Source organism: Agromyces sp. Marseille-Q5079, from assembly GCF_051016555.1.
Lineage (GTDB): Bacteria > Actinomycetota > Actinomycetes > Actinomycetales > Microbacteriaceae > Agromyces.
In genome coordinates this window covers 111810-167846 of sequence record NZ_JBPEJF010000009.1, presented here as the reverse complement: position 1 = coordinate 167846, position 56037 = coordinate 111810, and the positions used below count along the sequence as shown (strand labels likewise).

The window sequence follows — 56037 nt, the reverse complement described above, 5'->3', positions numbered from 1 at the left end:
CGTGCAGGTCGCCGTCGCCCACCTGCTCGGCAACGGCACGGTTCGGCGCCACATCGCGGCGACGCGGCGCGACTACGCCCACCGGCGGGGGCTCGTGATCGAGGCGCTCGGCGAACTGCCCGGCGCGCATCTCATCGGCCTCGACGGCGGCCTGCACGCGGTGCTCCGGGTGGCGGATGCCGCCGTCGTCGACGCCGTGGTCACCCGCCTGGATGCCGCGGGCGTGGCCGTCGCCCGGCTCTCGGAGTACTCGGCCGCGCGCGGCGACGAGCAGCCGGGCGTCGTGATCGGCTACGCCGGCGTCGCGGATCACGAGCTCGCCGAGGGCCTCGCCCGGATCCGCGCGGCGGTGCTCGCGGCGTCCTGAACGACGGCGTGAACGACGGCGTGCGCAGCGTGAACGGCCGCGCGAGCAGCTCGACGCCGCCCGCTCGCTACGCGATGCCGGGCGCTCAGGAGAAGAGCGCCTGGCCCACGTGCTCGCCCGGCCGGATGCCGCCCGGAACGGCGAAGAGCGCCGATCCGACGTGCTTGAGGTACTCGTTCAGGCCGTCGGCGGCGAGCGAGCGCTGCACGGTGGTGAAGTGCTCGGGCGTGCTCTGGAACGAGATGAAGAACAGTCCGGCGTCGAGGCGGCCGAGCTCGTCGTTGCCGTCGACGAAGTTGTAGCCGCGGCGGAGCATGCGCACCCCGCCGTTCGCCGTCGGGTGCGCCAGGTGCACGTGCGACGCGGGCGCGATGAGCGGCGCCCCGGTCGGACCGGTGGCCTCGAAGTCGGGCTCGGTGAACTCGGTGCCGCCGGACAGCGGGGCCCCCGAGCCCTTCGCCCGGCCGACGAGCGACTCCTGCTCGCCGAGCTGCACGCGATCCCAGTTCTCGATGATCATGCGGATGCGTCGGGCCACGAGGTATGAGCCCCCCGAGAGCCACGCCGGCTCGTCGGCGTCGGAGACCCAGACGAAGTCCTGGACGTCGCTCGTCTCCTCGGCCTTGATGTTGGCCGTGCCGTCCTTGAACCCGAACAGGTTGCGGGGCGTCGTCTGCGTGGTCGAGGTCGACGACGTCCGGCCGAAGCCGAGCTGCGACCACCGCAGGCTCGCCCGCCCGAACGCGATGCGGCTGAGGTTGCGGATCGCGTGCACGGCGACCTGCGGGTCGTCGGCGCAGGCCTGGATGCAGAGGTCGCCGCCCGTGCGCTCGGGCTGCAGCGCATCGCCCTGGAACCGGGGCAACGGCTCGAGCGCGGCCGGACGGCGATCGGCGATGCCGAAGCGGTCGACCCCGTCGGCATCCGTGAAGAGGCTCGGGCCGAAGCCGAACGTGATCGTGAGCCCGCTCGCGGGCAGTCCGAGCGCCTCGCCGGTGTCGACGGGAGGCGCGTAGTCCGACCCGCCGACCGCGCCGCCGTCCTCGACCTCGAGGCCCTTCGTGAGGCGCGCCGCGGCATCCGTCCAGTCGGTGAGCAGGGCGATGAGCCCCGCGCGGTCGAGCGTGCTCGACACGTCGAACGCCGCGAAGTGCAGGCGGTCCTGGGCCGGCGTCACGATGCCCGCCTGGTGGGCGCCGTGGAACGGGTACTCGGATGCCGCGCCGCCGGCGGCTGCGTTCGCCGACGTCGCGGCGAGCGTGACGGCGACCCCGCCCGCCGCGCCGACGGCGGCGCCGGCCGCACCCGCGCCGAACAGCCCGAGCAACTGCCGGCGACTCACCCGGTTCGGGGAGGCGTCGGACAGCTCGGGCTCGGGCTGCTCGGGCGCTGCGGGTTCGCTCATCAGACCCCGAGGATCGTGCTCGTCAGCTGGGAGAGCGGCTCGGCGAGGGCGTTGACCTGGTCGCTCAGCGCCTTCTTGTCGGCATCCGTGAGCTCCGCGTAGTTCACGAAGCCCTCGTCGAGCGAGCCGTATGCAGCGAGTGCGTCGTTGAGCGCCGTGAACTGGTCGTCGATCTCGGCGGCGAGCGCCGTGCCCTCGTCGCCCTTCGACTCGGCGAGCGCGCGCACCGCGCCGAACGCCACGTAGGCGCCCTGCACGTTGGCCTGGAAGTCGTAGAGGTCGGTGCCGGACCACCAGTCCTCTTCGCCCGTGATCTTGCCCGCCGCGACCTCGTCGAGCAGCGCGATGGCGCCGTTGGAGATGTCGGCGAGCGACACGGTGAAGTCGTCGGCCGTCACGATCTCGTGCAGTTCGGTCACGTTCTCGACGAGGCCGTCGGCGTACGCCTGGCGCTCCTCGGGGGTCGAGGGCGCCCAGTCGAGGAATGCGTCGGTGCCGTCGGAGTTCAGGTCGCCGGGTGCCGGCGGCCAGAGGTCCTTCTCGATGCGGTGGAAGCCGGTCCAGTCGATGCCGTCGGCGACGGCGTCGACCTCGCGGAAGTCGATCTTCGGGTCGAGGTCGCCGAACGCCTCGGCCGTCGGCTCGATGCGCTCGTACGGCACGCGGGTCGTCGCGAAGAGCTGACGGGCGGTCTCGTCGTCGCCCGCGGCGTAGGCGGCAGCGAGCTGCTCGACAGCGGGCAGCAGCTCCGACGTCTGCGAGCGCACGTAGGCGAGGTACTCGGTCACGGCCTGGTCGCTGAGCGCCTGCTCGTCGGCCGAGACCTTCGACGTCTCACCGGTGACGGTGAACGCGGCGAGGCCCACGGGCGCGCCGACCTGCTGGAACTTGCACGCCGTGTAGTAGTCGCCGGGCTCGAGCTGGGCGACGAAGTCGACCTTCTGGCCGGGGGTGACGTTCTCCTTCTCGCCGACGATGCGGAGCTGGTCATCGGCGAGGATCTCGAACTCGTTCACGTCGGTGCCGGTGTTCTCGAGGCTGAACGTCACGGCGCCCGCCGTCGTCGAGTCGGTGGCCACGGCGCAGGCGTCGTCGGTGATGTCGACCGAGATGGCTTCGGCGAGGTCGGCCTTGGCGACGCAGCCCGTGAGGGCGAGCGCGAAGACGGCGGCGGCAGCGGATGCCGCGAGGACGCGTCGGGTCATGGGTGCTCCTGGGTTCGGATCGGGTGTCTTCGGTGGTCGAGAGGGCGCTCAGGCGCCGTATCGGGACCCCGTTGCGCGGGCGGGGAGGGTCATGTGGTCTCGATGCGCTCCGCGGCTCGGCCGGCGGACGGCGCTGCCGGTTCGAATGACGCGACGGAGGCGGTGGCCGCGGCGGCCGCGGCCTTGGCGGCCGCCCGTGCCCGGCTGCGACGGCGGAGCATGAGCAGGTAGAGCGGCACGGTGATCGCGATGTAGGCGACCCAGGCGACGACCTGAGCCCACGTCGGCTCGGGCGTGAAGTTGAAGATGCCGGCGAGCACGGTGCCGTACCAGCTGCCCGGCGGGATGATGCCGACGAGGCTGTAGGCGGGCGCGCCCCAACCGGGGATGACGCCGGCCTCCTGCAGGTCGCCGACGCCGTAGGCGAGCACGCCCGCGGCGACGACGATGAGGAACAGGCCGGTCCACGTGAAGAAGCGGCCGACGTTGAAGTGCACGAGGCCGCGCGAGATGCCCCACGAGATGACGACGGCCGTGAGGATGCCGAGCACGGCGCCGAGCGTCGCGAGCAGCGGGTCGCTGCCTCCAGCAGCATTCGCCCAGACGAAGAGCGCGGTCTCGATGCCCTCGCGGCCGACCGAGATCGCCCCGAGCAGCACGAGCGCGAACCACGAGCGATCGACCGCGGCATCCACCTGGCTGCGAAGCTCCTTCGAGAGGCTCGCGCCGTGCGATCCCATCCAGAACGTCATCCACGTGACCATGGCCACGGCGACGATGGAGAGCACGCCGCCGAGGATCTCCTGGGCCTGGAACGTCATCGCGTACGGGCCCCACGTGAGCACGGCGCCGATGCCGAGCGCCAGCGCGATCGCGAGGCCGATGCCGATCCACAGCCGGCCGAGCAGGTCGCGGCGACCGAGCTTCGCGAGGTAGGCGACCAGGATGCCGACGACGAGGCCCGCCTCGAGGCCTTCGCGGAGGCCGATCAGGTAGGTGGCGAGCACGGACGTCTCCAAGGAAGCACGGCGGGTGGGATGAGCTAAGGCTAGCCTTACTCCGTGCGAACGCAAGTTGGGATTCCTCACCATGCCTGCTCCCGTGTGACGCGCATGCGACACGTCCGGCCATGCGCCCGCCACCGGCATCCGCTGGGCACGTCGAGGGGATGCGCGTAGCGTGGAGCCCGTGCTGACTCCTCCGAAGACTCCGAAGCGGCCCATCGAACGCACGCACCACGGCGACACGGTCGTCGACGACTACGAGTGGCTGCGCGCGAAGGACGATCCCGAGGTCGTCGCCCACCTGCACGAGGAGAACGCGTACACGAACGCGCGCACCGAGCACCTCTCGCTGCTGCAGGAGCAGCTCTTCGAGGAGATCCGCGCCCGCACGAAGGAGACCGACCTCTCGGTGCCCACGCGCGAGGGCGACTGGTGGTACTACTCGCGCACCGTCGAGGGCCAGGAGTACGGCATCCACTGCCGGGCGCCCATCGCCGGACCCGACGACTGGGAGCCGCCGGTGCTCGAGGCCGACGGCGAAGCGGATGCCGCGGGCGCGACGCTGCCCGGCGAGCAGGTGCTGCTCGACGACAACGTCGAGGCCGAGGGGCACGAGTTCTACTCGCTCGGCAGCTTCGACGTGACCGCCGACGGCGCGACGCTGCTCTACGGCACCGACGTCGAGGGCGACGAGCGGTACACGCTCCGTTTCCGCTCGCTCGACGACAGCGGTCGCACGATCGACGACGTCATCGAGGGCACGAGCGGCGGCGCGATCTTCGACCCCTCCGGCCGATACGTGTTCTACGCGACCGTCGACGAGTCGTGGCGCCCCGACACCATCTGGCGGCACGAGGTCGGCACCGAGGCATCCGCCGACGTGAAGGTGCTGCACGAACCCGACGAGCGGTACTGGCTCGGCGTGGGCCTGACCCGAAGCCGCCGCTACATCGTCATCGAGGCGGGCTCGAACATCACGAGCGAGACCCGGCTGCTCGACGGCGACGACCCCACCGGCGAGCCCCGCATCGTCTGGCCGCGCAAGGAGGGCGTCGAGTACGACGTCGAGCACGTCGTCGCCGGTGGCAAGGACCGCCTGCTCATCGTGCACAACGACGGCGCCGTGAACTTCGAGCTCGTCAGCGTCGCGGCATCCGACCCCGAAGGGCCGCGGCGCATGCTGCTGCCGCACAGCGAGCAGATGCGCATCGAGGGGGTCGACGCGTTCCGCGACTTCGTCGCCCTCGAGTACCGGCGCGAGGGCCTCTCGCGGGTCGCCATCGCGAAGCTGCCCCCGGCCGGCATCCCCGCGGATGCCACGCCCGACGACACGCTGCACGAGCTCGCGTTCGACGAGGCGCTCTTCACCGTTGGCGTGCGCGGCAACCCGTCGTGGGAGCAGCCCATGCTGCGCCTCGGCTACACGAGCTTCGTGACCCCGTCGACGGTGTTCGACCTCGTCGTCGCCACCGGCGAGCGCAAGCTGCGCAAGCGCCAGGCCGTGCTCGGCGACTACGACGCGACCCGCTACGCGCAGCGCCGCGAATGGGCCACCGCGAAGGACGGCACGCGCATCCCGATCTCGCTCGTCTACCGGCACGACCTCGTCGACCTCGGCGAGCCCGCGCCCACCCTGCTCTACGGCTACGGCTCCTACGAGGCGTCGATGGACCCGGGCTTCGGCATCCCCCGCCTCTCGCTGCTCGATCGCGGCATGGTGTTCGCGATCGCGCACGTGCGCGGCGGCGGCGAGATGGGGCGGCTCTGGTACGAGCACGGCAAGAAGCTCGAGAAGCGCAACACCTTCACCGACTTCGTCGCCGCCGCCCGGCACCTCATCGACGAGGAGATCACCACGCCCGACCGGCTCGTCGCGCAGGGCGGCAGCGCCGGTGGCCTCCTCATGGGCGCCGTGGCGAACCTCGCGCCCAAGTATTTCTCCGGCATCCTCGCCGAGGTGCCGTTCGTCGACCCGCTGACCTCGATCCTCGACCCGTCGCTGCCGCTCACGGTCATCGAGTGGGACGAGTGGGGCAACCCGCTCGACGACGAGGAGGTGTACCACTACATGAAGTCGTACTCCCCCATCGAGAACGTGCACGAGACGCACTACCCGCCGATCCTCGCGGTCACCTCGCTCAACGACACGCGGGTGCTCTACGTGGAGCCCGCCAAGTGGGTCGCGAAGCTCCGCGAGGTCGGGGCCGACCCGCTGCTGAAGATCGAGATGGCGGCCGGCCACGGCGGCGTCTCGGGACGGTACTCGGCCTGGCGCGAGCGCGCCTTCGCCTACGCGTGGGTCATCGACCGGGCGGGAGCGCACCCGACCGGCGAGTAGGGCCTGCTCATCGGGCGGATGCCGCGGCGGCGGTCGCGGCGGCTGGGCTCGTCGACCGTCGCGGCATGCCATCGCGGGGCCGTGTCAGGCGATCGTCGGCGCCGCGTCAGGCGATCGACCGCTGCTCAGGACGTTTCCCGCGGCATTCGTCCTGAGCAGCGCGCGATCTCCTGATTCGGATGCCGCGGCGGGCCGATCGCCGGGCCGCGGCGGGCCGCCCATCGGGCGGATGCCGCGGCATCCGCCAGCCGTCGACCACCGCCGAGCGGTGCATGCGAACGCACGGATTCAGCGCTGAGCGAGCACCGCTCCCGATGTCGCAGGGCGCTGCCAGAATGACGAAATGTCACTTCTCTCGGATCTCAGCGAGCGAATCCCAGGCCGGGCCCATGGTCCCGGCGCACCCGAATACGATGCCGGCCGCACGGTCTTCGCCGGGGTCGGCGAACCCGAGGCCGTCGTGCGGCCGACGACCACCGCAGAGGTCGCCGCGGCGGTCGCCCTGGCCGCCGACGCCGGCCTTCCCGTGGCCGTGCGCAGCGGCGGGCACGGCCTGCTCCCCATCGACGACGGCCTGATCGTCGACCTCGCCGAGTTCACGTCGGTCGCAGTCGGTGACGACGGGCTCGTCACCGTCGGCGGCGGCGCCCGATGGGGCGACGTGGCCGCGGCCCTCGCCCCCCACGGCCTGGGCCTCAGCTCGGGCGACACCCGCGACGTCGGCGTGGGCGGACTCGCCCTCGGCGGCGGCATCGGCTGGCTCGTGCGCCAGCAGGGCCTCGCGATCGACCGGCTCCGCGAGGTCGAACTCGTCACCGCGTCCGGCGAGGTGCTCACGGTCGACGCCGACCGCCACCCCGAGGTGTTCTGGGCCCTTCGCGGCGGCAACGGCAACTTCGGCATCGTGACGCGGTTCGTGTTCCAGGCCGCGCCGGCCGAGGGCCTCGTCGGCGGCAGCGTGGCGTTCGACGCCTCCGACGTGCCCGCCCTGCTCCGCGCCTGGCGCGAGGTCATGCGCGACGGTCCCGACGAGCTCAACTCGACGCTCATGGTCATGCCGGCGTTCGCCCCCGGCATGCCCGCCGGGGCACAGCTCGGCGTGGCGCTCCAGGGCAGCGAGGCGCGTCTGCGCGAGCAGCTCGAGCCGGTGCTCTCGCTCCCGTCGGTCACCGACGTCTCGCTGGCCCCGGTGGCGTACGGCGACCTGCTCGAAGACGCGCCTCCGGGGCGTCCGCCGTTCACCTTCGTCGGCGGCAACGGCTTCGTGCCCGATCTCTCCGACGCGGCGCTCGACGCGATCGCCGAAGCCTACGACCGCGACATCCCGACGATGATCATGCTCCGAGCGCTCGGCGGGGCGTTCTCGCGAGTCGCCCCCGACGCCACGGCGATCGCCTTCCGCGACGCCGAGGCGTTCCTGATCGTCAACGGCGTGCTGCCGCCCGACGCCGATCCCGAGCAGCTCTCGCGCGCGCAGGCCGGCAGCGATGCCGCCCTCGCCTTCACGAGCGGGGTCTACGGCAACTTCTCCGTCGATCGCGGCGACGAGGTCATCGCGGCGATGTATCCGCCGGCGACGCTCGAGCGGCTCCGTCGCGTGAAGGCGCAGCTCGACCCCGGCAACGTGTTCCGCCAGAACCACAACATCGCGCCCGGCTGAGCCGGCGCGCAGCCGGTGACTCCAGCCCGCCACCCGAGCCCGACGGGCGGATGCCGCATCCGGCGCCGCGAGCACATCGGGCGGATGCCGCGGCATCCGCCCGACGACGTTCAGCGCACGACGTCGTAGACGATGTGCGTGGCGGCCGCGTTCTCGAACACCTGCAGCGGCTTCAGCCGGGTGCCTGCGTCACCGCCGAGCTCGACGCCGTCGAACAGCCGCTCCCCGGCGCCGAGCGTGATCGGCGCGATGCTCAGGATGAGGCGGTCGAGCAGGCCGGCGGCCAGGAACTGCCGCACGGTGCTCGCGCCGCCCGCGACCGAGATGCGCCCGCCGTCGGCCACGGCGCGCGCCCGCGCGAGCGCCTCCTCGATGCCGCCCGTGACGAAGTGGAACGTGGTGCCGCCGAGCATCTCCACCGGCTCGCGCGCGTGATGCGTGAGCACGAACACGGGCACGTGGAACGGCGGATCCTCGCCCCACCAGCCCTTCCACGCGTCATCCGACCACTCGCCGCGGATCGGCCCGAACATGTTGCGCCCCTGGATCACGGCTGCGCCGCCGAGGATCTCGTCGGTGACCGCCGTGCTCGCGGGTTCGCTCTCGCTGAAGAGCCACTCGTGCAGGCGTTCGCCGCCCTCGCCGAGCGGGTCCTCGAGCGTCTGGTTCGGCCCCGCCACGAACCCGTCGAGCGAGGTGGTGATGGTCGCGACCACGAGGCCGTCGTCGATGCTCATGCGCGCGAGGCTACTCCCGGCCGGCCGGGAGGTGCAGACCAGTCCACGCCGAGGCCGGGCGACCAGTCGGGGTGCGCCCGGCGACCTCGAGCGGCTACCAGCCCCCGAAGGCGTCGTCGAGCGCGTCGCGCTCCTCGCGCCGCTGCCGTACCTCGCCGAGGTCGCGCAGCAGGTCGGAGGCGACGCCCGCCATGCGGTCGTCGCGCTCGGCGATGTACTCGTCGTCGACCTCGATGTCGGGCCAGTCGCGGGCTAGGCGCTGCTCGATCGCGTCGGAGAGTTCAGCCCAGGCATCCTGCCGCGCCCGCTCGGCGAAGGCGGCGAGGTACTCGGAGTCGCCGCGGAGTTCGCCCAACCGCTGCGCCACCGCCTCGTTGATGCGTTCGCGCAGCCGCAGGTTCCACGAGTCCGCGCGGTGGTAGTCGTGCTGGTGCGCCGACCGCCCCTCGCGCTTCGCCGCCGTCTCGCGCTCGGTCTCGGCCCACTCGGCGACCTGGTCGAGTTCGTGGATGAGCTCGCGCAGCACCTCGCGCGCCTCGGCCGAGGCCCGTTCCTTGTCGAACGGCTCGTCGCCGCGCAGCGCGCGCACGATGATGCGGTTCTTCAACGCCATGCGTCCGGCCGCCTCGGCCACGAGCAGGCCTTCGTTGAAGGTCTCGTCGAAGGTCAGCGGCTCGGCTTCGGGCAGCGCGCTGCGGTCGAACGGCGTGAACCGTCGACGCTTGCGCTTCCACCACGCCATGCCGTTCGCCTCGCTTCCGACGCTGCCAGGACGCCGCGAGATCGCCGCGGACCGTCGAAGATCGAGCCTAGCGCGGGCCCGCGCGCGTCGCCGAGGCCGTGCTCACCGGCTCAGTGCGCGCGGGCGATCGATCGGGGCGCGTCCGGCCCCGGATGAGCGGATGTCGCGGTGCCTACCCGATGGCCGTGAGGACGGCGTCGCGGTAGACGACGTATCCGTCGGGGGTCGGGTGGAGGAACGTGAGCGGGTCGGCGGGGTCGGCGCCGAGGTACGGGTCCGCAGACCCGACGCGGTGCGCTCCGAACTCGACCGGCGCCCACACGATGTCCGCGCCGGTCGCGGCCGCGGCGAGCGCGGTCCCAGCCAACTGCGTGTTCAGCGCTTCGGCGAGCTGGTTCACGGCGTCGGTGGTCGGGGCGCCCGGTACGAACGGAACCGGGTATCCCGTGACGACGATCGTCGCGCGCGGCGAACGGTCGGCGATGCCGGCGAGCAGCGCGCCGAGCTGCGCCGGGACGTCGCCCGAGTTCAGGTACGCCGCCGCGGCGTTGATCGCCTGGGCGCACGCGACGGGTGTCTGGCCGCTCGCGCAGGCCGCCGTGAGCGCCGGCAGGTTCACGCCGTTCGCGCCGACCGTGACGGTGACCAGCGTCGTGCCGCGGTTGACCTGGGCGAGCTGGGTCGTCGCGACATCCGCGATGGTGGCGCCGGTGCAGGCCGCGTTGCGCAGCAGGTTCAGCTTGGGCTGGGCGTCGAGCAGCGCCGGGTAGCCGGCCGGACTGCGGAGGCAGGCGTCGACGTACCCGCCGCCGCCCTGCCCGGCGGCGACCGAGTCGCCGAGCGCCACGTACTTCTCGACCTGGGATGCGGTGGAGTCCGGGGCCGCGGCGACCGGACCGGCGACCCCGAACGGGATGGCCCCGAGGGCGATGAACGCCGCGATGATGCTTGCACGCACGCGGCCCTTCCGTGCGAGATGGACCGTCATGGGGCACACGATAGACCTGTCGCGAGGTTTTCTCATGTCCCAGTGCGGGGGTCGGCCGCCCCTGCGGATCCGGCGATGTGGGCGGTCCGTCGTAGCCTGCGGGCATGCACCGAGCGGATGCCGCAGCGCCCACGTGTCGACTCGTCGACGCCTCCGGGGCGCCCTGCGGGCAGCCGATCGCCGCGGCATCCGCTGGCGGCCCGGCATCCGCTCGCACGGCCGAAAAAGCCGACCTCGACCTCGACCTCGACCTCGGCCTCTGCGCGACCCACCTGCTCCAGGCGTACGACCGAGTGTCCGCCGAGGGCGGCGTGACCGACCTCGCGCCGTCGCCGTGCCGGGCGTGCGGATGCCGCGTGGGCGTGCGGTACCCGTCGGGGTGGCTGTGCGCCGACTGCGAGTGGCGGGCGGGCGAGGCCCCCGACCCCGAGCTGCTGCCCGTGCGCGTCGAGATCGTCTACTACGTGCGCCATCGCGACCAGGTGAAGATCGGCACGTCGGCCAATCCGCGCCAGCGACTCTCCGTCGTGCCGCATGACGAGGTGCTCGCGTTCGAGCCCGGCGGGCGACGCGTCGAGCAGCGACGTCACGTGCAGTTCGCCGAGCACCGGTTCGCGGGCACGGAGTGGTTCGCGCGGCATCCGGCGCTCATGGCGCACATCGAGGCGCTCGCGCTCGGCGTCGACGACCCGTGGGCCGAGTACGACCGGTGGGTGAGCCGGCGCCACGCGGCCCGCGGCTGAGGGCCGACGCCGATCTCCCGGCCGAGACGCAGGTCAGGCCATGCCCTCGGCGGTCTGCTCGAGGTCGGACTTGGGCCGATCGCGCTGCGTGGCGATGGCCGTGCCCGCGGCGCCGCAGACGATCGCGATCGCGAGCACCTCGACGAGTGAGAAGGTCTCCGAGAGCACGAGCCAGCCGAAGATCGCCGCGATCACCGGGCCGAAGCTCGTGATGATCGAGTAGAGCCGCGGCGAGATGCGGCGCAGGATGAACGTGTCGAGGCTGTAGGGCAGCGCCGACGAAAGCACCCCGACGCCGAGCAGCAGCAGGATGACGCCCCAGTCGATGGCCGCCGGGTCGAAGGTCGCGAGCGCGAACGGCACGAGCAGCGCCAGGCTCACGATGCTCGCGACCGTGAGGCCCTCGAGTCCCGGCAGCCCCACCGCGACCCGGCGCGTGAGCAGGATGTACAGCGCCCAGGTCGCCGCCGCCGTCAGCGCGAGCGCGACGCCCCACGGGTCGATGGCCGCGGCATCCGACGATCCGGGGCCGATGAGGAGCACCACGCCCGCGCCGGCCGCGACCGCGCACGCCGCGTCGAGCCACCGGCGCGACGTCGCGAGCGCGATGGCGAGCGGCCCGAGGAACTCGATCGTCGCCGCGATGCCGAGCCCGAGCAGGTGCACGGCCTCGTAGAAGGCGACGTTCATGACGGCCAGCACGACGCCGAGCGCGAACGCCGGCCAGAGCCGCGACCAGGTGAGCTCCGCGCGCTTCGGACGGTAGAACGGGAGCACCACCGCGAGCATCACGAACTGGCGCACGGCGACCACGACGAACGAGCCCACCACCGGGATGACGAGACCGGCCAGCGAGGACCCGAAGTTGATCGAGACCTCGGTGCCGACCTGCGTCGCGGCGCCCGTGAACCGGCGGCGGCTGAGCGCGGCATCCGTCATCGCGGTGGGGTGGGTCTCGTGGGGCACCGTACGACGATACGTGCAATTCCGGGGGGCGGATGCCGCGTGCGGATGCCGCTCGTGAGCGTCGGTCGTGCGCCCTAGGCTCGCATGCGTGGCCACCCTCGACGACCTGCGTCGCACCGCCGTCACCCTCCCCGGCAGCGAGGAGCGCGCGACGATGGGCGGTGCCGCGTGGTTCGTGCGCGGCAAGCTCTACGCGTGGCAGTGCCACCCCTGGCCGAGCATCCCCGAGGACATGCGCGAGATCATCGCGTCCGAGCTCGTCGTCGGCGTCAAGGTCGCCGACCCCGTCGACGCGCTCGCCCTCGTGCAGATGGCGCCCGACGTGTTCCTGCGCACCACCACCGCCTGGAGCGAACCGAAGGTCGCCTTCCGCATGGCCGGCATCGCCGACGACCATCTCGCCGAGCTCGTGATGGAGGCGTGGCGCGTGCAGGCTCCGAAGTACCTCCGGCGGGAGTTCGACTCGCGCGACGCGGACTGACCGGGTCGGTGCGGGGCCGGTGCGGAGCCTGCGCCGGGTCGGCGTCGGTCAGGCGCGTTCCACGGGCAGCCAGAGTTCGCAGGTCGCGGTGCTGAAGTCGTCGGCGCGCTCGAGCACCGCCACGATGGAGGGGCCCGGGCGCAACCGCCACGGGTTGGAGGGGAACCAGTCCGTCGCGGTCGCAGCCCAGGTGGCCTGCAGGGCCGCCGGGTACGGGCCCTCGGTGCGGAAGACCGCCCACGTACCGGCCGGAACCTCGATCGCGTCGAGGTCATCGGGCACCTCCGACGCCTCGCCGACAGCCACGCCGTGGAGATAGGTGAGCTCGCTGCCCTCCGTGGCGTCGGGGTCCACGTCGGCGCTCACCTGGAGGAGCCCGGCGGGGTCGGTGTCGCTCAACCCCTTCAGGCGGACGTGCTCGGCTGCGGGCAGCGACGTGATGAACGCCTGGATGTGCGGATTGGCCCCCTCGTGGATGAGCGGCACACGGGCCGAGTGGCCGATGAGGCGGAATGCGGGTCGGTCTGCGATGCGGGTGTCCATGGGGGTGTTCCCTTCTACGGTCAGGCGGAACCTGAGCTGCGGTTGTGTCCGAAGGGGGCCGCCGTCGCGGCGCACGTCGGCCGGGCCGACGCCGTGCACCGAGCGGAACGCGCGGGTGAAGGCCTCAGTGGACCCGTACCCGTACCGCACCGCGATGCCCAGCAGGTCGCCGTCGCCGAGCACGTCGGCGACGGCGACGGACATGCGGCGCCGCCGGACGTACTCGGACAGCGGCATCCCGGCCAACGACGAGAACATCCGCCGGAGGTGGTACTCCGTCGTGCCGAGGCTGCTCGCCAGGCCGGCGACGTCGATCTCCTCGGTGAGGTGGCCCTCGACGTATTCGACGAGCCGGTTGAGACCTGCGATCACGGTTGCCCCTTTCTGCCTCAAGCCTGCTCATCGACCGCGGCACGCGCCCGACTTCTGCGGTCCGATTCGATCACCGTCATTCCGTCGTCCTTCAGCGGATCGCTCAGCACCGACCAGCGCGCCCGCTCACGGCTCGAGATGGGCGGCGAGGTTCGACAGCGAGGAGGTGAGACCCTCGGCGTGGTCGCGGGCGCGAATTCCCACGGGCACGTCTCTCGCCTCGAACACGACGGTCGTCCCCTCGTTCGCGCGCTCCAGCCTCCACTCCATTCGCATCGTCCCTCGAAACGCAGGATCGTCCGACTCGAACTCGACCTCCTGCACGATCCGCTCCCCCGGAACGACCCGCGTGATCCGCACCTCGGACGCATCCGAGTTGGGCGTGGTCTTCCCCGGCTCCCCCGAGACGTCCTCATAGGTGAGCACGAGGCGGTACGAACCGCCGTCCCGCAGGTCGAACCGCTCGAATCGGCCGCGCATCCCCTTGGGCGGCAGCCACTGCACGAGCGCTTCAGCAGTGGTGAGGGCGGCGAACACTCGCGCCGGGTCGGCGTGGATCAGGAGACTCGCTCGATCCGTTCTGCTCATCTTCCGACCCTAGCCACGCACGCGGCAACGGGCGACGTCGAGGGCCACCTCGCCGGCGTGGTGGCACCCGTACTGGGACTGATGAGCGGTCGGCCGCAGCCCTATGGTCGTCGTCGACAGCCTCGAACACGACACCGTGCTCGACGGACGGAGCCTGATGATGCGCTCGACCATGCTTGCGGCGTCCACCGCCACCGCGGCGTTGTTGTTCACCGCCCTCGGCGCGGCCCCCGCGTTCGCCGCGGACTGGACGCCGACCACCTTTCCCGACCTGCAGACGGCCCTCGCCACCTGCGCCGACGGCGACACCGTGCTCCTCGGGGCCGACATCACGGCGACGCCTCCTCCGGCCGATTGGGCGCTCGTCGTCGCCTGCGACGTCACGCTCGACCTGAACGGGCGCACCCTGACGGCTGAAGGCGTCATGATCGCGCCGGACTCGGTGCTCACCATCACGGCCACCGGCGGCGGCTCGCTCGTGTCGCACGGTCGCGCCTCGATCGCCGGGATCCAGGTCCCGACCGGGTCGGGACTCGTCATCGAGGGGGGCCTCATCGTCGCGACGGGCGATACCGAATTGGACTTCAACGACGGTATCGCGTCCGCGGGGATCGGCGGCGGGGTGACGGAGCCCGGTGGCGTCGTGGACACCGGCGTCGGCGACATCACGATCAACGGCGGCACCGTCACCGCAGTGGGCGGGGATGAGGTGCTGCTCAACGGGGCCGCAGCCGGCATCGGCGCGGCCTACACCTCGGCACTCGAAGGCGGGCGCCTCACGGTCAACGGCGGCATCGTCACGGCGAGCAGCAGCCTGGGCGCCGGCATCGGCGGCCCCGCCGGTTTCGAGGTCTCGGTCACCGGCGGCACGGTCACCGCCGTCGGCGGCGGCTCCGGCGCGGGAATCGGTGGAGCGGAGGGGCAGCCCGGGGCGCAGGTGTCCATCACGGACAGCGTCGTGACGGCGACCGGCGGAGTCACCGCGATCGGCGCCGGCGCCGGCAGCACCGACTTCGGGTCGCTGCAAATCGGCGCGGCCGGGACCCTGCACGTTCCGTCGGGCCCGTTCGTGATCGACGACTCCGATCCGAACTTCGGGGCCGAGGTCTTCATCTTCGAGGGCGGGCGGATGCTCGGCGCGGAAGCCGATCCCACGGTCGGCGCCGACCTCAGCGGCGCCGGGCAGGTCCAGAACGAGGGCGCCATCTCGCTCGACGAGTCGCACGTCGGCGTCGACGTGCTGGCGAACAACTACCTCGTGTCCTTCGACACGCAGACCGGTGACCCTGCGACATCCGTTCGCCTCTACGCCCCCGACTTCGCCAGCGGGTACCGGCAGATCCCCGCGCCGCCGGAGGGCACCGTCTGGAACACCTCCGCCGACGGACTCGGACAGGTGTTCACCGACACCTCGCGCGTCATCTTCGAGGACACGACCATCTACGCGGTCGACGACGCCTTCTGGACCCTGTCCGAACAGCTGGCGAACTGCACCGACGGGACGACGATCCAGCTCGAGTCGGACCTCGGCGGAGGCTCGCTCGTCATCGGCTGCGACCTCGTGCTCGACCTGAACGGCTTCGCGCTCCGCACCACGGACGTGCAGGTCGGGCCGGGCAACGTCTTCACGATCGACGACTCCGCGGGCGGAGGCGAACTGTTCACGCCGCCGCTCGACGAGGTCAACTACAGCGGAGTCGCCGGCATCGGCGTGCCCACCGGCGCCGGGCTCGTGATCCGCGCCGGCACCGTGACCGTCGCCGGTGCGCGCGGCAGCGCCGGCATCGGCGGCGGTGGAGAGGAGATCCCGGGCGACATCCGCATCGACGGCGGAATCGTGACGGCGACCGGGAACACGTACGGCGCCGGAATCGGGAGCGGCTACTCGGGCGCCGGCGGTACCGTGACGATCACCGGAGGCACCGTCACGGCGAACGGCGGGCCGTACGCAGCAGGGATCGGCGGTGGCGAAACGTCCTCGGGCGGATCGCTCACGGTGAGCGGCGGTACGGTCACCGCCTTCGCCGGGCTCGGCGGAGCCGGAATCGGCGGCGGCAGCTCGGGCGACGGGGCCATCGTCGACATCACCCGGGGAACGGTCACCGCGATCGGCGACGAAGAGCGTGACACATCGGCGGTCGGGGCGGGAGCCTTCGCGTCCGACTTCGGCTCGCTGCGCATCGCGGGGACCCTGCGGGTGCCCGAAGGACGGCTCTCGATCCCCGACTCCGCCGCGGGCGGGGCGGAGGTCGTCATCGAGGCGGGCGGACAGTTGGTCGGCACCGAGGCCGACCCGACGACCGGCCCGACGATCGACGGCGACGGGCAGATCGACAACCACGGCGTCATCGCGCTGCAGGAGGCCCTCGTCGGGGTCGAGGTGAACGACCACGACTTCGTCGTGAGCTTCGATCCGCAGAGCGGCGACCCCGCGACATCCGTTCGCCTCTACGCACCCGACTTCGCGAGCGGCTACCGCACCGTTCCGGCGCCGCCCGAGTTCGACGGGTGGAACACGGCGGCCGACGGGTCGGGCGACTGGTTCGACGCGACGACCCCGGTCACCGGCGACCTCACGCTCTTCGCGTCCACCGACGCGACGCTCGTGCTCACGGCGGACGACGACACCGTCGCAGAGGGCGGCTCGCTCGCCTTCACCGTGAGCGGCACGACGCATGACGGGCGTCCCGTCGACACGAGCGGGGCCGTGCTCACCAGCTCGGTCGCGACGGACGTCGTCGACGGGCTCACGGTCACGTTCCCGACCGCGAGCCCGCACGTGATCACCGCGACGCTCGGCGATGTCAGCACGAGCCTCACCGTCGAGGTGACACCGACACCGACACCTGCACCGACACCGACGCCGGCACCCGGGCCCGCCGGGCTCTCGGCGACCGGCGCCGACCCGCTGCCCGCGCTCCTCGCGGGGGTGCTGCTGCTGATGGCCGGCTCCGGGCTTGCCTGGCGCCGCCGACGCCTGCCGCGCTGACCTCGTCGGCCGCGGCTACGGGGCCCCGGCGTTCGTTACCGCGTCGACTCCCCCTTCTCCGCGAGCCGCTGGACCTGCCATTCGTGCACGTCGACCAGCCAGTACAGCTCACCCGACGGGTCGATGCGCGGGTCGTCGGGGGCGCGGCCGTCGCGCAGCGCCTCCACGTATGCGCGATCCAGCGCGAGGCGCGCCCGGAACTGCTCGGCATCGCCGACCGAGCCATGACCCGGGATGACGGCGAGGACCTCGTCGGCCACGTCGCCGAAGAGCCCCAGCGCCGCGAGGTAGTCCTGGATCGGGTCCGCGGCCTCGAGATCGAGGAACGGCATCAGGATGTCGGAGAGCATGTCGCCCGCGACGAGGACGCCGCTCTCCTCGATCAGCAGGGCGGCATGCCCCGGGGCGTGGGCCCGGTGCTCGAGGATCCGGATGTCGGGGCCGTCCCACGGAATCCGCGTCGCGTCGGCGGGCAGGCCGGTGACGAGGCCGAGCAGGTCCATCGGGATGTCGTCGGCGTACTCGGGCGGCAACCCCGGGGCGACGCGTTCCCTCCAGTCCGCGTTCGACAGCAGGTCCTGGAGCGACGCCGCGCAGCTGGCCGTGCCGTAGCGGGGCACGTCGCCGAACTCGGCGCGCCAGAGCACGTGGTCCCAATCGGGATGCGTGGAGAAGCCCGCCACGACGGACTGCCCGAGCTCGCGGAGATCGCTCGCGAGGTGCGCCATCTCCTCGACCGTGATGCCGGGGTCGATGAGCAGCACGCCGGCTGAGCCCTCGACGACCACCGAATTGCTCTGGATGAACTCGCTCTCGTGGACGAGGACGCCGTCGGCGACGCGCTTCAGCATGGGAGGGCCTTCCGCTCGTGGGTGTGCCATCGCGTCTCGGACGGTAGTGCCTGCCGGAATGCGCGTCAATGAGAGCGGTTCAGGCGAGCGGATGCCGCGGCGGATCCGCTGCCGGCGACGGGAAGGCCTTCCACAACAGCGGCGCCGTGCCGAGGAGGAAGATCAGGAACAGCGGTTGGGTGATGAGCCCGGGTCCGGTCGCCCCCGGGATGCTCAGGGCCACGGACCAGTTCACCACGACGTCGGCCACCATGACCGCGCAGCCCAGCCAGATGCCGGCCCGGCTCCGCAGCAGGAGCAGGATGACCACGAACGGGTCGATGACGGTGAGCGAGACCCAGAACACCCGCAGCCAACCCGGCATGCTCCCGTAGACGTCGAACCCCTGCGTGAGCAGCTCGATGAGGTGGAACACCGTTCCGACGGTGAATCCCGCGACCCATGCGGCGAGCACGAGCCAGGTCGCTCTCGTCAACGGGGCTCGTCTTCGCGGCACGATCCCAGCCTAGGCAGGAACCCCCCGAGTTCGCGGCGCTGGGTCAGGCGCCTGCGGGTGCGGGCAGCAGTTCGCCGACGAGCTCCTCGACGCGGCGGCGGATCTCGTCGCGGATGGGGCGGACGGCCTCGATGCCCTGGCCCGCGGGGTCGTCGAGCTCCCAGTCCTCGTACCGCTTGCCGGGGAAGACGGGGCAGGCATCACCGCAGCCCATGGTGATCACCACGTCGGACTCCTTCACCGCGTCGACGGTGAGGATCTTCGGGGTGTTGCCGGTGATGTCGATGCCCGCTTCGGCCATGGCCTCGACGGCGACCGGGTTGATCCGATCCTTCGGCTCGGATCCGGCCGACCGCACCTCGACGCGATCTCCGCCGAGTTCGCGGAGGTAGCCGGCCGCCATCTGGGAACGGCCGGCGTTGTGCACGCAGACGAACAGGACGGAGGGCTTCTCGGTGCTCATGACGTAATCATAGACCGCTATCTATCATTGGCCAAGACACCGGTGATCGTCGGCGCCGCCGCCGGATGTCAGAGGGTGGCGAGCAGTTCGCGGATGCGGCGCTCGATGTCGTCGCGGATCTCGCGCACCTCGGCGAGCGGTCTTCCCACCGGATCCGGGAGCTCCCAGTCCAGGTATCGGCGGCCGGGGTAGATCGGGCAGGCGTCGCCGCAGCCCATCGTGACCACGACATCCGCGGCCCGGACGACCTCGTCCGTCAGCGGCTTGGGGTACTCGCCGGCCAACGGGACGCCGATCTCGTCGAGCGCCGTCACGACCGAGCTGCGCACCTCGCCGGCCGGGTCGGACCCCGCGGTCCGCACGTGCACCCGGTCGCCGGCGAGGTGCCGGAGAATGGCCGACGCCATCTGCGAACGCCCGGCGTTCTGCACGCACACGAACAGCACCTCCGGAACCGGGCTCGACGCCGGCGCCACGCGGGCGAGGGCATCGAGGCGGTCCGCCGCGAACTGCGCGGCGAGCGACGGCAGGCGTCGGCCCGGCGCCGGCCGCTCGGCGAGGAGGTCGTAGCTCTCGCGCACGTACCGCTCGACCGTCTCCGGACCGAAGGTTCCGCGGTATCGGTCACCGAGGTCGCGCACCACCCGCTCCAAGACCGGGTCGACCGGCACGGACGGCTCCTGCGCGCGAACGATCTCAGCCAGGCGCACGGCGTGCTCGTCGGCCAGGGAGTACCAGGTGCGACGGCCGTCGGGCTGCCGCTCGACCAGGCCCTCGTCGAGGAGCGCCTTCATGTGGTGGCTCACGGTCGGCTGCCGCAACCCGAGCTCATCGGCGAGGCGCCCGACGAGCACCCGACCATCGGGGGCCTCGAGGATGCTGCGCAGGATGTGGGACCTCGTCGGGTCGGCGACGAGCCGCAATTCGCGGGCGGCATCCACCGTGACATCCATAGACCGAAGTCTATCTAACGGTCGACGGAGCCCGCCGTCTCGTCGTCACGGCGGAGCTCGATGAGGATCGTGTCACGCCAGCGGCCCTCGTGGGGGCCGTACCCCATGCGTGCGATGCGTTCTCTCCGGCCGACCGTGCGGAACCCGGCGCGCTCGTGCAGCGCGAGGCTCGCGACGTTCTCGGGGAAGATCGAGGACTGGATCGTCCAGTAGCCCGCCGTGTTCGCGGTCTCGATGAACGCGTCGAGCAGCACCCGGCCCGCTCCCGTTCCCCTCGCAGCGGGTGCGACGTAGATCGAGTGCTCGATCACGCCGCGGTACGCCTCGCGCGTGGAGACCCGTGACGCTGCAGCCCATGCGATCACGCGTTCGTCCTCGTCGCAAGCGACCAATCGGGCATCAGGCACCCGGGATTGGTCGAAGGCGTCCCAGCCCGGGGGCTCCGCCTCGAAGGTGGCGTTGCCGGTGGCGATACCCGCGGCGAAGATCGAGTGCACGGTCGGCCAGTCGGATGCCGTCATCGGCCTGACGGCGGTCATGAGCAGCAGCTCGAGGCGCCACCCGACGCGTCGCCCGTGCCGCAGGACGACCCGTCGGGAGCGAGGCTCGTCGAGCACACGCCGGTCTCGGGCAGCACGAGTTCGACGTTGCTCGCCGCACTGAGGTCGCCGGCGAGCCATGCCGTGATCGAGCGCACCTGCTCGTACCCGGTCGCGAGGAGGAAGGTCGGGGCCCGGCCATAGCTCTTCATGCCGGCGAGGAAGAACCCGGGCTCGGGATGGGTGAGCTCGGCGAACCCGTGCGGCTCGACCGTGCCGCAGGTGTGCACGTTCGGGTCGATCAACGGCGCGAGGCGCTTCGGCGCCTCGACGATCTCGTCGAGCTCGAGTCGGATCTCACGGAGCATCCCGAGGTCGGGACGGAACCCGGTGGCGCTGACGACGAGGTCGGTGTCGTGCTCGACCAGCTCGCCGGCACGGGCGCCGACCAGGCGCACGCCGCGCTCGGTGCGGCCGAGCCGCACGATCTCGAACCGGTCGACCACGGCGATGCGCCCCGCCGCGATGAGCGCGTCGACGCGACGTCCGATCGAGGCCCGAGCGGCGAGTCCGTCGTCGTCGGATGTCGTGACGCGCACGGCGCCGGCGTTGCGGATCAGCCAGGTGATGCGGGTCTCGGGCTCCTGCTCGGCGAGCTCCGCCAACGCCAGGAGGGTGTTCGCGGCGGAATGGCCGGCGCCCACCACCGTGGTGTGCCGCCCGGCGAAGCGGTCGCGTTCCCGGCCGAGCACGTCGGGCAGGGCGTGGCCGACCCGGTCGGCCACGTCGGCGAGGCCCAGCGGGTCCAGTCCGGACGACGCGAGGCTGTTCGGGTGGGCGTAGGTGCCGGACGTGTCGATCACGGCGCGCGCGGTGAACTCCTCGACGCCGTCGGGAGTGTGGGCGCGCAGGAGGAACGGGGTGGCCGCACGGTGCGCCGTGCGGGTGCGATCCATGCCCTGGCGCGCGACCGCGTCGATGCGGACCCCGGTGCGGATGCGGCCTGCGATCTCGTCGAGCGCCGCGAGCGGCTCGAGGTAGCGCTCGACGAGTTCGGTGCCGGTGGGGAGGCTCTCGGCGGGCGGCATCTGCCAACCGGTCGCCTCGAGCAGGCGGCGCGAGGCGGGGTCGACGACGTGCCTCCACGGCGAGAACAGGCGAGTGTGGCCCCATTGCCGGATGCTGGAGCCGACCTGATCGCCCGCCTCGGAGATCACGAAGTCGATGCCGCGCTCGACGAGGTTCGCGGCCGCCGCGAGCCCGACCGGGCCGGCGCCGATGATCGCGACCGGAAGGGTGTCAAGGCCGCGCCGCTGCAGGCTCGGAACGGTGAGGTCGATCAGCGTCATGACGGGGCGCCTCCTAGGCATCGATGAACTTCGATATTGAGTGTGGCCACTCCATCGAAGTTTGTCAATATTCGAGTACGATGGTCGACATGTCCATCGCACTGCTTCCCGTGATCCAGCCCGACGCGGCCGCGTGCTGCACGCCGCTGACCAGCGAGGCGATGGATGCAGACCGCGCAGACGGCCTCGCGAAGAAGCTGAAGGCGCTGGCCGACCCGACCCGGCTTCGACTGGTGTCCATCGTCGCCGCATCCGAGGGCACGGAGGCGTGCGTGTGCGACCTCATCGAACCCGTCGGCCTGAGCCAGCCGACGGTCTCGCATCACCTGAAGATCCTCATGGAGGCCGGCTTCCTGACGCGCAGCAAGCGCGGCACCTGGGCGTACTACAAGCTCGTGCCCGGAGCCCTCGGAGAACTGTCGCAGCTCCTCGACGTCACCGCCTCCCGCTGAGGTCGGCCGAGCTCACGCCCCGACGAGCCGAGCCCGTGCCGCGGCGAGCGCCGCGCCCGTTCCGGGCGAGGGCACCTCGGCCACGATGAAGCCGTCGCGGCGCACGAGGTAGACGCGGTCGCGGCGCAGTCGCCCGTGCGGGTCGACGGCGAACGCGTGCCCGTCGACGCCCAGCTCCCCCGCGATGCGCCGAACCGCACGCTCGGGCACGCCGTATCCGTGCACCTGCCAGCGCATCGAGCGCAGGGGTTCGGAGTTCGATCCCGTCCAGGGGAGGCGGATGCCGAGCAGGCCGTCGTCGCGGGCCGGTGCGGTCGCGCCCGCGACATCCGGCAGCCGATAGCGGATGCGCGTCTGCGAGACGAACCCGAACGCGCGCGGCAGCCCGACGAGGCGTGGGATCAGCCGCACCGCGGCGGGGCCGACGGTCGGGATCACCCGCGACCGCACGAATCGCGCCCTCCTCGAGTCGCTCGTCACGAGCCCGAAGAGGCGATCGGTCGTCTCGACGAGGGTCTTGCCGACCGGGCGGCGCTCGGCCTCGTAACGCTCGAGCCGCGACTCGGGCATGCCGTCGACGAGCACGTCGGCGAACGCGCAGGCCAGGTTGTGCGCGTCCTGCAGGCCGGTGTTCATGCCCTGGCCGCCGACCGGCGAGTGGATATGCGCCGCATCGCCGACGAGGAAGCACGGCCCCTCGCGGAACCTCGCGGCGAGCCGATGGTGCAGCCGGTAGGTCGTGAACCACGCGGACTCGTCGTACTCGACGCCGAACTCGCGGCGGAACACCGCGCGCGACTCGTCTTCGGAGGCCTCGCCGTCGGCGCCGAGGTCGTCGTCGCGCACCACGCCGATGAGGCGCGCGCGGTCGCCGCCCATGCCGAAGCCGAGCATGATGTGGCGCTCGGTCACGCGCACGTTGATCGCCTGCGACTCGAGGCCGCGCATGCCGATCGCGTCCGCGAGCGTGAACGTGAACGCATTCGTGGCGCCGTCGAACGGGATCTCGAGTTCGCGCCGCACGGTCGATCGCGACCCGTCTGCACCGACGCAGTAGCGCGCCCGCACGGTGACCGCATGTCCGTCGTCACCGGTCGACAGCGTGGCCAGAGCGGATGCCGCGGGCCGACCCTGCTCGCCGGGCTCGCCCTGCCCCGAGCCGGTCTCGCCGGGCTCGATCAGGAGCCGCTCGAGCCGGTGCCCCCACCGCACCTCGCGGCCGAGCTCGCCGAGCGCCCCGATGAGCAGTCGTTCGTTGGCGGATTGCTCGAACACCGTGATCTCGGGGTGGGGCGTCACGTCGCGCCCGGCCAGCGCGAGGTCCACGCGGCCGAGTTCGCGTCGCCCGACACCCGGGATCAATCTCGTGGCGGGCGAGCGCTGCGCGAGCACGCGATCGACGAGTCCGAGCTGGTCGTACAGCTCCATCGACCTGGCCTGCACGACGAGCGCGCGCGACTCCCGGGTCGGTCCCGACTTGCCATCGACCACGATCGCGTCGACCCCGAGCCGCGCCAGGCACACCGCGAGCATGAGCCCGCTCGGACCGGCGCCGACGATGAGCACGTCGGTGGTGAGGTCGGTGGATGCATCAGCTGGAGCGGATGTCGCCATGCGTCCACCTTCGCACTCGACGGGTGCCGACCGCCAGAGTCGCCGGGCCGGGGCCGGGGCCGGCCGACGCCGATCGGCGCCTCAGAGCAGCGAGTCGAAGAGGCCCAGCTCGACCGCGGCCGCCCGCGCGAGGAGGAACCCGAGGATGCCCACGATCCACCCGGTCGTCTCGGCGGCGTTGCGTTCCATCCAGCCGCTCAGGCGTGCAAGTGCGGGCTCGATCGCGCGGCTCGCGACCGAGCGGACGACGAGCAGCACGAGGGCCGGGAGCACCATCACGACGCAGTAGCCCACGAGCGCGAGCACTCGTGCCGGCGCCTCGAGGTCGGACGACGAGAGGAGGCCGATGCCGATGAGGTACGGCAGCATCGACGCGACCTCGACGCCCGCCGCGGCGACGGCGAGTCCCATGAGCGGCAGCACGCTCGACCGTTCCTCCGAGGCATCCGCCACTGCCCGTTCCCGCCACCTGGCGAATCGGCCGGGTCCCTCCCGCTTGCGCTTGCCGCCGAGGAAGAAGGACCCCACGAGCAGTGCGGCGCCCACGATGAACTGCGCCCAGAGGAACGGCGCCGTCGAGGCGAGCTCCATGAGCTGCGGCAGCGCGACGGCCGCGACGGTGAGCAGCACGAGCCCGACGACGAGGTAGAAGCCCGCCACCGTGGCGAGGTAGAGCACGATGCGACTGCGTCGGAGTCGACCTGGCACGAGCATGAGCCAGATCGGGATGAGCAGCGTGCCGAAGCTCGTCGAGTCGATGAGCGCGAGCACGGCGAGCGCGCCGAGGAGCGCGGGGCCGGTGAGGGCGCCGCCGCTGAGCAGGTCGAGGTCCACCCCTCGAGCCTGCCTCAGTCGAGGTGTCGGTGGATCCGTCGCGCGACGGAGGTTCCGACCCGTCGGGCGGATGCCGCGGTGCCAGACTCTGACGCGTGGCAGACACGGCTTCCGACACGCAGAAGACGGGCGACTCGCTCGTCACGGTGATCGTCGCGCTCGTCGTGAACGCGCTCATCGCGCTGGCCAAGTCGGTCGCGGCCGCGCTCACCGGGTCGGCGTCGATGGTCGCGGAGGCGGCGCACTCCTGGGCGGACACCGGCAACGAGGTGCTCCTCGTCATCGCCGAGCGCCGATCGGCGAGGCCGGCCGATGCGCGGCATCCGCTCGGCTACGGCAAGGACGCGTACGTCTGGTCGATGTTCGCCGCGTTCGGCCTGTTCACGGTGGGCGCCGCGGTCTCGATCCAGCACGGCATCTCGGAGCTCATCGACCCCGAGCCCGCGAGCGACTACGGCGTCGCGTACGCCGTGCTCGGCCTCGCGTTCGTGCTCGAGGGCGTCTCGTTCATCCGCGCCTACCGGCAGGCGCGTTCCGATGCGCAGCGACGTCGTGTCGGCACGCTGCACCACGTGTCGCAGAGCTCGGACCCCACGCTGCGCGCGGTCTTCGCCGAGGACGCCGCTGCGCTCATCGGCCTCGTGATCGCGTTCGCCGGCATCCTGCTGCACCAGGTGACGGGTTCGCCCGTCTACGACGCGATGGGGTCGATCGCCGTCGGCGTGCTGCTCGGCGTCGTCGCGGTGCTGCTCATCGGACGCAATCGGGCGTTCCTCATCGGCGAGGCCGTGCCCTCCAACGTGCGCTCCGACACGATCGGCGAGCTGCTCGCCCTGCCGTCGGTCGATCGCGTGTCGTTCCTGCACATGGAGTTCATCGGGCCCGGGCGCGTGCTGCTCATCGCGGCCGTCGACCTCGTCGGCGACCGCAGCGAGGCGGATGCCGCACGCGAGCTCCGGAGCCTCGAGGCCGTGCTCGAGCAGAACGCGATGGTCGAGCTCGCGTCGCTCACGCTCGCGGCCCCGGGCGGCCCCGCGCTGCTGCCCCACGCATCCGACTGATCGTCGGCTCCCGGTGGTCGTGCACGCGATCTCTGCTCAGAGCACGACGTCGGATGCCGCGCCAAGCCGGCGCCATCCCTCGGCGGCCACGGTGCGCGGCAGCACGTCGGCGTCGACGAGGTCGGACATCGACAGGCCGGTGATCGCCGCGATGTCGGCGATGGGCACCTGGAAGGTGCGGAACGGCCCGAGCGGCGGCACCTCGCCCGGTGCGGGCGCCGCGAACTCGGTGGTGTCGACGAGCGGCGACTGGTCGAGCACGAACCCGGCGGCGGCGAGCTCACCGGCGCCGTCTGCCGCCGACGAACGGTTCCACGCCGCGATCTTCCAGAATCGCAGCGGCACGCGGATGCCGCGGTAGGGCGGGTCGTCGGGCCCGAGCACGGGCGCGGTGAACACGCTGAGCCGCAGGTCGTTGGCCTCGGCGTGCGCGAGCACGTGGTCTTCGAGACCGAGCCAGAGCTCTTCGGACTGGTTGAACCCGCCCGCCTGCGGCGCCGCGTTCGTGTAGTGGAAGGTGTCGCCGTTGGCGCGGGCCGCGACCTCGGGCGAGCCCCACACGGGATCGCGCCGGCGCACGAGGTGGCCGCGGTCGAGGTCGTTGCCGGCGTAGACGGCCGGGCCGGTCTGCCAGTCTTCTGGGACGCGCTCGTCGAACCGCCAGTCGTCGCCGCGCGGCACGTCGAGGAGCGTGGCCCCGTCGATGTTCACGCCGGTGACGCGCGCGAGCCGCCGCACGGAGTCGAGCACCACGGTGAAGTGCACGTAGTCGAGGCTGACGGATGCCGCGGCATCCGCTTCGCTCACTCTCGGCAGCGGTGCGGGTATGCCGAGGAAGCGTTCGTCGAAGCCCATGCGCCCACTCGACCACACGCCGCCGACATCTGCCGGGCGACACTCGCGCCGGCGAGCCGCATCCGAGCGACGTTCACGGCGTGATCGGCTCGGCCAGGTCGTGGATGATGCGGTCGATCTCGGCGAGCGCGTAGGCGGCGAGCGTGCGCTGCGCGACATCCGTCTCGGTGCCCACGGGTTCCTCGAGGTCGCCGATCACGACGATGTTCTCGTCGTTCAGGGTGTTGGCGGGGGCGGTGTAGTTGAAGCTGCCGACGATGAGCACGCGCTCGTCGAGCACCATGAGCTTGTGGTGCAGCTTGCGCACGCCCGTGCCGAGCTTCGTCTCGTACAACTCGACCGCGCCTCCCGCGAGGCCCTTCGTCGCCGCCCACTTCGCCGCGCCCTGGCCGCGGTCGAGCACGCCGCGGAGGCGCGGCACGAGCGGGCGCAGCCGGATCATGGTGTCGTCGATGCCCGACGACTGCGCGAACGTGAACATCGCGAAGTCGATCGACGTCGTGGCCTTCAGCATCTGCTTCATGATCTCCATCTCGGGGCCGTGCCTCGGCGCGAAGAGCGGCTTCACGCGCACCTTCGGCAGGCCGAACTCCTTGGGCTTGGACTCGACGCGCTCGTGCCGGTCGCCGAACGTGCCGGAGCGCATGCGCTCGAACTCGGCGAGGTACTCGGTCGCGGCGCGCTGCCCGCGCAGCACGACCACGTGGTTGAGGTTCTGCCCCTTGCCGGTTCCGGATGTCGCGTTGGTGCCGGTGTCGGTGCGGGTGAAGTTCGTCGACCCGGTGAGCACGGCCGCGGTCGGCTCCCCCGCGTCTCGCACGATGAACTTCTGGTGGAAGATCTTCGGGTTCAGGTCGCTGACCACGTCGACGCGGGACTTCAGCAGCGCGGCGAGCAGGAACCGGTTCTCGTCGTGGGCGCCCTCGGTGGTCCACGGGTCGGCGATGGCCCGGTCCTCCGTGAGGTAGTCGCCTTCGAGGATCAGGCGCACCCGCACCCCGCGCTGGGTCGCCGCGACGATCGCCTCGGCGATCGGACGCGAGTCGATCTCCTGCACGGCGATGGCCAGGGTGCGCTTGGCCCCGGCGAGGAACTCGCGGATCGCGAGGTCGAGGTCGTCCGGCCCGCCGACCGAGGCCGGGCCGACGAACAGTTCCACTCCGCCGATGGCGACCGACATGGCGCACACCCCTCTCCATGAGCATCTCTCATGGCACGTTCTACGCTCGCGGGTCGGATGCCGCGTCAGGGGTAGCACCGGCCCGCCGACCTCGGCCAGCATGGTCTGCGGACCCTGCGCCGATGACGACGTCGCGCGATGGGCCGCGACGAGGAGGAGTCCGCATGTTCGGCGCGCGAGACGAGAAGACCGGGAGCAGCGGGGCGGACTCCGCGGCGGGACATCCGCAGGCCGAGGTCGGGGCCTTCGAGGACCTCTTCCGCCGCTTCCTCGACGAGGTCGTCAACCGGCCGCGTGCGGTGGTGTCGAAGCTCACGCCCATCGGCGAGATCGTCGCCGGGCACCTCGGTCGCGATTTCCGCGAGCTTCCGGTCATCACGGAGTCGATGCCGCCGCACTTCCTCGCCGATGCGGACCTGGCGCTCGACGCCGTCTCCGCCGAGTCGGACGGACGTCTGCTCGGGGTCGACGGTGGTCAGATGCGAGGGCATCAGGCGTTCGTCGACCTGCTGGTCAACCCTCATCAGGCGTTCTCACCCGGTCCGGTCGACTACGTCTCCACGGCGACCGGCCCGAAGACCGAGCGCCGGTCGGTCGCGTTCGGCCTTCGGCTGCTGCACCACGAGGGGTCACCCATCGTGCTGCTCCAGCGTGACGGCGATCCCCAGCACGGGCAGGAGAACGCCAGACTCGAGATCATCGCGATCGACCCGGGCGTCGCAGATCGATTCCTGGTCGACCTGCGGCGACGGATGCTGGAACTCAGCGTCCTCCGCGGCAAGGTGCTCACCATCGGCAGATCGCAGTTCGGCCACGGCACCGGGATGACGACCTTCGTCGAACGACCTGAGGTGACGGCAGACGAGCTGATCCTCGAATCCGAGACGCTCGAGGGCATCACACGTCACGTCGTGGGCGTCGCGGAGCATCGCGACCTGTTGCGCCGCTCGGGCCTGCACCTGAAGCGCGGCCTCCTGCTCTACGGCCCTCCCGGCACGGGCAAGACGCTGACCGTGCGGCACCTCTTGAGCCGTACCGCGGGCACCACGGCGATCCTCCTCAACGGACCGAGCATCGGGTTCATCACCATGGCGGCAGAGATCGCACGGGCGATGCAACCGGCCATCGTCGTGCTCGAGGACGTCGACCTGGTCGCGAACGACCGGTCGCTCGGACCGGGCGGCAACGGCGTGCTGTTCTCGATCCTCGACGCCCTCGACGGACTGGAGGGCGACGCCGACGTCACGTTCATCCTGACGACCAATCGGGTCGAAGTGCTCGAGCGGGCTCTCGCGGATCGTCCGGGTCGCATCGACCATGCCGCCGAGATTCCGTTGCCCGACCGCGAGGCGCGCCGACGACTGTTCGCGCTGTATGCGCGCGGCCTCCCGTTCTCGACGGAGGCGATCCGGACCGCAGCCGATGCCGCAGAGGGCACGACCGGCTCGTTCGCGAAGGAGCTCATGCGCCGAGCGGTGCTTCGCGCCGCGGTCGATTCCCGGCCCGCGTCCGATGACGATCTCGCGACGACGCTCGGCGACCTGGTCTCGGCGCGCGAGGAACTGACTCGACGACTGCTCGTCGGCGGCGCGTCGGATGCCCCGCGCCCGGGATCCTCGTTCGGCTCCGTCGGCTCGGTGTGATCGATCGCGCCTTCGAACTACATGGCTGAATGGCCACATGGCCACATGGCCACATGGCCACATGCTTCTCCGAAGCGACTCGTCCCAGCGAAATGCGTTCGCGGCGCCGCACGAAGGCGACCGTGGGAAGCCGTCGCAGCGCGCAGAATTGTGTACTCGACGCGCATTGCACGCGCGATAGTTGCGCCAGATTCAGGTCTCACGCGTTATATTGCACCTGATCCAGGCATGTGCGACGCTGCTCTCTGAGATCGTGACGCCGCGCGATCCGAAGGGATCCCCATGTACACCGACCGTCGCACCGACGCTCACGCCGCGGGCACCCCGGCGGACCCCACGCGCATGCACGCCATCACCGCCGAGACCGAGGACATCGTCGACCTCGTGCTCGACTACTCGCGCCGCCGCATGCTCGACGACGACACGCCCCTCGACAAGCCGTTCTCCCCCGCAGAGCTCAAGCGCCTCGCCGGCCGCACGATCGACGAGCAGGGCATCGGCGCCCGTCGCGCCCTCGCCATCTTCGAGCACGTGCTCGCGCCCGCCTGTATCACGACCGACCACCCGCAGTACCTCTCGTTCATCCCGATCGCGCCGACGAACGCCGCGTCGGCGTTCGACCTCGTCGTCTCGGCCTCCGCCATCTACGGCGGTTCGTGGCTCGAGGGCTCGGGCGCGGTGCACGCCGAGAACGAGGTGCTGCGCTGGCTCGCGAACGAGTTCGGATTGCCGGCGAGCGCTGGCGGCGTCTTCGTGCAGGGCGGCACGCTCGGCAACCTGTCGGCGCTCGTCGCCGCGCGCGAGAGCGCCCGCGCCCGACTCGCGGCGACCGACCCCGAGGCATCCGCCCCGCGCTGGAAGGTCGTCTGCAGCTCCGAGGCGCATTCCTCGATCGCGTCGGCCACCCGGGTCATGGACGTCGACATCGTCGCCGTGAAGCCCGGCCCCGACGGGCAGCTGCGCGGTGACGCCGTGCGCGCCGCGCTCGAGGAGCACGGGGCATCCGTCTTCGCCGTGGTCGCCACCGGAGGCTCGACGAACTTCGGCATCGTCGACGACGTCGCCTCGATCGCCGCCCTCAAGGACGACTACGACTTCTGGCTGCACATCGACGGCGCCTACGGCCTCGCGGCGATGCTCTCGCCGCTCGCGCGCGCCCGCTTCGCCGGCGTCGAGCGCGCCGACTCCGCGATCGTCGACCCGCACAAGTGGCTGTTCGCCCCGTTCGACGCCTGCGCCCTCATCTACCGCGACCCCGAGGCCGGCCGACGCGCGCACACGCAGCACGCCGAGTACCTCGACACCCTCACCGAGACGCCCGAGTGGAGCCCGTCCGACTACGCGATCCACCTCACCCGGCGCCCGCGCGGCCTGCCGATGTGGTTCTCGCTCGCCACGTACGGCGGCGCGGCCTACCGCGAGGCCATCGGCTCGTCGCTGCAGCTCGCCCAGGACATCGCCGCCGAGATCCGTCGCCGCGACGGCTTCACCCTGGTGCGCGACCCGCAGCTCTCGGTCGTCGTGTTCGAGCGCGACGGCTGGACCCGCGAGCAGTACTCCGCGTGGTCGGCGAAGCTGCTCGACGACCAGCTCGCCTTCGTCACGCCGAGCTCGCACGGCGGCCGCCCGAACACGCGCTTCGCGATCGTGAACCCGCTGACGACCTTCGATCAGCTCGTCGCGATCCTCGACACCATGGAGTGAGCGAGCGGATGCCCCGGCGACCGACCCGTGGCTCCGCACCCGTCATCCGTCGCAGATGCACCGATCCCAGCCCGAATACGGTGCATCCGCGACGGATGGACCCGCCCGCCGGATGAGCCGATGTCGCACCGGGCAGCGCTCCCCCTTCCGGAGCGGCGCGCCCTGCGCCATGATGATCCGGCGACCGGCGTTCCAGCCCGAGTCACTCGACCCCACCTGGAGGATCCTTGACCTACGACCAGCCCCCGCACCCCGCCTCGGCGGCGTCGGCCCTGTCCCAGCCCCTGTACGGCGCGACGTTCGGCCAGGCGGTGTCGCGGTTCTTCACCAAGTACGCGGTCTTCTCCGGCCGCGCGAGCCGCAGCGAGTACTGGTGGTGGCAGCTCGCGAACGTGATCATCTCCGGGGTGCTCTACGTGCTGCTCCTGGTGCTCGCGTTCCCGGGCGCGTACGTCGACCCGGCGACCGGGGTCTCGCAGCCCGGCCCGCTGTTCATCCTCGGCATCGCGCTGTACTCCATCTGGGGCCTCGCCGTGCTCGTTCCGAACCTCGCCATCGTCTGGCGCCGGCTGCACGACACGAACCGCTCGGGTGCCTTCTTCTTCCTCGCGTTCATCCCGTTCGTGGGCGGCATCATCCTGCTCGTCTTCACGCTGCTCGAGTCCGACCCGGCGGGCGCGCGCTTCGACGCCTGATCCAGGCACGACGACTGCGGTCGCGGCATCCCGAATCGAGCGGATGCCGCGCCGCGGCGCCTACGCGATGTTCGCGTTGTCCCTGAAGAGGTTGTCGGGGTCGACGCGGCGCTTGATCGCGCGCAGGCGCTCGAGCGTGGCCGGCGGGTAGGCCGCCGCCACGTGCTCGGGGCCGACCTCGGTCTCGAAGCTGAGGTAGGCGCCCGCCATGTGCGGCGCCATCAACTCGTTCCACCGCTCGGTCGTGCGGTGACGGGGCGACCCGATCGCCGAGACCGAGAACTCCGCCTCGCGGTGGGCGTAGGCCGTGGCATCCGCCGGCACGTCGTGCACGGCACCGCCGACCGCGCGCATCTGGAAGAACGGCGTCGCGCCGCTCTCGAGGAACCGGGCGGCGTCGCGCGCGAACTCGGGCGTGATGCGTCCGACGAGCCCCGAGCGCGCCATCGGCTCGCCCTGCCCGGCGTGGGCCGTGTCGGCCGCGTTCGAGATGACGGCCTCGTAGGTCGTGAGGCGCACCTCCTGGCCCACGAGCGGTGCGACCTCGGCGAGCGGCTGCAGGCGGGCGAGGATCGTGTCGGGGTCGGCCGAGTCGATGACCGCCATGACCTGCGCGACCATCGGCTGCCCGGGCCGCGGCGCTCCCATGAGCAGGAAGCTCGTGAGGTCGCGCGGCGCATCGACGACCCAGTCGCCCCAGGCCTCGAGGAACCCGGCCGTGTCGCTCGCGTCGAACGCGAGCTGGGCGAACCCGACCTCGCCGACCTCGTCGACCTCGAACTCGAAGGCGGTCGCGATGCCGATGTTGGCACCGGCGCCGCGCGCGGCCCAGAAGAGGTCGGGATGCTCGGCGGCATCCGCTCGCACGATGCTGCCGTCGGCGAGCACGAGTTCGACGGCCCGCACGTGGTCGATGGTGAGGCCGTGCTCGCGCACGAGCCAGCCGATGCCGCCCGCCGTGGCGAGCCCGCCCACGCCGACGCCGCCGTAGTCGCCCGAGCTCAACGCCCAGCCGTGCGGGGCGAGGAACGCGGCGACGTCCATCCAGCGCGCACCCGCCTCGACGCGCACGAGCCGACGCTCGGCATCGAGCACGCGCAGGTCGCGCATGCCCGAGAGGTCGATCACGAGGCCGCCGTCGTTCGTCGAACGGCCGCTGATGCCGTGCCCGCCGCTGCGCACGCCGAGCGGCACGCCGGGGTGCCGGCGCGCGAACGCGACGGCGTCGGCGACCTCGGCCGGCGTGGTCGGCTGCAGCACGAGCCCGGGCGAGCCGCCGCGCATGTAGGTCGACTTGACGCGCGAGTAGCCGGCGTCGCCCGGCTCGATGGCCCGCGACGCGAGCGAGTCGGGCACGGCGTCGTAGTCGATGCCGTCGCGGCGCTTCGCGCGCACGGTCGAGCTGCGCACCTGGCCGGCGGCCGCGAGCACGGCCCGCCATGCGGCATCCGCTGCCGTCTCGGGTGAGGACGCGAGCTCGGCCGCGACCGCCTCACGCAGGGCCGGCGCCACCTCCTCGGCGAAGTGCACGATCGTGCCGGGGTCGTCGCTCGCGAGGATGAACGTGCCGATGCCGTCCTCGAGCACGAGCGGCAGCATCTGCTCGACCCACTGCTCGGCCGGGCCGTCGAACTGCCCGCCGCCGCGACCGTTCGAGAAGCGGCCGTTGATGTTCACGAGCCGTCGGATCTCGCACGGATCGCGGCCCGCGGCGATCGCGGCGTCGTCGATGGTCTGGTTGCCGCGCGCGAGGTCGCCGGGCTGCAGGTAGCCGAGCGAGGGCAGCCAGCCGTCGCCCTTGCGACCGATGAGCCGCAGCATGCGCGGCTTCAGCGCGCCGATCCAGATCGGGATGTTGTGGGCCGGAGCGGGGCCGCGCTTCGCGCCGTTCACATGGTGGTAGGTGCCGTCGACGACGAACCGCGAGCGCTCGTCGACGTCCCAGGTGCCGCGGATGACGTCGATCGCCTCGGACAGCGCGTCGACCGCCTGGCCGGCCGTCAGGTGCGGGCCGCCCATGGCCGCGATCGGGTCCCAGAAGCCTCCGGCGCCGAGGGCGAGGTCGAAGCGTCCGCCCGAGAGCAGGTCGAGGCTCGCGGCAGCACGGGCGAGCACGGCCGGCGGGCGCAGCGGCACGTTCGCGACGTTGGCCGCGACGTGGATGCGCTCGGTGCGCGCCGCGACCCAGGTCAGCAGCGTCTGCGTGTCGTGGAACGCCGGCTGGTACGGGTGGTCCTGGAAGGTCACGAGGTCGTAGCCGGATGCCTCGGACAGCTCGGCCAGTCGCACGGCCGCCTGCGGCGGATCGTTCCTCGGGGTGATGAAGGTGCCGAACCGCAGGTCGTGGCCGTAGTGCATGGTGCTCCCATCTCGTGACGCACCTCGACTCTGCCGCATCCGGCCGCACCGTGGCGAAACTGGCGTAAGCTGCTTACTCATGGTTAGTGAATCGGATGCCGCAGCTCGCGCCTCATCCTCGGCCGACGTCGTCGGCGTCGGCGTCGGCGTCGGCCCAGCCGGCGACCTCCCGACCGATCTCGTGGCCGACCTCGCCGCGCACCGGGCCCGGCTCGAGCAGTTCGGGCACATCGACGAGGCCGCGTGCCGGCGGTTCCAGCGCTCGGTCGAGTTCGCCGGACGAAAGTGGACCGCGGCCATCCTGCTCGCGGGCGTCCGCGGCGCGCGACGGTTCAGCGAGTACCGGGCGTCCGTCGACGGCATCTCCGACCGCCTGCTGGCCGCGCGCCTGAAGGAGCTCGAGACCGAGGGCGTGATCGAGCGCCACGTGCGCGCCACGACCCCCGTCTCGATCACCTACACGCCGAGCGCCGCCGGCCTGCAGCTCATCGAAGCCCTGCAGCCGCTCATCGCGTGGGACCACGCGCACGGCGCATCCGATGCGGCGGCTCCGGCCCACGGCGTCGCGCGTGAGGCGGGCTGAGGCGGGGCGGGAGCCTTCGAGGGTGCGGACGTCGCCGGTGGCGCCGGTGGCGCTGACGCCTCGCACGGATCGCTAGAGTGGCGTCCGATCCGAACAGCGTTGTCCGGATCGGACGACCTGTCGAAGACGACCCCCGAGGAAGCCAGCCCATGACCATCACCCCCACCCCGCCTCCTGCCGGCTGGTACCCCGCGCCCGACGGATCCTCGGCAACCTGGTGGTGGGACGGCGCACGATGGACGCAGCCGCTCGACCAGCTCAGTCGACCAGTCGTGCCGACCGACGGCGGCACCGGCGCCGTCTCGAAGCTCGCGATGGCGACCCAGGTGCTCCTGATCGTCTGCGGGGTCCTGTCCGTCGCCACCATCGGAGTCGAGACGTTCGGGATCGGCGCGACCACGGCCTTCCTCGACGGTCGCGACTCGACCGTCGCCATGCTCGACCTGTACGACCAGGGCGCAGCCGTGGTCTCCATCCTGTCGTCCCTCTCGCTCGTCGCCACCGGCGTGCTCTGGGTCATCTGGCAATACCGAGCTGCCAAGCAGGTCGCCGGCCGAACGCGACGCTCGGCCGGCTGGCACGCCGGATCCTGGTTCGTGCCCATCGTCAGCCTCTGGTTCCCGTACCAGAACATCTCGGACCTCTGGCGGGCGGTCGGTCGCACTCGGCCCTCGTGGCAGCTCACCTGGTGGCTGCTCTATCTCGTCAGCAACCTCGTCATCGGGCAATCGAGCCGCATCTATCTGGCCGCCGAGGACCTCGAGCAGCTCCGCGCCGCGATGTGGGTGAACATCGGGGGCGAGATCCTCAAGCTGGCAGCCGCGCCACTGGCATGGCTGATCGTCAGCGGGATCACGCAGGGCATCCTGCAGCGCTCCTCCGAACCCGTGCCTTCGCCTGCGGCCTGACGGTGCGGTCGGTCGTCCCGCGCCCGGCGGTTCGGCCTGTGGACAACGCGGGATCCCCAGTCGCTGCGTTCGGTACTCTGCACCGGTTCGGACAACGCTGTCCGATCCGCGCGGGGCGCGATCGTCGTGCCCCGGGCGCTTTCGAGTGAAGAAGGGGAACGATGAAGTTCACGAAGTTCACGTCAGCCACCAAGTCCCGGTGGGCCAAGCGGGTCACCGCCACGATGCTCGCGATCGGCATGCTGTTCGGGCTCGGCCTCGTCGCCGCCCCGGCTGCGAATGCCGCCAACGGCGGCTACTGCTCGAAGCTCATCATGAACTGGGGAGCGGGTGACAAGTGGTGGAACACCCCCGCCGATGCCAACCTCAACGAGCTGTGCCGCCTCGACCAGGGCGCCAACTCCATCGCCGTGAAGGCGCTCCAGCAGGGCCTGAACGGGGCCTGCGCGGTCCGTGCCGGGCTCGTCGTCGACGGCTCCTTCGGCCCGGCGACCCGCGCCGCGCTGATCCGCGCCCAGCAGAAGTTCGGTGTGACCGCCGATGGAATCTACGGGCCCAACACGGCCAGGGCCTTCTGGTGGACGGACGGTTCGGGAGGCTGCCACCGGATCAGCGTCTGACGACTCGGTCGCACCGTGCCCGACTGAGCGACGGCGCCTGCGATCGAGCGTGACCGCGACGACGTCCGGTCCGGTCCGAGCGGACCGGGCCGGACGTTCGTCGTGCGGGCCGAGCTCTCAGCGGCCCGCGCCAGCGAGCCGCTCGGCGAGCCACGACGCCTGGCGCGGCCAGTGCGCGCCGGCACCGCCCTCGTGCTCGTTGAACGAGTACTCGACGATGTCGGCCGGCACCGAGCCGCCGGTCTCCGACGCCCATCGGTTGCGCGCCGCGTACACCGTCGACGGCGGGCAGACCGGGTCCATGAGCGCCACCGAGAACAGCGCGGGCGCGCTCGCCCGTGCGGCGAGGTTCACGCCGTCGAAGTACGAGAGCGTCTCGAACACCCTCGACGCGGCATCCCGATGCACGGAGAGGTAGCGCACGATCTCCTGGTAGGGGTCGTGATCGGTGAGCCCCACCGCACGCTCGAAGTGGCAGAGGAACGGCACGTCGGGCATCGCACCGACGAGCCCGTCGACGAGGCCGGCCGCGGCGATCGCGATGCCGCCGCCCTGGCTGCCGCCGCAGACGCTCACCCGGTCGGCGTCGACCTGCGGGAGCGAGCGCACGGCGTCGATCGCGAGCACTGCATCGGTGAACACCCGGCGGTAGAAGTACGCCTCGGGATCGAGGATGCCGCGGGTCATGAACCCCGCCACCGACGGGCCGGTGCCGTGCGGGTCGGCGGTCACGCCGCCCGTGCCCCATCCGCTGCCCTGGCCGCGCGTGTCCATGAAGAAGTGGGCGTACCCGGCGCTCGCCCAGACGAGTCGCTCATGCGGCAGCCCGCGCCCGCCGTTGTAGCCGTTGAACTCGACGATCGTCGGCAGCGGCCCGGTCGCGCCCGACGGCACGATGAACCATCCGCCGACGGGGTCGCCGCCGAAGCCGCTGAACGTGACGTCGTACACGTCGACGGTCGAGAGCGCGGCATCCACGCGCGTCAGCCGCGGCGCCTCGGCGAGCGCGCGGGACTCCTCGAGCGTCGAGCGCCAGAACTCGTCGAAGTCAGCGGGCTCGGCCACCTCGGGGCGGTAGGCGCGCAGGTCGGCGGGAGACAGGTCGAAGCGGGGCATCTGGGTCCTTCACGATCGGATGCCGCGGCCCGGCCGCCGTCGGCGACGCCCAGCGTAGCCGACGGGTCGTCCGCACTCCCGCGCGCTCGGTCGCGGGCGGGCGCGCGGGCGAGGGCGCCGGCACGTGCCCCGCGTCAGATCGCGCGGTGGTCGACGAACGGCATGCGCGGCCCGCGCCGTGGTCGCCCGCGGACGCCCGCCGCACCGAGGAGCCGCACGACCCGCTGGCGGTGCCCGGCCCACGGTGTCATGGCCTCGAGCATCTCGTCGTCGGTCATGTCGCGACCCCACAGCGCATGGCCGAGGTAGTTCGAGAGGTGGTAGTCGCCGACCGACAGCGCATCGGCGTCGCCGAACGCGCGTTGCGCGACCTCGGCGGCGGTCCACACGCCGATACCGGGCAGGAGCATGAGGCGGACCGCGGCATCCGTCGGATTCATGGCGGCGGCCTCCTCGAGGCGCGTGGCGTACCGGGCGGCGCTGACGATCGTGCGCGAACGCCGGGGGTCGACGCCCGCCCGATGCCACTCCCACGACGGCACGCGCGCCCACTGCTCGGCCGTGGGCTGCACCTTGAGGCGCCGGATGCCGCCGGTGGACGTCTCGGGCGACGGCCCCGGCGCCTCCTCGCCGAACCGGTGCACGAGCGTGCGCCACGAGTCGTGCGCCTGCAGCGTGATGACCTTCTGCTCGAGGATCGCGGGCACGAGCGCCTCGAACACCCGGCCGGTGCGCAGCATCCGCAGGCCCGGATTGCGCCGGTGGGCGTCGGCGAGCACGTCGATGCGCGGCTCGAACCCGCTCGGGTCGTCTGCCTCGCCCAGCACGGCGGATGCCTCGGCGACGGCCTCGGCCGCACCCGGACCCCACGCGTCGACACGGAACTCGGCGTGGGCCGACGGCACGTAGCGCACCGTCGCGACGCCCGAACCGGTGCGCGTCGTGCGCCACGCGGCCCCGTCGGGAGAACGGTGGAACGTGGGGTCGCCCGGCCCGCGCCGCAGCGGACCGATCGTCTGCCAGAGGTCGGTCGGATGCCGCGGGCTCCACGTGCGGGACTGCTCGGCGATCACGCACCCAGTGTGACCCCGCCCGCTGACAGTCGCCAGGGCGGATGTCGGCGGCCGGGTGCAGACTTGGGGCATGTGCGGACGCTTCGCGAATGACGCCAAGGTCGATGAGCTGATCCAGGAGTTCGTGGCCGAGGGCGGCGACTACCGCGACTGGCGGCCGCAGTACTCGATCGCCCCCACCGAGGTGGTCCCCATCGTGCGCGAGCGGGCGAACCGCGAGACCGGCGAGGTCACGCGCATGCTCGACGCCGCCGCGTGGAACTTCCATCCCTCGTTCCTGAAGGAGTCCAAGCGCCCGCAGTTCAACACGCGCATCGAGACCGTCGCCACCAACGGGCTCTGGAAGGGCGCGTTCGCGTCGTCGAGGTGCCTCGTGCCGATGCGCGGCTACTACGAGTGGACGGGCGAGCCGGGCAAGAAGCGGGCCTGGTTCCTGCACGGCGAGCAGCCGCTGCTCGCGGCCGCGGGCATCTACACGGTGCGCAAGGTCGACGACGAGTGGCAGGTCTCCACGTCGATCATCACGCGCGAGGCACGCGATGCCTCGGGCGAGGTGCACGACCGCATGCCGGTATTCCTCGAGGCCGACTTCTGGAGCGAGTACCTCGATCCCACCAAGCTCGACGAGGGCGGCAAGGCCCGCATGGTCGAACAGCTCGGCACGGAGTCCGACAAGGTCGCCTCGACGATCTCGGTCTACGAGGTCGACCGTCGGGTCAACAACTCCCGTGCGATCGACCCGACCGACCCGACGCTGCTCGACCCGATCGACTGACGCCGGGCCGATCGACCGGGCCGATCGACTGACGCCGGGCCGATCGCGGGCCGATCGACCGGGCCTCGCGAGCCGGCCGATCCGATCCGGCTACGCCCGGCGTCGGCGCCCGGTCAGCACGGTGACGGCGCCCGCGCCGATGAGGACGGCGCCGACGGCCATCATCGCGCCCGCGGGCGATCCCGACTCGGCGAGCTCGGCGGGTGCCGCCGTCGACGTCGCGGTCGGCGTGACCGTCGGCGTCGCCGGAGTGGTGGTCGGAATCGTGGTCGTGGGTGGTGCCGTGGTGGTCGTGGGCGGTGCCGTCGTGGTCGTGGGCGGAGCCGAGGTCGTGGTGGTCGGCGGCGTCACGCAGTCGACCTCGCCGCTGAACGGGTAGGCGTGCATCTCCACTCCGGTCTGCCCGCCGACCGGTGACCGATGGACGAGGTCGCCGGCGACCTCGATGCGGCCGTTGGTGCCGGCGATCGAGAGGGTGGTCGTGCTCGCCGGGTTGCCGACGAGGATCGACCCGGGCAGCTGGGCCCCGCCCGTGACCTCGACCGACGTGGCATCCGGGAAGTTCGTGACGATCTGCTGCGTGATTTCGGGGTCGAACGTGTTCGAACCATCGATGAACCAGCTGTTGATCGAGACGGACGCGGCCTCGCCGGTGACGTTGATGATGACGGTGGCACCGTCCTGCACGTCGGCACCCGTGACCGCGACCTGGTCGGGTCCGAGGGTGCCCTCGACCGTGAAGACCTGCGGGTCGCTGACCCCGTCGCCGGTGAACGTCGTCAGGCCGCCGGCGGTGGTCACGGTGCCGGTGTCGGGGAGCGCGGCGAAGCACTGCGAGAGGGCGGTGACGTTCGCGAGCCGATCGGTGAAGGCCGAGGCGCCGTCGCCCTGCTCTACCGTCGCTCCCCCGACCACCGACGGGGTTCCGGTGAGGGTTCCCCCGTACTCGACGTTGCCGACGATGGGCGTGAAGTCGGGGAAGCCGGTGTCCCCGCCGACGATGAGCGTGGTGCTGTCGGAGATGGTGAGATCGCCGCCGACCGTGAGCATCGTCGAGCCGCTGGGCGGCGGCACCCGCGACCCGACGCCCGCGACACCGACGACGTACGAGCCGCCGCCCCGGTCGAACGACGCGTCGCCGAGCACCACGAGGTTGCCCTCGGTCTCGGCCGCCGAGGGCTCCGCCGAGAAGTCTCCGCCGACGAAGACGTTGACCCCGTCGTCGAAGCCGATGACGCCGAGGTTGTTGGGCACCTGCCACTCCGTCGGGCACCGGTCGCCGAGGCAGGGGTCGAGCGGCGTGTTGCCGTCGACCTCCACGGCGAAGGCCGACGGGATCGACCCGATGACGAGCGCGACCCCGGCGAGGGCCATGGTGGTGCCGGCGATTCGCTTGGCGACGCGGGCACGTCGGGACGCATTGCGAGTCTGGGTGATCACGGTCGGGTTCCTCCCCCTGGAGCGCTCGAGTCGTCCTCCAGCGTACCCGGGCACCCGATCCGGGCCCGGTTCGGGCACGTCCGTGACGCCCGTGGCATCCGCATGCCACGATGACCGTATGGACCGTTCCGAATTGATCGACTACGTCCTCGTTCACGGCGACGCCGTCGTGAGCACTCTGGGGCCCGACGGCGCACCGCAGTCGGCCTACCTCAGCATCACCGCGACCGACCGGGCCGAACTCGTCTTCAACGCCCGCGGTGGATCGCGCAAGATCGCGAACCTCCGCCGCGACCCGCGCATCGCGGTCGTGATCGGAGGCCGGGAGCGCTCGACGCTGCAGGCCGAGGGCCGTGCCGAGGTGCTGGAGCCCGGCAGCGACGAGGCCGCGAGATGCGCCTCGGCCTACGCCGAGGCCTTCCCCTGGTTCAGCACCTCGCTGACGAATCCCGAGTTCGAGCTCGTCCGCGTCGGGCTCGACTGGGCGCGATTCGGCGACTACCGCGAGGGTCCGCCCGTGTCGACCGAGATCGAGCTCTCATGAGCGAGCCCGTGACGACCGGGCCGAGCGTCCGGCAGTTGGCCACGCTGGCCATCCCCGCGATCGCGATCGGCGTCGGCTCGGCGCTGACCCTGCGTCTCCTGAACGGCCTGGCAGAGATCTTGCAGGGATTCCTCTGGACGACCCTGCCCGCGTCGTTCGGCGCGAGCGAGGCGACGCCCTGGTGGATCTTCACCGTGCTGACCGCCACGGGCATCGCCGTGGGGGCGATCGTCTGGCTCGTGCCCGGCCACGCGGGCCCCGACTCGGCGATGACCGAGCTCACCGGCCCGTTCCCGGGCCTCAAGGCCCTGCCGTCGATCGCGCTCGTGGTCCTGCTCGGGCTCGCGGGCGGAGTCAGCCTCGGACCCGAGAACCCGATCATCGCGATCAACGCGGCCCTCTCGATGGCGCTGCTGGCCCGCTTCGCCAAGGTGCCGCCGCAGCAGATCGCCGCCCTCGCGATCGCCGGCACCATCGGCGCACTGTTCGGAACCCCCGTCGCCGCGGCGCTCGTGTTCACCGGCATGGTCGGCGCCATGAAGTCGGGCGGGTCGCTCTGGGACCGCCTGTTCCTGCCACTGGCAGCTGCGGGCGCCGGAGCCGCGACCATGGACCTCCTCGGCGGCGCGAAGATCGCGTTCACGCTCGAGCCGATGGGCACGCTCGAGCCGATCTACCTCCTCACCGGGCTCGTGGTCGCCGCCGTCTCGGCGCTCCTCGGCATCGCGGCGGCCTGGGTCTTCCCGTACCTGCACCGGGTGTTCCACGCCCTGCCCCATCCGTTCATCGGCATCGCGCTCGGCGGCGTGGTGCTGGGACTCCTCGGCATGCTCGGCGGCCCGCTCACCCTCTTCAAGGGACTCGACCAGGCGGGCCAGCTCCTGTCCGATCCCGACGCGTACACGCCCGGCCAGCTCGCGGGGTTCGCGGGCGTCAAGGTCGTCGCACTGCTCGTGGCGGCGAGCGCAGGGTTCCGCGGCGGCCGCATCTTCCCGGTCGTCTTCATCGGCACCGCGCTCGGCCTGCTCGGCTACGCCGTGCTCCCCGACCTGCCGATCTCGCTCGCCGTCGCATGCGGAGCGATGGGCATCACGCTCGTCGCCACGCGCGACGGCTGGATCTCGATCTTCATCGGCGTCGCCCTCTGCGGCGACATGGGCGTGATCGCCCCGCTCTGCCTGATCATCCTGCCGATCTGGCTCATGGTGACGAAGGCACCCGCACTGGTCGTCGAGGCGCCGAAGGCGGATGCCGCGCTCGAACCCGGACCTCGGCGGGGCTTGGCGGCGCGCTGGTAGGCCGCGCCGTCCGCCGCTGAACCTGAGCGACACGACGAACTGGCCTCGTGCCGCACGACCGGGAGGGGCGATCAGTGTCAGCCCGGTGAACCACCGAGCACGCGCCGGGCGAAGGCGAGCGCCCGTTCGAAGAGCGCGTCGCGGTCGACGGCCGGCGATCCGGACTCGCCGACGAACCGATGGCCCGCCCCGTCGACGAGGTCGAACTGGACCTCGCCGCCCGCCCGCCGGAGCTCGGCAGCGAGGAGCGCGCCCTGCGCGGGCGGCACCGAGGCATCCGCCGTGCCGTGCGCGATGAGGAATGGCGGCAGCGCCAGTCCGGCGGCGACGGCCGGCGCCACCTGTCGTGCAGCGGATGCCGCGACCGCGGCCTCGGGCGATCCGGCGATGGTGCCGCCGAGCCACCGTCCCTCGGCGCAATCGGGGTCGTCGAGGCGGCCGAGGTCGACGCCGAGGGCCGGGAGGTCGGTCGGGCCGTACCAGTCGATGACGCCGCGGGTCGCGGGATGCGCTCGGGTCGCAGCATCCGCTCGGAGTACCGCGAGCGCGGCGAGCGCGGCACCGGCCGACTCGCCCCAGAGCACGACGCGGGCCGGATCGAGGCCGACGCGCTCCCCCTCGGTCGCGACCCATCGAACGGCCGCGGCGACGTCGTCGACCTGGGCCGGGAAGACCGCCTCGCCGCTCAGTCGGTACTCGACGGAGGCCACGGCGAACCCCGCATCCGCGATGCGCTCGAAGGCCCGATCGACGTCTGGGCCGAACTCGTGCCGCGTGCCGGTGCGCCAGCCGCCGCCGTGCACGAAGACGATGACCGGCAGGAGCGCCGACTGAGCATCGGGCGCCGTCGTCGGCAGATGGAGGTCCAGCCGCAACGGGCGACCGCCGGCCTCGGCGAAGACGAGTTCACGCACGTCACGATCCTGCCACCGCCCGCCACGGACGCATATGGTCGCTTCAACGCGGCCGAGGCGACCATATGCGTCCGAGCCGATGCGTCGGGGCCGGTGGAGAGAACTCGCGGACGCAGCCACCCGTATGGAGACGACGGCGGCCCCGCGGCATCCGAGCGGATGTCGCGGGGCCGGCGCCTCGTGGAACGGTCTCGCGGAACGAGACCTACAGGCTCAGCCCGTGGCCGAACCGGAACAGCGGGTCCTTCGTGTCGAACGGCACGTCTTCGCGGCTCGCCTCGACGGCGGCCATGCTCGACGGCAGGTCGAACGGCAGCTTGCCGAGCGGTGACGCCGCACCCGTCAGCACGTCGAGCACGGCATGCGAGCTGGCGCCGTAGTTGCCCACGATCGCGGCGACGTCGTCGACGAACGGCGTGAGGATCGCGGGGCGGTCCAGGTGCACGTCGATGACGGTGGGAACCACGGCGGCGACCTCGCGGAGGTGCGCGACGGCCTCGTCGGTGAAGGCGAGCGAGCCCTGGTGGAAGAAGTTCTCGAACGTCGACGAGCGCTGCTCGAACGGGGCGTGCGTGCGGATCACCGCGACATCCGCCTCGGCCGGGGTCTCCACGACCGTGCCGTACTCGGCCGCGACCTCGGGGGCGATGCCCTCGACGTAGAGCTTGAGCCCGCGGGCGAGGGGAAGCGTCGGCGCACCGGCATCCGTCGTGGTGTTCGTGAGCACCGTGATCGAGGCGCGCTGCGCGGCCTCGCCCGCGGCGACGAACGCGTCGGAGCCGACCACGCGGGCGGCGTGCTCGACGTCGACGAACGGCTGGTCGAAGAGGCCGAGCACGAACTTCTCGCGCAGCAGGCGTCGGGCCGACTCGTCCAGGCGGGCCTCGCTGACGTCGCCGGCCTCGACGAGCTCGACGAGGAGTTCGGGGATCGCCTCGCCGCCGAACTGGTCGACGCCGGCCTCGAGCACCTTGATCACGCGCTCGCGCGGCGTGAGGTGCTCGACGCCCCAGGCGCGCGCCGGGAACGGCTCGCCGAAGATCTCGGCGTCGGAGATGAGGCCCCAGTCGGTGCAGACGATGCCCTCGAACGCGTAGCGGTCGCGTAGCAGGCCCGTGATGACCGACTTGTTGAAGCCGAAGCCGACCTCCTCGTACTCGGTGCCCACGGGCATGCCGTAGTACGGCATGATCTGGCGGGTGCCGGCCGCGAAGGCGTCCTCGAAGGGCTTGAGGTGCAGCTCGAACTCGCCGCCCGGGTAGACCTGCTCGCGGCCGTGCGGGAAGTGCGCGTCTTCACCGTCCATCTGGGGGCCGCCGCCCGGGAAGTGCTTCGTCATCGTCGAGACCGAGCCCGGTCCGAACGACTCGCCCTGGAACCCGCGGATGTAGGCGGCGCCCAGCTTGCCCGTGAGCTCGGCGTCCTCGCCGAACGTCGCGACCTGGCGGCCCCAGCGCGGCTCGGTGGCGAGGTCGATCTGCGGGTGCAGGGCCACGCGGATGCCGACGGCCGTGTACTCCTGGCGGGCGATGTCGCCGAAGCGCTCGACGAGCGCCTCGTCGCGGATCGCCGCGAGGCCGACCGTCTCGGGCCAGCTCGAGAACGGGCCGGAGAGCATGCCCGCGAGGGGGTTGTCGCTGAACGAGTGGCGCGGGTCGGTCGAGATCGTCACGGGGATGCCGAGGCGCGTCGACGCCGCGAGCTCCTGGAGCTTGTTGTGCCACTGCGCCATGAGCTCGGCCGACGGTGCGGAGCCGAGCACGTTGAAGTGCGTCATGCCCTTGCCGATGACCTGCTCCTCGTTCGAGGGCAGCCCGAACATCGGGTTCGCCTCGGAGAGCTCGCCGTCCTGGCTCATCGCGATCATGGTCTGGAAGAAGAGGCCGGCCTTCTCCTGCAGGGTCATCTGGCCGAGCAGGTTCTCGACGCGCTCGTCGACGGGCAGGCTCGCGTCGCGATACGTCGGGTCGACGGGCAGGTCGGCGGATGCGGCATCCGTGGTCTGGATGGTGTCGGTCATGGTGTTACTTCACTCCCTTGATGCGGTAGACGAGCACGGCGCCGGCGAGTGCGACGAGGGCGCCGAAGAGGTAGAAGGTGCTGTAGCCGCCGAGCGACGTGGTGGCGCCGAACGCGATGATCGCGGGGGCGATGACCGGGGCGAGCGACTGCGGCAGGGCGTTGGCCATGTTCAGCACGCCGAGGTCCTTGGCGGTGTCCTTCGGGTTGGGCAGCACCTGCGTCGCGAGGGCCGTGTCGACCGACATGAACGAGCCGGCGCCGAAGCCGATGACGGCCTGGGCGAGGAGCACCATCGGGATGCTCGGCGCGAACGCGAGGATCACGAGGCCGAGCACCATGACGCCGCCGGCGACGGCGACGAACGGGCGGCGCTTCCCGATCCTGTCGGAGAGGATGCCGCCGATCGGGCCCGAGAGCGCCATGGCGACCATGGAGGCGAGGTTCGCCATGAGGATCGTGGTGATCGCGTCCTGCTCGCTGAGGCCGAACTGCTCGGTCAGGTAGAAGGGCAGGAAGGTCGCGATGCCCGCGTAGCCGAACATGATGAGGAACTTGGTGAGCCAGGTCCAGCCGAAGTCGGGGTGCTTGCGCGGGTTGAAGACGAACGAGCCGAAGAACTCCTTGACGCCGTAGCGCTCGGCGGGCTTCTCGGTGAGCACGCGGTCCTTGAGCGTGAAGACGAAGACGCCCACGAAGACGACGGCGATGAGGGCCGGCACGACGAAGCGGCTGAGGTCGTCGGAGAGGAAGTTCACGAGGAAGCTGCCGCCGAGGATGCCGAGGGGCGTGGTCAGGCCGATGATGCCCGAGACCTTGCCGCGCGAGCTGACAGGCACCTGGTCGGGCACGGTCGCGGTGGAGGCGGCCATGACGCCGTTCAGCGAGGCCTGCACGATGCACCAGCCGATGAGCACGACCCACACGTTCGTCGCGACCCCGATGAGCGCGAAGGCCGCGAGGCCGACGAGCACGCCGCCGAGCATCCAGGGGCGACGCATGCCGAAGCGCGAGACGGTGCGGTCGGAGAGGCGGCCGACGAGCGGGTTGCAGATGATCGCGAAGAGCGCGCCGACGCCCATGATGAGGCCCAGCGCCGTGGTCGCCTCTTCAGCCGAGCCGGTGATGTGCTGCACCTTGAAGGCGAGCGAGACCAGCACCGGCGTGAGCAGCGCGAGGTAGAGCCCGAAGTTCGACAGCGCGAGCGTGGCGATGTAGCCCTTCGGCGCCTTGCCCGTCTGGCCGGCCGCACCGGTGGTGTCAGCGGGCAGTCCGCTGGCGGGGGCCACCGTGTCGGTGAGTGACGACTCCGTCATCGTGTTTCCTTCCAATGAAAACCGAGCCGTCTTTGGCTCTGGCATGAGGGTACATCGAATCTCGACCAAGTGGTAACAGAAACTCGATCGGGTGGTAACCGAGGTGTGGGAGGATGACTCCCGAGGAAGCCGGAGACCCATGAGCCAGACCATGACAGCGGATGCCGCAGCAGCGGCCGCGGGTCGTGCTGCCTCGAACGGGGCCGGCGCATCCGAGGCGGGCGTGCCGGAGGCGGCGCCCCCGGCCTCCCCGCGCACGACGAGCCGCGCCGAGGCGACCGCGCGAACGCGCGCGAACATCCTCGCCGCGGCATCCCGGCTCTTCATCGAACGCGGGTTCAGCGCCGTCTCCGTTCGCGACATCGCGACCGAGGCCGGGCTCTCCCACCCCGGCGTGCTGCGGCACTTCGGCTCCAAGGACGACATGCTGCTCGAGGTCGTCGACGGCCTCGCCCAGCAGAACGCCGACTGGCTCGAGACCGTCGATCCCGGCCTCGGGGTCTTCCCCGAGCTCGCGCGGCACAATGCCGCCATCGACGGCTACATCCCGCTCTTCAGCACGCTCGCCGGCGAGGCGACGAGCACCTCGCATCCCGCCCACGGGTACTTCCGCGACCGCCACGCCGGCATCCGGGTGCAGTCGGCCGGGCTGTTCCAGGCCGCGATCGACGCCGGAGACCTTCCGGCCGGCACCATCGCCGCCGATGAGGCCGCACGGCTCGCGGCCGCCTGGGACGGCCTGCAGCTCATCTCGATCTACCTCCCGGGCCGATTCGACCTGCCCGACCTGCTCGAGGCGCACCTCGATCGACTGCGCGGTCGCAGGCCCGCGACCTCGCTCGTGCAGGCGCCGTCCGGGCTTCCGCTCTTCCCGCTCGACACGTCGGATGACGCCGGCTACGCGCCCGGGCGCGCCCGGCGACTTCGCATCGTCGCCGACGCGTCGACGCTCTTCGCGAGCCGCGGGTTCCACGCCACGAGCCTTCGCGAGATCGCCGAGCGCGTGGGCATCTCGAAGTCGACGCTCCTGCACCACTTCTCGAGCAAGGAGGAGCTGCTCGGTGCCGTGATCGCCCGGCGCGACGCGACGCTCGACCTCCGCTCCGAGTTCGCGATGGTGGGCGGCGACCGGCTGGCCATGCTCGAGGACCTGGCCGAGGGTGCGAGGCACGCGGCCCAGCAGGAACCGGGACTCGTCGAGCTCTACGCGGTGCTCTCAGCCGAGGCCGCCGCGCCCGCGCACCCCGGCCATGCGTACTTCGAACGGCGCTTCGACTGGGCCGTCGATCGGTTCGCACGCCTGATCGCCGCCGCGGCGCCGATGCTCCACGACGACCTCGACCCCGTGTTCGAGGCGCTCTGGCTCGTCGCGCTCTGGGACGGCCTGCAGCTGCAGTGGCTCTACGACCCCGAGCACGTCGACGTCGGCGAACACCTCTCGGCCCACCTGCGGTCGCTCGTGCGGCCGGTCGAGCCGGTCGAGCCGGTCGAGCCGGTCGAGTAGCGAAGCGTATCGAGGCCCGCCGGAGCACGGTCTCGATACGGCCCTGGCGGGCCCCGTCGACCAGCGGGCCTGCTCGACCGGCACGGGTCTACTCGACCGGCGGGGTGCCCGCCTCCTCGACCGCGTCCGCCGACACCGCGAGCGCGCGCTCGAGCCATGCGCGAGCGCGGCCGACGAGGCCGTTCGCAAGCGCGGAATCGGCGGCCCAGACCTCGAACCCATGCGGCGCCGCGGAGACGACCTCCGTCGTGACGTCGACGCCGGCGGCGGAGAGCGCGTCGGCGTACGCGGCATCCTCGTCGCTGAAGAGCTCGACGTCGGTCCAGTGCGTCCACGTCGGCGGGAGGCCCGTGAGGTCGGTGCGGCGGGCGGGCACCGCGTAGGCCGGAACCTCGGCCGCGCCGGGCTCGGCGCCGAGGTACGAGCGCCAACCCACGAGGTTCGACCGGTTGTTCCAGACGAGGTGCCGGCGCGCGTCGTGGTCGCGATCCGCGGCCGTGCGGTCGTCGAGCATCGGGCAGAACAGCCACTGCGCCGCCGGCTTCGCGCCGTCGTCGTGCAGCCGCTGCACCAGGGCCGCGGCCAGGCCGCCGCCCGCGCTCGCTCCGCCGATCGCGATGCGCCCGACGTCGATGCCGAGCTCGTCGGCGTACGCGAGGACCCAGCTCCAGCCCGCGTACGCGTCATCGATCGCCGCGGGGTACGGATGCCGCGGTGCGAGCCGGTAGTCCACCGAGACCACGATCGCGCCGGTCTCACGCGCCGTCTCGCCGCAGAAGCGGTCGTCGCCGGCCGCCGACCCCATGACCAGTCCCCCGCCGTGGATCCAGAGGAGCGCCGAGCCGTTCGGGCTCTGCGGGATGAAGACCCGGAGCTTCGCCGTGCCCGCGCGCTCGCTGCGCCGGGTGGTGCCGTCGACCGTGGCGCCCGGCTGGAGCCGCGACGCCCGACTGATGAGGCCGAGCGTGAAGGCGTTCTCGAGGTCGAGCGCCGGAACCTTCCGCAGCGCGTCGTGCAGTTCGGGGTCGATCTCGTCGCGGGTCATCTGCGGGGGCAGGTCGGGCATCGTCGCTCCTGGGCGGGTCGGGTTCGCGGATCGAGGCGGGTGACCTCGGGGGCGTGGCGGGTGCTGACATGGTAGGTCCCGCGGGTCGCGCATGCGTACGCATACGACGATGACCGCAGATGTCGGGAAATCGCGAAAAGCCATGCGATCGGGACTTTCCCGGGGCCGTGACCCCCGAACGGGTGGGAATGCCCTTCCCGGGTTTGACAGACCGAATTTAGGTAAGGCTATGCTAACCCCGGCCTATCGACCGACTGGGGAGCCGAAGACATGCATGATCTGCTGACACGTTCGACCGTCACCGAGTACACCGAGCAGCTGGGCGCCGCGACGGGCCTCGTCGCCGCGCGCGTGGGCTCGGTGCGACAACCGTTCTCGGGTGCGAGTCGGGCCGAGCTGCAGCAGCTCGTTGACGCCGTCGACCTCGAGGCCTCGGGTGTCGGCACCGCCGAGGCCCTCCGCGAGATCGACGACCTGTTCCTCGAGCACGCGATCTGGTTCCACGAGCCGGCCTACGCCGCGCACCTGAACTGCCCCGTCGCGCTTCCTGCCGTGGCGGCCGAGGCGATCCTCGCCGCGGTCAACCCGTCGGTCGACACCTACGACCAGTCGTCGGTGGGCACGCTCATGGAGCGCCGGCTCGTCGAGTGGACCGCCCAGCGCATCGGGTTCGCCGCCGGCGACGGCGTGTTCACCTCGGGCGGGACCCAGTCCAACCTGCACGCGCTGCTGCTCGCACGCGAATGGGCGCTCGCGCAGCACGGCGGCTCCCGCAGCCAGGTGCTCCCCCGCTTCAACATCCTCGCGACGGCCTCGAGCCACTTCAGCGTCGAGAAGTCCGCGCTCATCCTCGGGCTCGGCGACGACGCCGTCGTGAGCGTGCCCGACGACGGCGAGGGGCGCATGGATCCCGTCGCGCTGGCCGCATCGCTCGCCGCCATCCATGCGGCCGGGCGCATCCCGATGGCCGTCGTCGCGACGGCGGGCACGACCGATCGCGGCGTGATCGACCCCGTCGACGCCATCGCCGACCACTGCGACGCGCACGGCGTGTGGCTGCACGTCGATGCGGCCTACGGATGCGGCCTCCTCGTGTCGCCGCGCCGCCGGGCGCTCATCCGCGGCGTCGAGCGAGCTCGCTCGGTGACGGTGGACTTCCACAAGAGCTTCTTCCAGCCCGTCTCCTCGAGCGCGATCATCGTGCGCGAGCCCGCCGACCTGGCCGCGGCCGCCTGGCACGCCGACTACCTGAACCCGCTCGAGAACGAGGAGCCCAACCAGGTCGACAAGTCGCTGCAGACCACCCGGCGCTTCGACGCGCTGAAGCTCTGGACGACCCTGCGGGCCATCGGCGCCGACGGCATCGGCGAGATGTTCGACACGATCATCGACCTCGCGAGCGCGGTCGGCGACGAGGTCGAGGCCGACCCCGAGCTCGAACTCGTGGGCCGCTCGCAGCTGAGCACCGTGCTCTTCCGGGTGCGCCCCGCCGGCACCGACGAGGCCGCGCAGGACGCGCTGGTCGCCCAGGTGCGACGCGTGCTGTTCGAGTCGGGCCGTGCGCTCGTGGCCAAGACCGTCATCGACGGGCGCCCGTGCCTGAAGCTCACGCTGCTGAACCCGGCGACCTCGCTCGGCGACATCCGCCGGGTCCTCGACCTGGTGAAGGATGCCGCAGCCGCCCTCGTCGACCTGCAGGACGTGGAGGTCGTGGCATGAGCCCGACCCAGCCCGTCGCCCCCGTGCACGACGTCGTCGGCATCGGCATCGGCCCCTTCAACCTCGGCCTCGCGTGCCTCATCGAGCCGCTCGCGCTCGACGCCGTGTTCCTCGATCGCGCCGACGGGTTCGCCTGGCACCACGGCATGATGCTCGACGGGGCGACGATCCAGGTGCCGTTCATGGCCGACCTCGTGACCATGGCCGACCCGACCTCGCCGTTCTCCTTCCTCAACTGGCTGAAGCAGAGCGGGCGCCTGTACCCCTTCTACATCCGCGAGAGCTTCTACCCGCTGCGCGCCGAGTACGACGCGTATTGCCGGTGGGCGAGCGAGCAGCTGCCGTCGCTGCGGTGGGGCCGCGAGGTGCTCTCCGTCGAGCACGACGAGGCCGCCGACGTCTACACGGTGCGCGCCGTCGACCTCGGCACGGGCGACCTCGAGACCTACGCCGCGCGGCACGTCGTGCTCGGCGTCGGCACGGAGCCGTCGATCCCGCGGGCGCTGCGCGACCTGCCGGGTCTCGTCGTGCACAGCTCCGACTACCTGCCGAACCGCGAGCGCCTGCAGGCGAGCGGGTCGATCACGGTCGTCGGCAGCGGCCAGTCCGCGGCCGAGGTCTACCGCGACCTGCTCGGCGGCGCGCGCGGCGGAGCAGGTACCGCCGCGGGCGGCGACGGATACCGCGTCGACTGGGTCACGCGATCGCCGCGGTTCTTCCCGATGGAGTACACGAAGCTCACGCTCGAGATGACCTCGCCCGAGTACACCGACCACTTCCACGGCCTGCCGCTCCCCCTGCGCCAGCAACTCGGACGCGAGCAGCGCGGGCTCTACAAGGGCATCTCGGGCGAGCTCATCGACGAGATCTACGACACGCTCTACGAGCTCAGCGCCTCGGGCCCGGTGCCCACGACCCTGCTGACCGACACCGAGCTGCTGGATGCCGCGTGGACCGGAACCGCGTTCCGCCTGCGGCTGCGGCACGCCCAGCTCGAGGTCGAGCACGAGCGCGAGACCGACGCCCTCGTGCTCGCGACCGGCTACTCGGCACGCGTGCCGGCGTTCCTCGAACCGCTGCGCGACCGGCTCGACTGGGACGACCTCGGCCGACTCGACGTCGCCCGCGACTACAGCATCGACGGCGGCCGCGGGCGCGTCTTCGTGCAGAACGGCGAGGAGCACACGCACGGCCTCACGGCCCCCGACCTCGGGTTCGGCGCGTGGCGCAACGCGCAGATCATCGCGAAGATCTGCGGGCACGAGATCTACCCGCTCGAACGCCGCATCGCCTTCCAGGAGTTCGGCGTGCCCGCCGACGCGCAGTTCCGCTCGGATGCCGCGACCCGATCGGATGCCGCGCTCGCACAGGAGGTGGCTCGATGACCGTCATCACCGACTACGAGATCGAGATCCGCCCGACGGATGCCAGGTTCGACGCCGCGACCGTGCAGCAGTGGCTGGCGCATCCGAAGTCCGCGTTCTGGGGCATGCAGGAGCTCGGCGTCGACGGGGTCGCCGACTACCTCGCCGAGGTCGTGACCCACGCCCACCAGGACTCGTGGATCGGCACGGTCGACGGGGTGCCCGCGTTCCTCGCCGAGACGTACGACCCTGCGGCGGTGCTGCTCGTCGGCATCCACGACGCCCGGCCCGGAGACCTCGGCATGCACGTGCTCGTCGCGCCCGCCGACGGCCACGCCCGCCACGGCCTGACCGATGCGGTGTTCGCCGCGGTGATGCGCTGGTGCTTCGACGAGCTCGGCGCCGAACGCGTGGTCGTCGAGCCCGACGTGCGCAACGAGCGCATCGCGGCCAAGAACGCCCGAGCCGGGTTCCGCGTGCTCGGCGAGGTCGACGTGCCCGAGGGAGGCCACGTCAAGCGTGCGAACCTGTCGGTGTGCACGCGCGCCGACTTCGCGGCATCCGCCCTCGGCGCCCTTCCCGACATCGAACGTCTCGGAGCCCGCTCATGACCCGCACGAATCCCGCAGCGCACCTCACCCCCGCCTCGATGGCGCGTGCCCAGCGGCACCTCGTGGCGAAGGCCATCGCCGAGTTCACGCACGAGCGCCTGCTCGCGCCCGAGCCCGTCGCCGCGGCATCCGCTCGCTCCTGGCGCCTCGCACTCGAGGGCGGCCGCGTCGAGTACCGCTTCGACGCCGACCGGTTCGCACTCGAGCACTGGGTGCTCGACGAGCCAACGCTCGAGCGGTTCGTCGACGGCACGCCGACCCCGCTCGACGCGCAGGCGTTCATCGTCGAGCTGCAGCCGCTGCTCGCCATCCCCGACGCCCTGCTCGCGACCTACCTCGAGGAGATCGCGTCGACACTCGCGAGCAGCGCGTTCAAGCTCGAGCAGGGCGGCCCGACGGCCGACGAGCTCACGCGCGCGGACTTCCAGACGATCGAGTCGGCGATGACCGAGGGGCATCCGGGCTTCGTCGCCAACAACGGCCGCATCGGGTTCGGCGTCGCCGAGTACTCGGCGTACGCGCCGGAGGCCGGTCGGCCGTTCCGGCTGGTCTGGCTCGCCGCCCGACGCGAGTTCACGCACTTCGCGCTCGGCGACGGGCTCGAGGCGCGGTCGTTCCTCCGCGAGCAGCTGGGTGCCGCGCAGCTCGACGCGTTCGAGGCCCGCCTCGTCGAGGCCGGGCTCGACCCCGCCGACTACCTGCTGCTCCCGGTGCATCCGTGGCAGTGGGAGCACCGCATCGCGATCACGTTCGCGCCCGACCTCGCGAAGCAGAACCTCGTGTTCCTCGGCGAGGGCGAGGACGCCCACCTCGCCCAGCAGTCGCTGCGCACCATGTTCAACGCCGACGACTGGAACCGCGACTACGTGAAGACGGCGCTCGCGATCCAGAACATGGGCTTCCTCCGCGGCCTCTCCCCCGCCTACATGCGGGTGACGCCGGCGATCAACGACTGGGTGGCCGAGCTCGTCGGCGCCGACGAGACGCTCGACGACGCCGGGTTCCGGGTGCTGCGCGAGCACGCGTCGATCGGCTACACGGGCGACGCGTACCACCGCACGCGCACCGTGTCGCCGCACCGCAAGATGCTCGCCGCGCTCTGGCGCGAGAGCCCGGTGCCGAAGATCGCGCCGACGCAGCGGCTCAGCACGATGGCAGCGCTCCTGCACCGGGATGCCGCGGGCGACTCGGTCGCGAGCGCCCTCATCGCCGCATCCGGGCTGCCCGCCGCGGAGTGGGTGCGGGCCTACCTGCACGCGTACCTGCGCCCGATCGTCCATTGCCTGCGCGCCTACGACCTCGCGTTCATGCCGCACGGCGAGAACCTGATCCTCGTGCTCGAGGACGCCGTGCCCGTCGGCGTCTTCATGAAGGACATCGGCGAGGAGGTGGCGCTGCTGTCGACGCAGCGCGTCGCCGCGGCCGGCCTGCCCGTGCCCGAGGACGTGCAGCGCATCATCGCCGAGGTCGAAGACCTCGAGAAGGCGCTGGCCGTCTTCACCGACGTGTTCGACGGCGTGCTGCGGCATCTCGCGGGCATCCTCCACGTCGACGGCACGCTGCACGAGGACGCGTTCTGGGCGCTCGTGGCCGAGTGCGTCGACGAGCACGAGGCGCAGCATCCGCAGCTCGAATCGGCCCTCGACCTGCGGGCCGAGACGTTCGCGCACTCGTGCCTGAACCGCCTGCAGCTGCGCAACACGCTGCAGATGGTCGACCTCGCGAACCAGTCGGAGTCGCTCATCTACGCCGGCGAGATGTCGAACCCGATCGCCCGGTCGCGTCGCTTCGAGCGCGTGCTCGCGTCGGGCGGCCGACGTTCCGACGGTCACGGGGCGGATGCCGCGGCCGGGGCCACCGCGGCGGCGAAGGCCTGAGCGGGGCGGCCATGGCGACCGGGCTCGCACGCGACCAACACGGCATCCCGCACCTGCGAGGTGGCGACGTGTTCGAGCTCGCCGCCGCGCAGGGCGAGGTGACGGCGCACGATCGCGGATGGCAGATCGAGGTCGACCGACGCCGAGCCGAGGGCACGCTCGCGGCGCTGATCGGCGCGGCGGGTCTCGACTGGGACGTGTTCGCCCGCCGGGCCCGGCTCGACGACACCGCCCGGCGCACGTTCGCGACGCTCGGCGATGAGGACCGCGCGTTCGTGCGCGCCTACGTCGACGGTGTGCGACGCGGCATCCGCGAGGTCGGCGGCCGGGCGGCCGAGTTCGCCGAGCTCGACGCCCTGTTCGGCGACCGCGCACCGCTCGACGACTGGCCCGAGCACGCGCCCCTCGGCATCCTGCACGTGGCGCACGCGCTGTTCTCGTCGTTCCCGAGCCTGCTCTGGGCCGAGCACGTTGCACGGACCCTCGGCGACCCGTGGGTCGAGGTGCTCGCGGGCGGCGACGACGCCGAGCCGGCTTCGGGCAGCAACGCGTGGGCGCTGCACGGCTCGCAGACGGGTTCGGGCTTCCCGATCCTCGCCGGCGACCCGCACCGCATCTTCGAACTGCCGGGCGTCTACCAGCAGGTCGGGCTCGCGTGCGACGAGTTCGACGTGATCGGCCTCGCCTTCCCGGGCGTGCCCGGCGTCGCCCACTTCGGCCACACCGGGCACGCGGCCTGGGGCATCACGAATGCGATCGCGCACAGCGTCGACGTGTTCCACGAGCGGCTTCGCCGGGTGCCCGTCGCGTCCGACGGCGAGGAGCTCATCGAGGCGCTCGGCCCCGATGGATGGCGCGCGGCCGCCGTCGACCGCTCGACGATCGCGGTGCGCGGCGGCGAGCCGGTCGAGGTCGAGGCGATCGAGACCGACCGCGGCACGGTCATCACCGACCTGGTCGCCCGGCCCGACGGCGACTTCGACGCCTGGAGCGTGCGGATGCCGGCGCGGGCCGGATCCGACCTCGGGTTCGCCGCGCTGCTGCCCCTGCTGCGTGCACGGTCGGCCGCCGACGTGGTCGCGGCATTCGGCCGATGGGTCGATCCCGTGAACCGG

General features: G+C 71.8%; 50 protein-coding genes (2 of these 50 running past the window's edge). 23 read left to right on the top strand and 27 right to left on the bottom strand.

Annotated features, from left to right (window positions below):
- Window positions 1-367, top strand: the 3' portion of a protein-coding gene (locus ACR3IO_RS17620; protein WP_434072522.1) for a PLP-dependent aminotransferase family protein. The gene continues 1160 nt to the left of window position 1, outside the view; 367 of the gene's 1527 nt are visible here — the last part of the coding sequence; its start codon lies beyond the left edge, outside the window; the stop codon is at window positions 365-367.
- A gap of 85 nt (window positions 368-452) precedes the next feature.
- On the opposite strand, the gene efeB is transcribed toward ACR3IO_RS17620, so the two are convergent.
- The 3 genes from efeB to efeU form a co-directional block, all read right to left on the bottom strand.
- Window positions 453-1772: an iron uptake transporter deferrochelatase/peroxidase subunit gene (gene efeB, locus ACR3IO_RS17615; RefSeq protein WP_434072521.1), complete on the bottom strand. Its 1320-nt coding sequence runs from the start codon at window positions 1770-1772 to the stop codon at window positions 453-455.
- Window positions 1772-2977 (bottom strand): iron uptake system protein EfeO, encoded by a 1206-nt coding sequence (gene efeO / locus ACR3IO_RS17610; RefSeq protein ID WP_434072520.1) that lies wholly within the window; start codon window positions 2975-2977, stop codon window positions 1772-1774. The genes efeB and efeO overlap by 1 nt, the downstream gene beginning before the upstream one ends.
- A gap of 89 nt (window positions 2978-3066) precedes the next feature.
- On the bottom strand, window positions 3067-3984 hold the full coding sequence (efeU, locus tag ACR3IO_RS17605) for an iron uptake transporter permease EfeU (protein WP_434072519.1): 918 nt from the start codon (window positions 3982-3984) through the stop codon (window positions 3067-3069).
- 181 nt (window positions 3985-4165) lie between these two features.
- Between efeU and ACR3IO_RS17600 the strand changes: the two genes are divergently transcribed.
- Window positions 4166-6319: a S9 family peptidase gene (locus ACR3IO_RS17600; protein ID WP_434072518.1), complete on the top strand. Its 2154-nt coding sequence runs from the start codon at window positions 4166-4168 to the stop codon at window positions 6317-6319.
- Between the two features lie 343 nt (window positions 6320-6662).
- Window positions 6663-7979, top strand: coding sequence for an FAD-binding oxidoreductase (locus ACR3IO_RS17595; protein WP_434072517.1), 1317 nt, complete (start codon window positions 6663-6665; stop codon window positions 7977-7979).
- Window positions 7980-8089: 110 nt separating this feature from the next.
- On the opposite strand, the gene ACR3IO_RS17590 is transcribed toward ACR3IO_RS17595, so the two are convergent.
- From ACR3IO_RS17590 to ACR3IO_RS17580, 3 genes are all read right to left on the bottom strand, one after another.
- Window positions 8090-8716, bottom strand: a complete 627-nt coding sequence (locus ACR3IO_RS17590; protein WP_434072516.1) for a dihydrofolate reductase family protein — start codon at window positions 8714-8716, stop codon at window positions 8090-8092.
- A 94-nt stretch (window positions 8717-8810) separates the two neighbouring features.
- Complete coding sequence (locus ACR3IO_RS17585) at window positions 8811-9458, bottom strand: hypothetical protein (protein ID WP_434072515.1); 648 nt, start codon at window positions 9456-9458, stop codon at window positions 8811-8813.
- Between the two features lie 172 nt (window positions 9459-9630).
- Window positions 9631-10416 carry a GDSL-type esterase/lipase family protein gene (locus ACR3IO_RS17580; RefSeq protein WP_434072514.1) on the bottom strand — a complete coding sequence of 262 codons (786 nt, stop codon included), beginning with the start codon at window positions 10414-10416 and terminating at the stop codon, window positions 9631-9633.
- A 134-nt stretch (window positions 10417-10550) separates the two neighbouring features.
- On the opposite strand from ACR3IO_RS17580, the gene ACR3IO_RS17575 reads away from it, so the two are divergent.
- Window positions 10551-11189, top strand: a complete 639-nt coding sequence (locus ACR3IO_RS17575; RefSeq protein ID WP_434072513.1) for a GIY-YIG nuclease family protein — start codon at window positions 10551-10553, stop codon at window positions 11187-11189.
- 33 nt (window positions 11190-11222) lie between these two features.
- On the opposite strand, the gene ACR3IO_RS17570 is transcribed toward ACR3IO_RS17575, so the two are convergent.
- Window positions 11223-12155, bottom strand: coding sequence for an EamA family transporter (locus ACR3IO_RS17570; protein WP_434072512.1), 933 nt, complete (start codon window positions 12153-12155; stop codon window positions 11223-11225).
- A gap of 88 nt (window positions 12156-12243) precedes the next feature.
- On the opposite strand from ACR3IO_RS17570, the gene ACR3IO_RS17565 reads away from it, so the two are divergent.
- The gene (locus tag ACR3IO_RS17565; RefSeq protein WP_434072511.1) at window positions 12244-12636 is read left to right on the top strand and encodes an MmcQ/YjbR family DNA-binding protein; all 393 of its coding nucleotides are present in this window, start codon (window positions 12244-12246) and stop codon (window positions 12634-12636) included.
- 48 nt (window positions 12637-12684) lie between these two features.
- Here ACR3IO_RS17565 and ACR3IO_RS17560 read toward each other — a convergent pair whose 3' ends face one another.
- Both ACR3IO_RS17560 and ACR3IO_RS17555 read right to left on the bottom strand, forming a co-directional pair.
- On the bottom strand, window positions 12685-13551 hold the full coding sequence (locus ACR3IO_RS17560) for an AraC family transcriptional regulator (protein WP_434072510.1): 867 nt from the start codon (window positions 13549-13551) through the stop codon (window positions 12685-12687).
- 126 nt (window positions 13552-13677) lie between these two features.
- Window positions 13678-14139 (bottom strand): SRPBCC domain-containing protein, encoded by a 462-nt coding sequence (locus ACR3IO_RS17555; RefSeq protein WP_434072509.1) that lies wholly within the window; start codon window positions 14137-14139, stop codon window positions 13678-13680.
- A 103-nt stretch (window positions 14140-14242) separates the two neighbouring features.
- Here ACR3IO_RS17555 and ACR3IO_RS17550 point away from each other — a divergent pair, with 103 nt between their 5' ends.
- Entirely contained in the window at window positions 14243-17128 is a 2886-nt protein-coding gene (locus ACR3IO_RS17550; protein WP_434072508.1) for an InlB B-repeat-containing protein, read from the top strand.
- Window positions 17129-17163: 35 nt separating this feature from the next.
- Here ACR3IO_RS17550 and ACR3IO_RS17545 read toward each other — a convergent pair whose 3' ends face one another.
- The 6 genes from ACR3IO_RS17545 to ACR3IO_RS17520 form a co-directional block, all read right to left on the bottom strand.
- Window positions 17164-17979, bottom strand: a complete 816-nt coding sequence (locus ACR3IO_RS17545) for an MBL fold metallo-hydrolase (protein WP_434072507.1) — start codon at window positions 17977-17979, stop codon at window positions 17164-17166.
- Between the two features lie 79 nt (window positions 17980-18058).
- Window positions 18059-18454, bottom strand: coding sequence for a hypothetical protein (locus ACR3IO_RS17540; RefSeq protein WP_434072506.1), 396 nt, complete (start codon window positions 18452-18454; stop codon window positions 18059-18061).
- A gap of 64 nt (window positions 18455-18518) precedes the next feature.
- Window positions 18519-18938 (bottom strand): arsenate reductase ArsC, encoded by a 420-nt coding sequence (locus tag ACR3IO_RS17535; RefSeq protein WP_434072505.1) that lies wholly within the window; start codon window positions 18936-18938, stop codon window positions 18519-18521.
- A gap of 68 nt (window positions 18939-19006) precedes the next feature.
- Window positions 19007-19891: a metalloregulator ArsR/SmtB family transcription factor gene (locus ACR3IO_RS17530; RefSeq protein WP_434072504.1), complete on the bottom strand. Its 885-nt coding sequence runs from the start codon at window positions 19889-19891 to the stop codon at window positions 19007-19009.
- Between the two features lie 14 nt (window positions 19892-19905).
- Window positions 19906-20430 carry an N-acetyltransferase family protein gene (locus ACR3IO_RS17525; RefSeq protein WP_434072503.1) on the bottom strand — a complete coding sequence of 175 codons (525 nt, stop codon included), beginning with the start codon at window positions 20428-20430 and terminating at the stop codon, window positions 19906-19908.
- A complete protein-coding gene (locus tag ACR3IO_RS17520; protein ID WP_434072502.1) occupies window positions 20427-21779 on the bottom strand; it encodes an NAD(P)-binding domain-containing protein in 1353 nt (450 codons plus the stop codon). The genes ACR3IO_RS17525 and ACR3IO_RS17520 overlap by 4 nt, the downstream gene beginning before the upstream one ends.
- 89 nt (window positions 21780-21868) lie before the next feature.
- On the opposite strand from ACR3IO_RS17520, the gene ACR3IO_RS17515 reads away from it, so the two are divergent.
- Window positions 21869-22231 carry a metalloregulator ArsR/SmtB family transcription factor gene (locus ACR3IO_RS17515; RefSeq protein WP_434072501.1) on the top strand — a complete coding sequence of 121 codons (363 nt, stop codon included), beginning with the start codon at window positions 21869-21871 and terminating at the stop codon, window positions 22229-22231.
- Between the two features lie 12 nt (window positions 22232-22243).
- Here ACR3IO_RS17515 and ACR3IO_RS17510 read toward each other — a convergent pair whose 3' ends face one another.
- Entirely contained in the window at window positions 22244-23845 is a 1602-nt protein-coding gene (locus ACR3IO_RS17510) for an FAD-dependent monooxygenase (protein WP_434072500.1), read from the bottom strand.
- Window positions 23846-23926: 81 nt separating this feature from the next.
- Entirely contained in the window at window positions 23927-24679 is a 753-nt protein-coding gene (locus tag ACR3IO_RS17505) for a GAP family protein (protein WP_434072499.1), read from the bottom strand.
- Between the two features lie 95 nt (window positions 24680-24774).
- On the opposite strand from ACR3IO_RS17505, the gene ACR3IO_RS17500 reads away from it, so the two are divergent.
- On the top strand, window positions 24775-25740 hold the full coding sequence (locus ACR3IO_RS17500) for a cation diffusion facilitator family transporter (RefSeq protein ID WP_434072498.1): 966 nt from the start codon (window positions 24775-24777) through the stop codon (window positions 25738-25740).
- A gap of 36 nt (window positions 25741-25776) precedes the next feature.
- On the opposite strand, the gene ACR3IO_RS17495 is transcribed toward ACR3IO_RS17500, so the two are convergent.
- The gene (locus ACR3IO_RS17495) at window positions 25777-26595 is read right to left on the bottom strand and encodes a DNA/RNA non-specific endonuclease (protein ID WP_434072497.1); all 819 of its coding nucleotides are present in this window, start codon (window positions 26593-26595) and stop codon (window positions 25777-25779) included.
- Between the two features lie 73 nt (window positions 26596-26668).
- Entirely contained in the window at window positions 26669-27775 is a 1107-nt protein-coding gene (locus ACR3IO_RS17490; RefSeq protein WP_434072496.1) for a phospholipase D-like domain-containing protein, read from the bottom strand.
- Between the two features lie 164 nt (window positions 27776-27939).
- Between ACR3IO_RS17490 and ACR3IO_RS17485 the strand changes: the two genes are divergently transcribed.
- The 3 genes from ACR3IO_RS17485 (at window position 27940) to ACR3IO_RS17475 (ending at window position 31817) form a co-directional block, all read left to right on the top strand.
- Window positions 27940-29418, top strand: coding sequence for an AAA family ATPase (locus ACR3IO_RS17485; protein WP_434072495.1), 1479 nt, complete (start codon window positions 27940-27942; stop codon window positions 29416-29418).
- Window positions 29419-29700: 282 nt separating this feature from the next.
- Window positions 29701-31122, top strand: coding sequence for a pyridoxal phosphate-dependent decarboxylase family protein (locus tag ACR3IO_RS17480; protein WP_434072494.1), 1422 nt, complete (start codon window positions 29701-29703; stop codon window positions 31120-31122).
- 227 nt (window positions 31123-31349) lie between these two features.
- Window positions 31350-31817 (top strand): DUF805 domain-containing protein, encoded by a 468-nt coding sequence (locus tag ACR3IO_RS17475; RefSeq protein ID WP_434072493.1) that lies wholly within the window; start codon window positions 31350-31352, stop codon window positions 31815-31817.
- A 60-nt stretch (window positions 31818-31877) separates the two neighbouring features.
- Here the strand turns inward: ACR3IO_RS17475 and ACR3IO_RS17470 are convergent, their stop codons facing one another.
- Window positions 31878-34175 (bottom strand): LLM class flavin-dependent oxidoreductase, encoded by a 2298-nt coding sequence (locus ACR3IO_RS17470; RefSeq protein WP_434072492.1) that lies wholly within the window; start codon window positions 34173-34175, stop codon window positions 31878-31880.
- 79 nt (window positions 34176-34254) lie between these two features.
- Between ACR3IO_RS17470 and ACR3IO_RS17465 the strand changes: the two genes are divergently transcribed.
- From ACR3IO_RS17465 to ACR3IO_RS17455, 3 genes are all read left to right on the top strand, one after another.
- A complete protein-coding gene (locus ACR3IO_RS17465; RefSeq protein WP_434072491.1) occupies window positions 34255-34758 on the top strand; it encodes a winged helix-turn-helix transcriptional regulator in 504 nt (167 codons plus the stop codon).
- A 149-nt stretch (window positions 34759-34907) separates the two neighbouring features.
- Window positions 34908-35666 carry a DUF4328 domain-containing protein gene (locus tag ACR3IO_RS17460; RefSeq protein ID WP_434072490.1) on the top strand — a complete coding sequence of 253 codons (759 nt, stop codon included), beginning with the start codon at window positions 34908-34910 and terminating at the stop codon, window positions 35664-35666.
- Between the two features lie 161 nt (window positions 35667-35827).
- Window positions 35828-36286: a peptidoglycan-binding domain-containing protein gene (locus ACR3IO_RS17455; protein ID WP_434072489.1), complete on the top strand. Its 459-nt coding sequence runs from the start codon at window positions 35828-35830 to the stop codon at window positions 36284-36286.
- Between the two features lie 117 nt (window positions 36287-36403).
- Here ACR3IO_RS17455 and ACR3IO_RS17450 read toward each other — a convergent pair whose 3' ends face one another.
- The gene (locus tag ACR3IO_RS17450; RefSeq protein ID WP_434072488.1) at window positions 36404-37402 is read right to left on the bottom strand and encodes an acetylxylan esterase; all 999 of its coding nucleotides are present in this window, start codon (window positions 37400-37402) and stop codon (window positions 36404-36406) included.
- Between the two features lie 134 nt (window positions 37403-37536).
- On the bottom strand, window positions 37537-38475 hold the full coding sequence (locus ACR3IO_RS17445) for a DNA-3-methyladenine glycosylase family protein (RefSeq protein WP_434072487.1): 939 nt from the start codon (window positions 38473-38475) through the stop codon (window positions 37537-37539).
- 70 nt (window positions 38476-38545) lie between these two features.
- Here ACR3IO_RS17445 and ACR3IO_RS17440 point away from each other — a divergent pair, with 70 nt between their 5' ends.
- Window positions 38546-39250, top strand: coding sequence for an SOS response-associated peptidase (locus ACR3IO_RS17440; protein WP_434072486.1), 705 nt, complete (start codon window positions 38546-38548; stop codon window positions 39248-39250).
- Between the two features lie 90 nt (window positions 39251-39340).
- On the opposite strand, the gene ACR3IO_RS17435 is transcribed toward ACR3IO_RS17440, so the two are convergent.
- Window positions 39341-40690, bottom strand: a complete 1350-nt coding sequence (locus ACR3IO_RS17435) for a choice-of-anchor A family protein (RefSeq protein ID WP_434072485.1) — start codon at window positions 40688-40690, stop codon at window positions 39341-39343.
- A gap of 118 nt (window positions 40691-40808) precedes the next feature.
- Between ACR3IO_RS17435 and ACR3IO_RS17430 the strand changes: the two genes are divergently transcribed.
- Entirely contained in the window at window positions 40809-41234 is a 426-nt protein-coding gene (locus ACR3IO_RS17430) for a pyridoxamine 5'-phosphate oxidase family protein (protein ID WP_434072484.1), read from the top strand.
- Complete coding sequence (locus ACR3IO_RS17425) at window positions 41231-42532, top strand: ion channel protein (protein WP_434072483.1); 1302 nt, start codon at window positions 41231-41233, stop codon at window positions 42530-42532. Before ACR3IO_RS17430 ends, ACR3IO_RS17425 begins: the two co-directional genes overlap by 4 nt.
- 77 nt (window positions 42533-42609) lie before the next feature.
- Here the strand turns inward: ACR3IO_RS17425 and ACR3IO_RS17420 are convergent, their stop codons facing one another.
- From ACR3IO_RS17420 to ACR3IO_RS17410, 3 genes are all read right to left on the bottom strand, one after another.
- Window positions 42610-43446, bottom strand: a complete 837-nt coding sequence (locus ACR3IO_RS17420; protein ID WP_434072482.1) for an alpha/beta hydrolase fold domain-containing protein — start codon at window positions 43444-43446, stop codon at window positions 42610-42612.
- A 205-nt stretch (window positions 43447-43651) separates the two neighbouring features.
- Window positions 43652-45466, bottom strand: coding sequence for a glycoside hydrolase family 3 protein (locus ACR3IO_RS17415; protein WP_434072481.1), 1815 nt, complete (start codon window positions 45464-45466; stop codon window positions 43652-43654).
- Window positions 45467-45470: 4 nt separating this feature from the next.
- Window positions 45471-46781 carry an MFS transporter gene (locus tag ACR3IO_RS17410; protein WP_434072480.1) on the bottom strand — a complete coding sequence of 437 codons (1311 nt, stop codon included), beginning with the start codon at window positions 46779-46781 and terminating at the stop codon, window positions 45471-45473.
- 139 nt (window positions 46782-46920) lie between these two features.
- Between ACR3IO_RS17410 and ACR3IO_RS17405 the strand changes: the two genes are divergently transcribed.
- Window positions 46921-48285 carry a TetR/AcrR family transcriptional regulator gene (locus ACR3IO_RS17405; RefSeq protein WP_434072479.1) on the top strand — a complete coding sequence of 455 codons (1365 nt, stop codon included), beginning with the start codon at window positions 46921-46923 and terminating at the stop codon, window positions 48283-48285.
- A gap of 88 nt (window positions 48286-48373) precedes the next feature.
- On the opposite strand, the gene ACR3IO_RS17400 is transcribed toward ACR3IO_RS17405, so the two are convergent.
- A complete protein-coding gene (locus ACR3IO_RS17400) occupies window positions 48374-49351 on the bottom strand; it encodes an alpha/beta hydrolase fold domain-containing protein (protein WP_434072478.1) in 978 nt (325 codons plus the stop codon).
- 270 nt (window positions 49352-49621) lie between these two features.
- Between ACR3IO_RS17400 and ACR3IO_RS17395 the strand changes: the two genes are divergently transcribed.
- The 5 genes in view from ACR3IO_RS17395 to ACR3IO_RS17375 are tightly spaced (at most 11 nt apart) and all read left to right on the top strand, a layout consistent with a single transcriptional unit that may run on beyond the window.
- The gene (locus ACR3IO_RS17395; protein ID WP_434072477.1) at window positions 49622-51070 is read left to right on the top strand and encodes a pyridoxal phosphate-dependent decarboxylase family protein; all 1449 of its coding nucleotides are present in this window, start codon (window positions 49622-49624) and stop codon (window positions 51068-51070) included.
- Window positions 51067-52455, top strand: coding sequence for a lysine N(6)-hydroxylase/L-ornithine N(5)-oxygenase family protein (locus ACR3IO_RS17390; RefSeq protein ID WP_434072476.1), 1389 nt, complete (start codon window positions 51067-51069; stop codon window positions 52453-52455). The genes ACR3IO_RS17395 and ACR3IO_RS17390 overlap by 4 nt, the downstream gene beginning before the upstream one ends.
- Window positions 52452-53045 carry a GNAT family N-acetyltransferase gene (locus ACR3IO_RS17385; RefSeq protein WP_434072475.1) on the top strand — a complete coding sequence of 198 codons (594 nt, stop codon included), beginning with the start codon at window positions 52452-52454 and terminating at the stop codon, window positions 53043-53045. The genes ACR3IO_RS17390 and ACR3IO_RS17385 overlap by 4 nt, the downstream gene beginning before the upstream one ends.
- Entirely contained in the window at window positions 53042-54922 is a 1881-nt protein-coding gene (locus ACR3IO_RS17380) for an IucA/IucC family protein (RefSeq protein WP_434072474.1), read from the top strand. The genes ACR3IO_RS17385 and ACR3IO_RS17380 overlap by 4 nt, the downstream gene beginning before the upstream one ends.
- An 11-nt stretch (window positions 54923-54933) precedes the next feature.
- Window positions 54934-56037: the start of a penicillin acylase family protein gene (locus ACR3IO_RS17375; RefSeq protein WP_434072473.1), read on the top strand. 1119 nt of this gene lie beyond the right edge of the window; 1104 of the gene's 2223 nt are visible here — the first part of the coding sequence; it begins with the start codon at window positions 54934-54936; the stop codon falls past the right edge of the window.

What these genes read in the sequence shown, in the direction of transcription:
- ACR3IO_RS17530 (WP_434072504.1), bottom strand. Translation starts at nt 19,891, where the DNA reads ATGGATGTCACGGTGGATGCCGCCCGCGAATTGCGGCTCGTCGCCGAC.
- ACR3IO_RS17465 (WP_434072491.1), top strand. Translation starts at nt 34,255, where the DNA reads ATGGTTAGTGAATCGGATGCCGCAGCTCGCGCCTCATCCTCGGCCGAC.
- ACR3IO_RS17590 (WP_434072516.1), bottom strand. Translation starts at nt 8,716, where the DNA reads ATGAGCATCGACGACGGCCTCGTGGTCGCGACCATCACCACCTCGCTC.
- ACR3IO_RS17415 (WP_434072481.1), bottom strand. Translation starts at nt 45,466, where the DNA reads ATGACCGACACCATCCAGACCACGGATGCCGCATCCGCCGACCTGCCC.
- efeB (WP_434072521.1), bottom strand. Translation starts at nt 1,772, where the DNA reads ATGAGCGAACCCGCAGCGCCCGAGCAGCCCGAGCCCGAGCTGTCCGAC.
- ACR3IO_RS17455 (WP_434072489.1), top strand. Translation starts at nt 35,828, where the DNA reads ATGAAGTTCACGAAGTTCACGTCAGCCACCAAGTCCCGGTGGGCCAAG.
- ACR3IO_RS17440 (WP_434072486.1), top strand. Translation starts at nt 38,546, where the DNA reads ATGTGCGGACGCTTCGCGAATGACGCCAAGGTCGATGAGCTGATCCAG.
- ACR3IO_RS17480 (WP_434072494.1), top strand. Translation starts at nt 29,701, where the DNA reads ATGTACACCGACCGTCGCACCGACGCTCACGCCGCGGGCACCCCGGCG.
- ACR3IO_RS17550 (WP_434072508.1), top strand. Translation starts at nt 14,243, where the DNA reads ATGGTCGTCGTCGACAGCCTCGAACACGACACCGTGCTCGACGGACGG.
- ACR3IO_RS17450 (WP_434072488.1), bottom strand. Translation starts at nt 37,402, where the DNA reads ATGCCCCGCTTCGACCTGTCTCCCGCCGACCTGCGCGCCTACCGCCCC.
- ACR3IO_RS17430 (WP_434072484.1), top strand. Translation starts at nt 40,809, where the DNA reads ATGGACCGTTCCGAATTGATCGACTACGTCCTCGTTCACGGCGACGCC.
- ACR3IO_RS17520 (WP_434072502.1), bottom strand. Translation starts at nt 21,779, where the DNA reads ATGACGCTGATCGACCTCACCGTTCCGAGCCTGCAGCGGCGCGGCCTT.
- ACR3IO_RS17575 (WP_434072513.1), top strand. Translation starts at nt 10,551, where the DNA reads ATGCACCGAGCGGATGCCGCAGCGCCCACGTGTCGACTCGTCGACGCC.
- ACR3IO_RS17525 (WP_434072503.1), bottom strand. Translation starts at nt 20,430, where the DNA reads ATGACCGCCGTCAGGCCGATGACGGCATCCGACTGGCCGACCGTGCAC.
- ACR3IO_RS17385 (WP_434072475.1), top strand. Translation starts at nt 52,452, where the DNA reads ATGACCGTCATCACCGACTACGAGATCGAGATCCGCCCGACGGATGCC.
- ACR3IO_RS17545 (WP_434072507.1), bottom strand. Translation starts at nt 17,979, where the DNA reads ATGCTGAAGCGCGTCGCCGACGGCGTCCTCGTCCACGAGAGCGAGTTC.
- ACR3IO_RS17555 (WP_434072509.1), bottom strand. Translation starts at nt 14,139, where the DNA reads ATGAGCAGAACGGATCGAGCGAGTCTCCTGATCCACGCCGACCCGGCG.
- ACR3IO_RS17400 (WP_434072478.1), bottom strand. Translation starts at nt 49,351, where the DNA reads ATGCCCGACCTGCCCCCGCAGATGACCCGCGACGAGATCGACCCCGAA.
- ACR3IO_RS17410 (WP_434072480.1), bottom strand. Translation starts at nt 46,781, where the DNA reads ATGACGGAGTCGTCACTCACCGACACGGTGGCCCCCGCCAGCGGACTG.
- ACR3IO_RS17395 (WP_434072477.1), top strand. Translation starts at nt 49,622, where the DNA reads ATGCATGATCTGCTGACACGTTCGACCGTCACCGAGTACACCGAGCAG.
- ACR3IO_RS17535 (WP_434072505.1), bottom strand. Translation starts at nt 18,938, where the DNA reads ATGAGCACCGAGAAGCCCTCCGTCCTGTTCGTCTGCGTGCACAACGCC.
- ACR3IO_RS17515 (WP_434072501.1), top strand. Translation starts at nt 21,869, where the DNA reads ATGTCCATCGCACTGCTTCCCGTGATCCAGCCCGACGCGGCCGCGTGC.
- ACR3IO_RS17585 (WP_434072515.1), bottom strand. Translation starts at nt 9,458, where the DNA reads ATGGCGTGGTGGAAGCGCAAGCGTCGACGGTTCACGCCGTTCGACCGC.
- ACR3IO_RS17405 (WP_434072479.1), top strand. Translation starts at nt 46,921, where the DNA reads ATGAGCCAGACCATGACAGCGGATGCCGCAGCAGCGGCCGCGGGTCGT.
- efeO (WP_434072520.1), bottom strand. Translation starts at nt 2,977, where the DNA reads ATGACCCGACGCGTCCTCGCGGCATCCGCTGCCGCCGCCGTCTTCGCG.
- ACR3IO_RS17595 (WP_434072517.1), top strand. Translation starts at nt 6,663, where the DNA reads ATGTCACTTCTCTCGGATCTCAGCGAGCGAATCCCAGGCCGGGCCCAT.
- ACR3IO_RS17490 (WP_434072496.1), bottom strand. Translation starts at nt 27,775, where the DNA reads ATGTCGGTCGCCATCGGCGGAGTGGAACTGTTCGTCGGCCCGGCCTCG.
- ACR3IO_RS17380 (WP_434072474.1), top strand. Translation starts at nt 53,042, where the DNA reads ATGACCCGCACGAATCCCGCAGCGCACCTCACCCCCGCCTCGATGGCG.
- ACR3IO_RS17495 (WP_434072497.1), bottom strand. Translation starts at nt 26,595, where the DNA reads ATGGGCTTCGACGAACGCTTCCTCGGCATACCCGCACCGCTGCCGAGA.
- ACR3IO_RS17460 (WP_434072490.1), top strand. Translation starts at nt 34,908, where the DNA reads ATGACCATCACCCCCACCCCGCCTCCTGCCGGCTGGTACCCCGCGCCC.
- ACR3IO_RS17470 (WP_434072492.1), bottom strand. Translation starts at nt 34,175, where the DNA reads ATGCACTACGGCCACGACCTGCGGTTCGGCACCTTCATCACCCCGAGG.
- ACR3IO_RS17390 (WP_434072476.1), top strand. Translation starts at nt 51,067, where the DNA reads ATGAGCCCGACCCAGCCCGTCGCCCCCGTGCACGACGTCGTCGGCATC.
- ACR3IO_RS17425 (WP_434072483.1), top strand. Translation starts at nt 41,231, where the DNA reads ATGAGCGAGCCCGTGACGACCGGGCCGAGCGTCCGGCAGTTGGCCACG.
- ACR3IO_RS17510 (WP_434072500.1), bottom strand. Translation starts at nt 23,845, where the DNA reads ATGGCGACATCCGCTCCAGCTGATGCATCCACCGACCTCACCACCGAC.
- ACR3IO_RS17485 (WP_434072495.1), top strand. Translation starts at nt 27,940, where the DNA reads ATGTTCGGCGCGCGAGACGAGAAGACCGGGAGCAGCGGGGCGGACTCC.